Genomic DNA, 56,725 nt, shown 5'->3' with positions numbered 1-56,725 from the left:
GGCGGGTCCGCCGAGCAGCGTCATGAAAAGGCCGCTGGCGCCGCACGCGCGGAGCGCGCCGGTGGCAAGGGCCGTGGGCGTCGCCGTGCCGTGCGTCAGGCCGCTCCTAAAAAGGCGGTAGCAGAGAATCCGAAGGTAGCGAAGACCGCCCCGGGCCGTTCGACGCAGCAGGATGGCTCGACGGAGCGTTCCGGTGCTGGCCAGCAGGCGACAACGGGCGATACCAAGGTGCTGCGCCGCGGAAAGAAGAGGGCGGTACGCAAGAAGGGGACGTCGGCAAGCGCCAAGGCCCCAAAGACGCAGGATAACGCAGCGCAGAAGCAGGCTTCCGCGAGCGGTGCGCACCAGGAAAAGTCGCACGCAAAGTCTGGGCGTGGCCGACGCCGCGTAGCACGGCGAAGCACGTCTTAGGGCTACGCCACGCGGGCACAAAAAGCGTGGTTTGTATTTTGTGCCCGCTACGGGGTAGTCTTTGACAGTCGCTGTTTAGTACTCACGGCGCTGGATCAGTCCGACACTCACTTAGTGAGCTGTGCGGGCATGTTCGCGCGGGAACTAAACGCAATGTGTAAGTGTCCATTCGGAACGCGGCCTCCCCGGTTGCTTCCGAGCGAGTTTAGATAAGGGGTAACCCTCTATGTACGCGATCGTCAAGACCGGCGGCAAGCAGTACAAGGTTGCTGAAGGTGACCTCGTCAAGGTCGAGAAGATCGAGGGTGAGCCAGGCTCTGCCGTAGCTCTCACCCCGGTTCTGCTCGTCGATGGCGCCGATGTTAAGTCCAAGGCTTCCGACTTGGAGAAGGTTTCTGTCTCCGCAGAAATCGTTGAGCAGGGTAAGGGCCCGAAGGTCGATATCCTGAAGTACAAGAACAAGACTGGTTACAAGAAGCGTCAGGGCCACCGTCAGCCTGTGACCACCTTGAAGATCACCGGTATCAAGTAAGCCTTAACCGGCTGTAATTATCCCTAAAGGAGGGAAAACCACATGGCACACAAGAAGGGTGCTTCCAGCTCCAGCAACGGTCGCGATTCCGAGTCCAAGCGTCTCGGCGTCAAGCGCTTCGGTGGTCAGCAGGTTAATGCCGGCGAGATCATCGTGCGTCAGCGCGGCACCAAGTTCCACCCAGGTGAGAACGTAGGCCGCGGCGGCGACGATACCCTGTTCGCGCTTGCAGCTGGCTCCGTTGAGTTCGGTATCAAGCGTGGCCGTCGCATGGTCAACATTGTTCCGGCTGAAGAGGTTGCTGCAGAGGCGACTGCCTAACTAAGGCCGATGAGGTTAATCCTCGAGTCTACCCCGGTGAGGGAGGCTCGAGGATTTTCTGGTTTTGTGGATACCGAAACGAGGCTCCACCCGGGTAATAGATACACCACGCTAGCGGACACAGCCGATGGGATGGCCGACTAGGTAGGCGGATTCAATCCGGTTGCGGTTGGAGTCCAGCCCAAGACACGCATTACACTGGCGGGGACAAAGATTTAACTTACGGAGGGTTTGACCATGGCACGTTTTATTGACCGCGTTGTCCTGCACCTGCAAGCAGGCGACGGTGGACACGGCTGTGTGTCTGTCCACCGCGAGAAGTTTAAGCCTTTGGGCGGCCCGGATGGCGGCAATGGTGGACACGGTGGCGATATTGTCCTCGAGGTCTCTGAGCAGATCCATACCCTGATGGATTTTCACTACCGTCCGCACATTAAGGCCCAGCGCGGCGGCAACGGTGCCGGTGATATGCGCAACGGCGCCCGCGGAGAGGATTTGATTCTCGAGGTGCCCGCCGGCACGGTGGTGCGCAATGAAAAGGGCGATACCCTGGCTGACCTGACGGTGCCTGGCACCCGCTTTATTGCTGCGGAAGGCGGCTTCGGTGGCCTAGGCAACGCGGCGCTTGCCTCCAAGAACCGTAAGGCGCCCGGCTTTGCTTTGCAGGGCGAGCCGGGCCAAGCGCACGATTTAATCCTCGAGCTGAAGTCCATGGCGGACGTCGGGCTCGTGGGTTTCCCTTCGGCGGGTAAGTCTTCGTTGATTTCGGTTCTTTCTGCCGCGAAGCCAAAGATCGGTGATTATCCCTTTACCACGCTGCAGCCGAACCTTGGCGTGGTGGATATGGGAGATAGCTCCTTTACTATCGCGGACGTGCCCGGGCTTATCCCGGGCGCGGCCGATGGCAAGGGGCTCGGCCTAGACTTTTTGCGCCATATTGAACGCACGGCGGTGCTTGCCCATGTGGTGGATACCGCCACCATTGAGCCCGGCCGTGATCCGGTCTCTGATATTGAGGCGATGGAAAATGAGTTGGCAAAGTACCAGGAGGCTTTGCAGGAAGATACTGGTTTGGGGGATCTGCGTGAGCGCCCCCGCGTCATCATCTTGAATAAGGCAGATGTGCCTGAGGCCGAAGAGCTGGCGGAATTTGTCAAGGATGATCTGGAAGAGAAGTTTGGCTGGCCTGTCTTTATTATTTCGGCAGTCGCTCGTAAGGGTCTGGACCCGCTGAAGTTCCGGCTCATGGATATGGTGACCGAGCACCGCAAGACCCAGCCGTTGCCGAAAAAGGATAAGAACCACACCGTTATCCACCCCAAGGCGCAGGGCCATAAGAAACATACCGGCGCGTTTGCTGATTTCACCGTGAAGCCCGATCCTGAGGTCGAGGGTGGCTTCATTGTTGAGGGCAAGAAGATTGATCGCTGGATTACCCAGACTGACTTTGAAAATGATGAGGCAGTGGGCTTCTTGGCGGACCGCTTGGCCAAGGCCGGCGTGGAGGATGAGCTGCGCGAGCAGGGCGCAGTGGAGGGCTGCCCGGTAACCATCGGTGGCATCACCTTCGAGTGGGAGCCGATGACCGGCGGTGATCCGACAATGGCAAGCCGTGGCGAGGACGCCCGCCTGAAGGGCACCGGCCGCGTTTCCGCCGCCGAACGCAAGCGCGCCTCGCAGGCGCGCCGTGGTCTTGTCGATGAGTATGATTACGGCACCGATGAAGAGGTAACTCGCGAGGGCGCTAATCGGGATAGGTGGCAGGGCTAAAGCCGCCCCGCCGCCGCGGGCCTTGTGCGCTGCGCCCCCAAAGTCGGGGTGCTGGGCTCGGAACCTTTGTAGACTATGAAATTATGTCTTCTGATCAACAGAATGAGCCCATCCTTCCGCTTCCGGTAGAGCCGTTTGCCGGTCCTACCGCTGATACCCCTTTCCCGGAACCGCTCGATGAAAATCCGGTGTCGTCCGGTTTTGAATCGGATCTCCGCCGCGACATCGCGCAGGCAAAGCGCGTAGTGGTCAAGATTGGTTCCTCTTCCCTCACGGATGAAAATTTCCGCGTTTCCCAAGAAAAAATCGATCACATCGTTGATGCCGTCCATGCGCGCATGGGCCGCTCCGATGTCATCATCGTCTCCTCCGGTGCGGTTGCCGCCGGTATGGGCCCGCTCGGCCTGCACCAGCGCCCCACCGATTTGGCTACCAAGCAGGCCTCTGCGTCCGTAGGCCAGGTGCACTTGGCCTCTGTGTGGGGCCAGTCCTTTGCGCGCTATAAGCGCACCATCGGCCAGGTTCTCCTCACCGCGTCCGATACCGGCCACCGCGACCGTGCCCGCAATGCGCAGCGCACCATCGATCGCCTGCGCCAGCTGCGCACCATCCCTATCGTGAACGAGAACGATGCGGTGGCGACCTCCGAGATGCACTTTGGCGATAACGACCGCCTTTCGGCGCTGGTGGCCAACCTGGTGGGCGCGGACGCGCTCTTCCTCTTCTCTGACGTGGATGGCCTCTACGATAAGAATCCGGCCGAGCCGGATGCCAAGTTCATCGATGAGGTGCGCACCGGCAAGGATCTGAAGGGCGTTGTTGCTGGCGATGGCGGCAAGGTCGGCACCGGCGGCATGGCCACCAAGGTCTCCGCGGCCCGCCTGGCTACCCGCGGTGGCATTCCAGTGCTGCTGACCTCTACGGACAATATTGGCCCCGCGCTGGCCGACGCCTCCGTGGGCACCGTCTTCCACACCCGCGAGGAACGCCAGCTTTCTGCCTGGAAGTTCTGGGCGCTCTACTGCGCCGATACCGGCGGAGCCGTCCGTCTCGATGAAGGCGCCAAGGAGGCCGTAACGAAGGGTGGCACCTCGTTGCTCGCCGTCGGCATTACCGATGTGCAAGGCGAGTTCAACAAGGGAGAAATCATCGACATCCTGGGCCCGAATGGTGAGGTCATCGGCCGTGGCGAGGTGCGCTTCGATTCCGAAGAGCTACACGCCATCAAGGGCAAGAAGATGGAAGAACTTCCTGAGGAGCAGCGCCGTTCCGTCGTCCACGCGGATTACCTGTCCAACTTCGCCTCCCGCATCTAAACCTGGGGCGGAGATTCCCCGTATGGTTGGGGCATGAAATATTTCATGGGACCGGAAACCTGGCAGCCGATGGTAGAAGACATCGAGGCTGCCGGGCACCAACGCGTAAGCAGCATCGAGGACGCCGAGGTCTATATCAATAATGCGCCCAACCCGCGCCGCATCCCGGAGATGCCGGCGAATATCGGCTGGGTGCAGCATTGTTATACCGGCGTCAATCAGCTCATCGATGCAGGCGTCATTACCCCAGACGGCGTGCCATGGTGCAACTCCGCCGGCGCCTTTGCCCAGCCCGTGGCCGAGTCCGCACTCGGGTTAGCCCTTTCCCAGGCGCACCACCACAAGGCTTTCGCCCAAACTGCTACCTGGTCGGTGGCCAAGGAGCTGGATGAATCCCAGGCCTGGCTCTATAACCAGCAAGGACCGAAGAGGGTAGCGATCTTTGGCGCTGGGGGCATCGGCAAGCAGCTCATTAAGCTCCTGCAGCCCTTTGGCGTGCACATTACTGCGGTCAATCGCTCCGGCCGCGCGGTGGAAGGCGCCGATGAGGTCGTGCCCATGGATAAAGCCCAGCACGTGTGGAGCGAGGCGGATTTTATTTTCTGTATCCTCCCGGCGACCAAAGACACGGAGGGGCTTATCGATGCCGCCACTTTCCGCGCCATGAAGCCCTCCGCCATCTTCATCAACGTCGGCCGCGGCAGCACCGTAGTAACCGATGACCTCGTGGAAGCCTTGCGCAGCGGCGACATCGCCGGCGCCGGCTTGGAGGTTATGGATCCCGAGCCGCTGCCCGATGGCCATCCGCTTTATGACCTGCCCAATTGCACCATGACGCCCCACATGGCCGCCTCTGCGCACGTAGCTCAATATCACCTAGGCGCCATCTTCAACGCCAATGCTGCGGCGTGGGAGAGGGGAGAGGCCATGCCCACCCGCGTCGATGTGGAGGCCGGATACTAATGAAGTACGCGATGCTGCCCACCCCGTGGGAGGAAACCCTGCAGGCCCTCGATGCCGCCGGGCACGAACGCGCCCCACTGGAGGAGGCCGAAGCCCTCATCTTCAACGGTGGCCCGGATGATTTCCCGCAGCCGCTGCCGCCAAGCGTGGGCCTAGTCCAAGTTCCGTTTGCTGGTGTGGACCACCTGCTCGACGTCATGCGAAATACCTCCGCCCGCTGGTCGAACGCGGCAGGGCTATATGATGCCACCGTGGCCGAGTCCACCATTGCGCTCCTGCTCGCCCAATTGCATGCGCACAAGCGCGTGGGAACGAGCTGGGATAACCGCGATGAGGTCGAGGCCCACACCAGCTTCCTTTTTGAGGATAAGACGGTGGCGGTGGTGGGTGCCGGGGGCATCGGAAAGCGGCTCATCCGCATGCTAGAAGGCTTCGGCCCACGCATCATTGCGGTCAATCGCTCCGGTAACCCGGTTGAAGGCGCCGATGAAACCTATTCCACCTCCGATATCGAGCGCGTGTGGCCAGCCGCCGACTATTTTGTGGCGCTCGCTCCGCTCACGGAACAGACCCGTCAGCTTTTTAACGCCGCCGCTTTCCGCTCCATGCCCAATCACGCCGTGGTCATTAACGTTGGGCGCGGCCCGCTAGTGGATACCGATGCGCTGGTCGACGCCCTGCGCGCCGGCCAGATCGCCGGAGCCGGCCTGGACGTCACCGACCCCGAGCCGCTGCCCGATGGGCACCCGCTGTGGGACATGCCCAACGTGGTCATTACCCCGCACCTTGCCAATCCGCCGTATTCGGTGCGCCGCCGCATCGGCGCGCATGCAGCAAAGGTCATGGAGCGCTTTGCCACCGGTGAGACAATCCCTACGGAAGTAGATACTGAAGCCGGCTACTGATGGATAGCCCAGGTAACCGCGCTGACGATGGCCAGCTTAACCCCACCGCGGCTGAGGTCGCTGAAATGCGCGTGGCCTTTCGTTAGGCTGGTATGGCATGAGCAACACTGAACGCGAAGAAGTTCTGTCCAAAGCCCGTGCTGCCAAGGATGTTGCGCCCGTCGTGGCGCAGCTTTCCACGCCGCGCAAAAACGAAATCTTGCAGCGCGCAGCCGAAAACCTTATCGCCCACACCGAGGATATCCTCGCCGCTAATAAGCAAGATATCGAAGCTGGCCGCGAGCGCGGCATGTCCGAGTCCCTCATTGACCGCCTATCCCTCGACGCCGCCCGCGTGGAGGGCATCGCTGGCGGCCTGCGCCAGGTTGCCGGCCTCCAGGACCCGGTAGGGGAGATCCTGCAGGGCCGCACCATGGACAACGGCATCCAGATGAAGCAGGTGCGCGTCCCGCTCGGCGTGATGGGCATGGTCTATGAGGCCCGCCCGAACGTCACCGTGGACGCCTTTGGCCTGGCCATCAAGTCCGGCAACGTGCCGCTGCTGCGCGGTTCCAAGTCTGCCCGCAACTCCAATGCCAAGCTGGTAGAAATCCTGCAGGATACCCTCGCCGAGTTCGATCTACCGCGTGAGGCCGTGCAGCTCCTGCCGTGCGAGACCCACGATTCCGTCCAGGACCTCATCACCGCTCGTGGCCTGGTGGACCTGGTCATTCCGCGTGGTGGCGCCAAGCTTATTGAAGCCGTGGTCACCGGCGCCACCGTCCCGGCCATTGAGACCGGCACCGGCAACTGTCACTTCTACGTGGATGTCTCTGCGGACCTGGACAAGGCTATCGACATGGTCATCAACGGCAAGACCCGCCGCACCTCCGTATGCAACTCCACGGAGTGCGTGCTTATCGACGCCGCCTTGGACGACTCCGCCAAGCTGCGCATCATCACCGCGCTGCAGGAGGCAGGCGTGACCATCCACGGCGACGTCGCTGAGCTCGAGGCCTTCGGCGTCAAGGATGCCGTGCAAGCCACCGATGAGGACTGGCGCGAGGAGTCGCTGTCCATGGATATCTGCGCCAAGGTGGTCGACGGCGTCGATGGTGCCATCGCCCACATCGCCGAGTTCACCACTGGCCACACCGAGGCCATCGCCGCGCAAGACGCCGACGTCCTAGTGAAGTTCGGCAACGAAGTGGATGCCGCGGCAGTCATGCTCAACGCCTCTACCGCCTTCACCGATGGCGAGGTCTACGGCATGGGTGCGGAAATCGGCATTTCCACCCAGAAGCTGCATGCCCGCGGCCCGATGGCGCTGCCGGAGCTGACCTCTACCAAGTGGATCCTGCAGGGTACCGGTCAGACCCGCCCCTAGTAGTGCGACTATAATCATCACCCATGACTAGCCCACAGCGCATCGGCATCATGGGGGGCACTTTTGATCCCATCCACAATGGCCACTTGGTAGCGGCCAGCGAGGCTGCACACCGGTTTGCCCTCGATACCGTCGTCTTTGTTCCCACCGGCCAGCCGTGGCAAAAGTCCCACCGCGACGTCACGGCGGCCGAGCACCGCTATCTGATGACGATGGTGGCCACCGCATCCAACCCGCGCTTTACCGTCTCGCGCGTAGACATTGACCGCGAGGGGCCCACCTATACCATCGATACGCTGCGCGACCTGCGCGAACTCTTCCCGGAGGCGGAGTTTTATTTCATTACCGGTGCCGATTCGCTGGCATCCATCATGAGCTGGCATAACTGGGAAGAGATGCTGGAGATGGCGCACTTTGTGGGCGTTACCCGCCCCGGCTATGAGCTAAGCGCAGATATGCTGCCCGCCGATGCGCAGGAGGATATCGATCTCATCGACATTCCCGCGATGGCTATCTCTTCTACCGCTTGCCGCGAACGCGCCGCTCAAGGCCAGCCCGTGTGGTACCTCGTTCCGGATGGGGTGGTGCAGTACATCACCAAGAACAATCTCTACGGGCCTAACCCAGATAAGCCCCTGTAGAAACTTCCGCGGCCTTCCCAAGATTTTGGGCACGGGCCTGCTAAACGTGCAAGAATAGACTCTCAATAGAGATAGTTCATACCGAATATACTCAGACGCGAAAAGGGAATTTTTACGCATTGTCTACTTCTGATCTCGCCCGCCGCATGGCAGAAACCGCGGCCCACGCCGCGCAAGAAAAGCTGGCCACCAATATCGCGGCCATTGATGTCTCCGATGTTCTCGCTATCACCGAGGTCTTCGTACTCGCTTCTGCAGACAACGAGCGCCAGGTGGGCTCCATCGTGGATGAAGTCGAAGACGAAATGACCAAGCAAGGCTTCGAGCCACAGCGCCGCGAAGGCAACCGCGAGAACCGTTGGGTGCTGCTGGATTATGGCAATATCGTCGTCCACGTCCAGCGCAATGACCAGCGCGAGTTCTACGGCTTGGACCGCCTGTACCACGATTGCCCGGCACTGGAGATCGAGGGCATCGAGGCCCCAGAGCGTCCGGGCGAATGGACCAATGGCGTTAACCCGCGCGAAGTTGATTCCATCGACGAGCTCCCACTGGCCGATAAGGTCCCTGGTGAGGACGAGGAGCTTTAAACCCGCATGAGCCGCCGCCTGATCCTGATCCGCCACGGACAAACTACCTATAACGCCACCGGCCGCATGCAGGGCCACTTGGACACTGAGCTGTCCGAGCTGGGCTATGAGCAGGCTCGCGCCGCCGCGCGACTGCTGCAGGATCAGGGAGTGTCTAAAATTGTCGCCTCCGACCTCATCCGTGCGCGCGAAACCGCGCGCGTGGTCGCCGATGCCCTTGGCATGGATTTCACCACGGATGCCCGCCTGCGCGAGACCCACCTAGGCCGGTGGCAGGGCAGGACCTCCGCCGAGGTGGATGAGGAGTTTCCAGGCGCGCGCGCCATTTGGCGCCACGACCCCACTTGGGCGCCGCCGCAGGGCGAATCCCGCGTGGATGTGGCCGAGCGTGCCCGGCCCGTCGTCGATGAGCTCATGGCAGACTTCGCCGGCTGGGACCAGGGCCCCGTCCTCATCGTGGCCCATGGCGGTGCCATCTCGGCGCTGACCTGCCACCTGCTGGGCCTTGACCATGCACAGTACGGCATCCTTTCCGGATTGAAAAATACCCACTGGTCGCAGCTGACCGCCCGCCCGGACTTTAACCCGGAAACGCCGTTATCTTCCTTGGAGTTCACCCCAGACAATGTGGGCAGCGCCCAGTGGTATTTCGACGGCTGGAATATGGGCGGCGAGGTCACCGGGGACGGCGGGGCGGATATCTAGTGACGGTTCGCGTCATTACGGATTCCTCCGCAGGCCTGCCGCCGGAGCTGGCGGAACAGCTATCCATCACCGTCATTGACCTGCACCTTATGGAAAGCCACGGCAAGGATGGCCTGGAGCGCTCCACTTCGGGGTTGAGCGCGCTGGAGTTGGCTGCCGCCTATGGCCGCGAAATGGAGCGCGCCCAGGATGATGGCGTGGTGGCCATTCACCTGTCCAAAGAGCTATCTTCCACCTATTCCGCCGCGGTGTCCGCCTCCGGCGTCTTTCCGCACACGGTGCGGGTGATCGACTCCGGTTCGGCCGGTATGGCCATGGGCGCGGCCGCCATGTCCGCGGCTAAGCTCGCCTCCCGTGGCGCCAGCTTGGACGAGTGCTATGCCGCGGCCGTCGATACCCTTAAACGCGCGGCTACCTGGGTTTACCTGCATTCCACGGAGGATCTGCGCCGCTCTGACCGCCTGTCCCCGGCCACGGCCGTGCTGTCTACGGCGCTTTTGGCCACCAAGCCGATTATGTCGATTACCCGCGGCAAGCTGGAGCTGGTGGGCAAGACCCGCACCCAGACCAAGGCTTTTACCAAGCTGGTGGACCTCATCGCCTCCCGCGCGGACGGTGAGCCGGCCTTTGTCGCCATCCAACACAACCAGGCCGAGGACGCAGCCGCCAAGTTGGAGGCGCTCCTTGCAGCGGCGCTGCCGCAGGGTTCGTCCTTTATTTGTACTCCGCTTAACGACGTCCTCTCTGTCCACGCCGGTCCCTCCGCCATTGGCGTCTCCGCCGTGTTTAGCTCCGAGCCGCCCGCCGAACCGGCACATTCTCACATACGTGGTCGACCCCGCGCCTTCCCGCCGCGCCGATCTGTGGATAACTAGACCCATCGCGCCGGGTTAGTTGACACCCACAACAAGTTATCCACAGCCCGCCTTCGCCTGGCATACCACTTAATTGCGCTCGGGCTTAGGCTCAGCGCCATGGCGGCACCCAAGATCAGCGAACGACTCCGCGAATTTACCCAACCCACCGGCGAGGAAGAACTCCTCGCCGTCGATTACCCGCGCCCGCGACTGCGCATCAGCCCCTGGCAGGCCTGCGCCGTGGCGGTCATTCTCGTTATCGGCGTGGTGGTGTGGCTCGGCATCAATGCACGCTCCGAAGAATCTTCCGGCATGCCCGAGCCTGCGGCAATGAGCCCAGGCGCGGCCCCCAGCGAAGAGCCCAGCGAAATCATCGTCTCGGTCATCGGCGAAGTTGCAGAGCCCGGACTGAAAACACTCGAGCCCGGCGCGCGTGTGGCCGATGCCCTCGACGCCGCCCAGCCGCTACCAGGCGCCGAGACCATGGCTCTCAACCATGCGCAGCGGCTTTCCGACGGCCAACAGCTCCACATCCTGCCCTCCGGCGCCGCCCCAGCTCCCGCACCCGGCGAACCCGCCCCCGCCGGCGACAACTCCAGCAGCCCAGGCGGCAGCGCTAGCGGCAGCGGCGTGAGCCTTAATAGCGCCACCGCCGAAGAGCTCATGGAACTCAAGGGCGTCGGTGAGGTGACCGCGCAGGCCATCGTGGCCTACCGCGAGGAGCACGGCGGCTTCAAGGATGTAGAAGAGCTCCTCGAGGTCTCCGGCATCGGGCCGGCGAAGCTGGAACAGCTCACAGACCAAGTCCAGCTCTAGTTCGTATTCGAGCGTGCGATGCGAGAACTGCGGCTCGTCCCCGGCGCGGCTACCGCCTGGCTGGCCGTCATCGCCGTACTCCTCGCCGGCCGCGGCTGGGCCATCGCACTCATCGCAGTCGTCGTCGCGCTGTGCCTCATTGCCCGTCAGTGGGGCCAAGCGCTCTTTTGCGGGGCGGTTGCTGGGGGTGCGGCTCTCGTCGCCGCGGTGCGCCAGGCCCGTGCCGCCGCCTTCGACCTCGGCACCGAAGTCACCGGGCGCCTTGTCACTGCACCTACGCAGACCAGTACGGGCGGCTGGCTGCTCAAGCTCAAGGTTCCGGGATACCCCACCCAGCTGCCGGTCTTTAGCCCAGAACCAATCCCGGCGGCCGCTGGCGCCGAACTTACGGCCAGGGTGAGGGCAGGGGAGTCGGATAGGGCGGGCGTCGGAAAGCTTAGCGCCAATGCCACCGACGTACAGGTAACCGCCGAGCCCGAAGGCCTGGCCGGCTGGGCGGCCGAGGTGGCCGAGAATTTCCGCGCGCTGGTACTCGATACCGTAGGCCCCTCCAGCCAAGGCCTTATTCCCGGCATGGTGCTCGGCGATACCGCGCTGCAAGATACCGCCGAACGCGACTTGTATATTGCCACCGGGCTCTCGCACTTGAGTGCTGTATCTGGCGCCAATGTGGCCATCGTCTGCTCCGCCGCGGCCGTGGTCTGCGCCGCCTTCGCGCTCGGTCCCCGCGCCCGCGTGGCCGCCTCCCTGTGCGCCCTTGCCACCTATGTTTTGCTTGTGGGCTTCGAACCCTCCGTCCAGCGCGCGGCCGTCGCTGGGGTAGTGGGGCTGCTCGCCGTGCTCAATTCCACGCGCATGGAGCCCATCCATGCGCTCAGCCTCGGTATCATCGCGCTGCTCTTTGTGGATTCCGACCTCGCCGTGCACTTTGGTTTTGCCCTATCGTGCGCCGCGACGCTCGGCATCGTGGCGCTGAGCCCGCTCATCTATAAGCATTTGGCCGTGACCGGCTGGCCCGCCATCTTTCTGCGCGCGGTCGCTGTGGCCATCGCCGCAGATATCGTTACCCTCCCGCTGGTCGCGCTCATGTCCGGTGAGGTCTCCGTCGTTTCCGTGCTGGCCAATATCCTGGTCGAGCCTGCCACCGTGCCGATTACCATCGTGGGGCTCATCGCCGCCATTTTTGCCCAGCTTGGCCCGCTGGACGTGCTGGGCGCCGGCTTGCTGCGCCTCATTGAGCCCCTCTCATGGTGGATTAATACTATCGCCCACGGCGTGGCCCACCTGCCCGTGGTCACCATCCCCGCCAACCCGCTTTTTACGCTGCTTGCCTACGCCTGGATTATCGCCGGCCTCCTCTATCACCGCCCGTGGCTCACCCTGGTGCTGACGCTGGCGGGCATCGCCTGGCTCGGCCTGGCCGCAGGCTAGAATGGCGGGCATGCCTCCAGTACACCTCATCCTCGGCGACGATGAATTCCTCACCGAACGCGCCCGCCTGCACATCCAGCGCGCCGCGGCCGAGGAGAGCGGACCCACCGGTGCCCGCCCCGAGCTGACGAAGCTAAAAGCCTCCGAGGTCTCTGAGGGAGAGCTCCTCGAGGCCACCAGTCCGTCGCTGTTTGGCGATAACCGCGTCATCGTCATCAGCGACTGCGAGCGTGCCGGCAAGGAAGTAGTCGATATCATCCTGCGCGCCTGCGCCAATCCCGCGCCGGGCATGACCATGGTCATCATCTACTCCGTGACGGCCAAGACGCTGAAGAAAAAGAAGAAGCAGCCCGAGCTCGTGGCCAAGCTGCGCAAGATTGCCGAGGTCCACGAGGTCTTCTCGCTCTACCCCAATGAGCTGGGCCAATGGGCCACCCGCGAATTTTCCAGCCACGGCGTGCGCCCCACCCCGGACGTTATCCACGCCGTGCTCGAGGGCGTGGGCTCTGACCTGCGCGAGCTAGCTTCTGCCATCTCCCAGCTGGTCTCCGATACCGGCGGCAATGTCACCCGCGAGGCGGTGCAAAACTACTACGTCGGCGTGGCCGAGGTGGCCAACTGGGACATTGCCGACGCCGCCGTCGCCGGCCGCGTCGAAGCCGCCGTATCCACCTGCCGCCGCGCCCTCCAGCTGGGCGCGAGCCCCGTGGCGATTGCCGCCGCGCTGGCCAATAAGGTCGGCGCCGTCGCCCGCCTCTACTCCGCGCGCGGGGACCAGTACTCGCTGGCGAGCCAAACCGGCCTGGCGCCCTACGTGGTCAAAATGACCCAACCGGTGGCCCGCCGCTGGTCTGCCGATAACGTTACCAAGGCGGTCATCCTCGTCTCGGAGCTCGATGCCGCCGTCAAGGGCCAAGGCGGCGAGCCTGAATTCGCGATAGAGGCGGCCGTCAAACGGGTCGCGGAACTGGCGCGATAAGCTAGAAACTATGTCTGAAACGCAAGTGCAAGAATTCGCCGGTCGACTCTTTGACATGGCGCGCGAGGGCGACCTAGACCTCCTCGCCTATATCGACCACGGCGTGAATATCGACCTCGTCAACCACGAAGGCCAGTCCTTTATCATGCTCGCCGCCTATCATGGCCACGCCGAGCTGGTTTCCGCACTTGCCCGCGCCGGCGCGGACGTCAACCTGCTCAATGATCGCGGCCAGTCCCCGCTGGCCGGCGCCATCTTCAAGAAGGAAGACGCGGCTATCGACGCCCTCCTTTCCGCCCACGCCGACCCCACCGCCGGCCAGCCTTCCGCGCTGGATTCCGCCCGCCTGTTCGGCCGCGAGGACCTCATCCCGCGCCTCGAAAGCGAGGCGGGGGAGTGACCTGGACATCCTTCTTCACCCTCTTGTTGATGAACCTGGTGGGCGTCGCCTCGCCGGGACCGGACATCATTTTGGTGACCCGCTACGCCACCCGCTCGCGCCGCCATGCCATTGCGGCGGCCGTCGGCATTCAGATCGGCGTGCTCTTTTGGTGCGCCGCCACCGTTTTCGGCGCCGCCGCGCTGCTGACGGCCTTCCCGGAAATTTTGGGCGCGGTCCAAGCCGTCGGCGGCTGCTTCCTGGTATTTATGGGTTCGCGCGCGCTGCGCAGCGGCATCGCCCAGCGCGCCAACCCGCCCGTGGACTTAGAAGACGCCGCCGCCCAGCTCGGCCGCCTGCGCACCGCCTTCAAGGTCGGCCTGGCCACGAATATGTCCAACCCGAAAATCGTGCTTTTCCTTGCCGCGATGATCGCCCCGCTGCTTCCCGCCAGCCCACCCGTCTGGCTGGCGATTGCGCTGACACTCTCGCTTTCGCTGTCGGCCTTCCTCTTCTTCCTCGTCGTCGCCACGGTAATTTCCACCAATGCCGTGCGCCGCAAGCTCATCGCCGCCGGCCCGTGGATCGACATCGGCTCTGGCCTCTTCTTTATCATCGCCGGCATCGTCCTTATCATCTCCGGCGGGCAGAACCTGCTGGCTTAAAACAGGCGCGGCGTGCCCTCGGCCACCGTGTCCAGCACCCACTGGGTCCAGCGGGCGACGGTGGAGGCGCGCCGCCGGGACGTCGCCAAGCTGAGCCCCAGCCCCTCCATGGCCGCACAAATCTCCGCGGTGCTAGCCACCGCCCCGCGGGCCAAGCTGAGCTCAAGGACTTCGCGGAAAACCCGCCGCGCCGCCAGCGCCCGTATGAGAGCCGCATTCCGGGCGTCGCGCTGCGGCTGCTCGATAACCCGCCGTCCGTGCTCCGTCGGCTCCCACGTGTCCTCCACCGGCTCCGCCAGGCCTAGGTAGCGCGCGGCGTTGGCATAATAATCCGCCTGCCGCGGGTCGAAATCATAGCGCTGGGTAATCTCCGCCTTGCTTAGCGGCTGCAGCGCTATGAGCTCGAGCAAGTTGACCACCCGCTCGAAGCTGTTGGCCTGTGGGAAGGGCACGGACGGCTCGGATTCGGGCTCTACCGCCCGCACAATGTCGAGCGCCGCCTGGGGGTCCAGATGCGAGGCGGACAGCGCGTAGCGGGCGCTATCCACCAGCGCAATGCTGCGAAAATCCGCCGGGTCCCGAAACTCATAGCGGTACAGGTGGAAAATACCATTGGAATACACCAGGTAGACCGGCACGACATCCTTGGCCAGGCGCTGCTGGAAGCGCCGGTAGGGAAAATATAGCTGCCGGATATTGAAATCATCCGAAAGGTGATTCTTCGCCTCCACCAGCACCAGGTGCTCGAGCGATTCAAAGCCGCCGTCGATTTCCATCTGCGCGCGGTCCACTGCCACATCTACACCCAAGTCCGGCAGCCGCACCTTAAGCCCGCGCGTGGACATACGACCCGCCACCGTCGCCTGCAACGGCCCGCACCCCAGGAAATCCTCTAGCATCCCGCTTGCCGACGCCCCATTTAACGCCACCGCCTCCGAGCTCACCCCCTCCAACGAAAGAGTGTCCAGACCCGCCGGCAGCTCCAGCGTGCGTACCTCGCCGCGCTGCGTTTGTGGAAACTGCTCGTACAGGTTGAATCGCCCCACCAGATATTCGCTGCGGCTGACCGGTAAGATTCCCAGTTGGAGACGCTGAAAAATCCACGGCCGCGACGTAGAAAAATCATGCTTGGCCATCAGCCGCGGCTGCCGGCCCGAGAGCCGTTCTAGCTCCCGCGCGCCGATATAGAAATACCCGCGCCGCTCCAGCTGCGCGTCGTATCCCGCCGCCAGGATGCGCAGCCAGCCCCAGTCATTGACGCCGAGCTTCACCGACTCCGGCACACCAAAGCGCGCCCGCAGCTCCTGCGCTTCCGGCCCGCTAGTCACCGCGGACCTCGTAGTTGCGCACCAGGACCTCGTCGACTTTGCCGCGTTTCGAACCAACGGAGTTAATCGCCCGCGTTGCTCCCACGATTCCTACTTCATAGTCCGCATAAAGCTCGCGGATGAACTCGGTGGCCGAATTAGACAACAGGAACTTCACCCCGCGCCTATCCAAGTCATCGCAGACCTCTTTGAGGCGCTGTTGTTCCGCACGGTCAAAGCCGCCCTTTTGGTAGCCGGTAAAGGAGCTCGTCACGTTCACCGGGTCATAAGGCGGGTCGAAGTACACGAAGTCCCCTTCGCGCGCCTCTACTACCGCCGCGGCGAAATCGCCCTGCGAGAAGGCCACATCATTCTCCGCAAAATAGTGGTGCACCGCGCGCAGAGTGTCTTCATCGCAGATAGTGGGATTCTTATAACGCCCAAACGGGGCATTAAATTGGCCGGCCGCGTTCACGCGGTACAGGCCGTTATAGCAGGTGCGATTCAGATACAACGTTCGTGCCGCGCGCTCGACGGGGGAGAGGGCGGCAAACTCGTGGGCATCCCGGTCCACTGCGCGCAGCGCATAGAAAAACTCTGCCTCATTGGGGTAGCCCGCGAGCTCCTCAATGAGCTCATCGACCCCGCCGCGCACCACCTCATACAGGTTAATGAGCTCACTATTGAGATCGTTGACCCGTGCGCTGGCCGGTTCGAGAGAGAAAAGCACCGCACCGCCACCGATGAAGGGTTCATAATAACGCCGCGGGTTCTCCGCCGGCAGAGCGGCGTGGATATGCGGCAAGAGCTGGCGCTTCCCGCCCGCCCATTTCACCAGTGGCTTAACGTTTTTCATCGTTGACTCATCTTAGCCGCCCTACCGGACACAAGCACCATCGGGCTTTCGAACGTGCAAGCGGATAAATCGAGTGCGCGGCCGGGTGAGCTTAGCGCCTTGGTTGTCTAACGTCACAGTTTTGCCGAATGGTGCCATGACGGGCGAAAATGCGCAGACGTGTCGGCGGGGAATTCCCGTGGTGTGCATGGCGGTTTCTCTGACCGAATATAAGGTAATAAAATCGCCTCAAAATCCCTTAGTTTGTAGACAAAATATAATTTCCTCACAATTTCTTAGGGAGAAAGAAAAGAAACTGAAGCTTGAAGAGCGTCGGGACAGAAAGGGGCATTTATGCCGCGTATATCAAAAATCCGAGTCGCTGCGCTCAACCTCGTTATCGAGAACGGTTATGACGGGTTCACCATGGAAGAGCTCGCTCACGAAGTGGGCGTTTCCCGCCGTACGCTTTTTAATTACATAAAAGACAAAGAATCGGCAGTTTTAGGACCCGAAATGTCGGAGGAAGTGGAGAACCAATTCCAAAATTTCGCCGCAGGATTGCCCACCGGAAGCCTGCGCGAAGACTCCGAAATTATGGCGATGGCCGAGTTTAACCGTGCCGTAGGAGATGAGTTCTTCCCCGAAATCTCCCAGCTTACGGCCCAGGCGCTGGCAAAGGACGCGAAGCTGCGCGCCCTGTACTGTCAGCGCAATAGCCGCATCATTCAGCGCGTCCGCCAGGCGGTGCAGGCCCGCGAGGGCTGGAAGTCCTCCGATCCGCGTCTCACGCCGACCGTCAATATCATCCACACCCAGTTCCTGACCGCCTTTGAGACCTTCGTGGAAACCCGTGGCGGCACTTCGCTTGCCGACGCCTTCCACAACGCCGGCGCCATCTTCGAAGACTACTTCAACGACGAACTGGCCTAAGCACCCCGCCTAAGTCTCACCGGCCCTGCCTGCCGGTTCCGCCGGCCAAAGTAAGCTAAGAAAATCCCCCGGCGCGCTCCGTAGAGCGCGACCGGGGGATGATCTGTGCAATGGCTCTTAGTCCATCTTGTTGAACGCGGAAGCCATGCCGGACTTCTTGTTGGCTGCGGTGTTGCGGTGGAAGACACCCTTGGACACGGACTTGTCCAGGGCGCGGGATGCCACGCGCAGCTGCTTCTCAGCAGCAGCCTTGTCGCCAGCGGCAACGGTCTCGCGGAACTTGCGGATCTCGGTACGGACGGCGGAGCGAACGGACTTGTTGCGCTGACGTGCCTTCTCGTTGGTGATAACGCGCTTCTGCTTGGACTTGATATTTGCCATGAAAAATACCTCTTAGTAATCGAAAGTGATTGACGTAGAAACCGACCTACTCGGACTACTCCCGCGGCCAGCAAACGCTGGCGCGCTCGGCGCTGGTATTCGAAGAGCGAACCCAAGGTCCTGCCCGCCCCGACCAGCGCGCCCGGCAAGTAAGTAACCAATACACAATAGCAGTACCGAACCCGACCTGCCAAAACCCTCCCCGCGGCCGCGGCCTTCACGCCGGCTAGGCCCAGTGGTAGCGCGACCGCAACCTATTCGCGATTCGTTCGAACCTGCGTTCCGGAAAAAGCGTGCCTTGCCGGCGCACCTGCTCCTCGGATACCTCGAGCAGGCGGTCGAGGCGCACCCAGCAATCGCACCCGGACTCGTCCCACTCGCCGGCGCCGATTTCCAGCCAGGCGTCGTCAAGCGCATGCTTTGGGTTGGGGGAGATAAGTAAGCCCATTACCGTGGTGCGGGTGCGGCCGACGACCAAGATAGCCCGCTCGCGCGGTGGTGCCTGCTTACCTTCGGCCGGTACCCACACCCAGACCACCTCGCCGGAATCAGCCTGGCCGTCCATATCGGGGGTGAAAAATATGGACCGGGGGTGGGAGGCAGTGGCCTCTACCTGGATATCGGCGGCCTTGCGCGGCTCGTGGAACTCATCCGACCTATCCAGTCCCAACCGGGAATTAATGCGGCTCAGGCCGGTGTCTATCGGCTCGCGCTCGCTGATTCCCAGCGCTTGGCGCAGACGGGTGAGCATGGCGCTTTTCATGTCGACTATTGTAGACGTATGTCTGAAAACTTTGCGGCCACGACGTTTACGGATCCCGCCCGAATCCGAAACTTCTGCATTATTGCTCACATCGACCACGGCAAGTCGACGCTGGCGGACCGCATCCTGCAGCTATCCAAGGTGGTTGCGGAGCGCGATATGCGTGACCAGTTCCTCGATAATATGGACATCGAGCGCGAGCGCGGCATCACCATTAAGGCGCAGAACGTGCGCCTGCCGTGGGTGCCCCAGTCCGGCACTGCGCAGGGGGAACAGATTGTCATGCAGATGATCGACACTCCCGGCCACGTGGACTTTACTTACGAGGTATCCCGCGCGCTCGAGGCATGTGAGGGCGCCATCCTGCTTGTCGACGCCGCCCAGGGCATCGAAGCCCAAACCCTCGCCAACCTCTACCTGGCGATGGAAAACGACCTGGAAATCATCCCGGTCCTCAATAAAATCGACCTGCCGGCCGCCGACCCAGAAAAATACGCGCTGGAAATCGCCAATATCATCGGCTGCGAGCCGGAAGAGGTGCTGCGCGTGTCGGGCAAGACCGGCGAGGGCGTCGTCGAGCTGCTGGACAAGGTCTGCGAGCTAGTTCCGCCGCCGTCTTCTAAATTCGACGCCGATGCACCGGCCCGCGCCATGATTTTTGACTCCGTCTATGACACCTACCGCGGCGTGGTGACCTATATCCGCATGGTGGACGGCAAACTCACCCCGCGCCAGAAGGTCACCATGATGTCGACCAACGCCAACCATGAGCTGCTGGAAATCGGCATTGTCTCGCCCACGATGCAAAAGTGCGAGGGCTTAGGGCCCGGCGAGGTGGGCTACCTCATTACCGGCGTAAAGGACGTCCGCGAGACCAAGGTGGGCGATACCGTCACCTGGTCCAACGGCGGCGCCGAAACCCCACTCAAGGGCTACAAGGACCCGGACCCGATGGTCTACTCCGGCCTTTTCCCCATTTCCCAGGCCGACTTCCCGGACCTGCGCGATGCTTTGGAAAAGCTGCAGCTTAACGACGCCTCCCTTACCTTCGAGCCCGAAACCTCCGTCGCCCTTGGCTTTGGTTTCCGCTGCGGCTTCTTGGGACTTTTGCACATGGAAATCACCCGCGACCGCTTGGAGCGCGAGTTCGGCCTCGACCTGATTTCCACCGCGCCTTCGGTGACCTACCGCGTGGTGGCTGAAGACGGCGAGGAAAAGTGGGTCCACAACCCGTCTGACTGGCCAGAAGGAAAGCTCAACGAGGTCTATGAGCCCGTGGTGAAGATGACTGTCATCGTGCCCGAGCAGTTCGTCGGCCCCACCATGGAACTCTGCCAGTCCAAGCGCGGCCAGATGGGCGGCATGGACTACCTTTCCGAGGACCGCGTGGAGCTGCGCTACACCATGCCGCTCGGCGAAATCATCTTCGACTTCTTCGATATGCTGAAGTCCCGCACCAAGGGCTACGCTTCGCTGAACTATGAAGAGGCCGGCGAGCAGCTTGCGGATTTGGTAAAGGTCGACATCTTGCTCAACGGCGACCCAGTCGACGCCTTCTCCGCCATCGTCCACCGCGATTCCGCCCAGTGGTACGGCAATAAGATGACCAAGAAGCTCAAGGAGCTCATCCCGCGTCAGCAGTTCGAGGTGCCCGTCCAGGCGGCCATCGGCTCGAAGATCATCGCCCGCGAAAACATCCGCGCCATGCGTAAGGACGTGCTGGCGAAGTGCTACGGCGGCGATATCTCCCGTAAGCGCAAGCTGCTGGAGAAGCAGAAGGCCGGTAAGAAGCGCATGAAGACGCTGGGCTCCGTCTCGGTGCCGCAGGAGGCCTTCGTGGCCGCGCTGTCTACCGACGCCGACGATTAATCCACCCCACGCATGTCGAACTCACCTCGCAGCCACGCCGTGGTTGCGAGGTTGTCAGCTGCCGGATTCCACGGCAGGCTTGAGCGCCCCGGTCCGCGCAGGAGGGTTGGGGCTGGGGCTTCAGGCGAGTAGTTAGGTTGAATCGGCCCAGGGTGGGACCCAGACTATTCGGCCCTGGCGCCGCTCGAGGCGGCCGCGCACCGGCGGAGCGTGCGGATCGTCGTCGTTGACGCCGTTGTGATACGGGCACGCCACGCTGAGATTCGCCATATTGGTCTCGCCGCCGTGCTTCCACGCCTGCAGGTGGTGGATCTGGCACTTATCCGCTGGATAGTTGCACTCCGCCCACGGGCAGGTGGGGTTTTCCGCACCCGCCATGAGCCGCTGCTTTTCCGAGGCATGCCGCGAGGTGCGATACAGGTTCACCGCTCCCTCATAAGGATGGACGAGGGTGACGAGCCCGCATTCGGCCAAGCGCTTTTCTACCAGCTTCGCGCCGCTGATTTCGGCGCCATTGGTAAGGCGCAGCGTGATTTCCTCGCCTCCGCCGCTTAAGATTTCATCCAATTCATCGAGCTGAATGATGATATTCGTCGTCGCGGCAGGCCGCGCCGCAGCCCCGCCGCGGAAGAAGATATTCTCTACGGAATCAAGCGGCTTCTCCTCGTTGATGCTGGCGTGCAGGTCAGCAATGAAATCGGAATCGCCGGTAATCGATAGCGTCGACGGGCCGCCCTTGCGCCGCGTCATCCGCACCCCTTTTTCCGGCTGTCGCGGCGGATAGAGCTCTTTCAGCCGCGTGCGCGCGAGCTGCTCCACGTCCTGGTCGGTCGCGCATAGTTCAGCCCGCAGCGCCCACGCATCCCGCTTGGATTTCGTGCGCGAGACGTACTTTTCGATAATCTTCAACGTCGCCAAGCAATGCTTGGTTGCCCGGCACGAGCGCTGCCGGCGGGTGAAGGGAGTGGGGCCAAAGTAGACGTCGGCAAGCGCAAGCAGGCTCCGTGCCTCCTGCCGGGGAAGCCCCAGCCGGCGCAGGTCGGCCTCGCGCGCGTCAGAGACCTCGCCGAGAAGCTCCATCGGCGAGGCAAGTTGGCGGGCGTAGTCCTGCAAGCGGGTCATGCCGGTGAGCCTAAGGCACCCCGCAAGCCCGCGGTAGCCCACCCGCGCCCGCCTGTGGATAACTCGCCCCACCCGTCACACCAACCCCGAACCCGCCGGGCGCCCTGTGGATAACCTGCGGTACCCTCGAATAGGAAAGCGAGAAAGGAGCTCCCCATGACTGACCCGACCAAGCGGATTCGCCCCGCCAACCCCGGCCGCCTGGCCGCCCCGCGCCAGGCCCAGCAGCTGCCGCCCCTGCCGGTGACGCGGGCGCGCATTGGTGAGCGGGTGGCCACCGAGGTATTCCAGGAAATGGGCGAGGGCATGCTCGAGGAGCTGCAGAACTTTCGCCGCGACCTGCACCGAAACCCGGAAATCGGCCTGGACCTGCCGCGCACGCAGAAGAAGGTCCTAGAAGCGCTGGAGGGCCTGCCGCTGGAAATCCACGTGGGCCAGGATTTGAGCTCGGTGGTGGCCGTACTGCGCGGCGGCCAGCGCGGCGAGCGGCCGGTGTCGGTGCTTTTGCGCGCGGACATGGACGCCCTCGAGGTGCGCGAGCAGACCGGCAGCCCGTTTGCGTCGACGAATGGCTATATGCACGCCTGCGGTCATGACCTGCACACCGCCGGCCTGGTGGGCGCGGCGCGGATTCTGTGCGAGCACCGCGAGGAGCTACACGGCGATGTCACCTTCATGTTCCAGCCCGGCGAGGAAGGCCCGGGCGGCGCGCTGCCGATGATTGAGGAGGGCGTCCTCGACGCCGCTGGCCGACGCCCCATTGCTGCCTACGGCCTCCACGTCGGCCCCCAGGACCGCGGCACCTTCCACTATGTGCCGGGCCCGATGATGGCTAGCTCGTCCAACCTGACCATTACTGTGCTGGGCAAGGGCGGGCACGGCTCCCGCCCGCACGATGCCATCGACCCGGTGGCGGCGCTGGCGGAGATTCAGATGTCGCTGCAGACCGCGCTGACCCGCCGTTTTGATGCGCTGGAGCCCATCGTGATTACCGTGACCAACCTGTGGGCTGGCGACGGCGCGTATAACGCCATCCCGGAGCGCGCGGCTTTGGGTGCGACGGTGCGCGTGCTGCGCGATGAGAAGATCGACGCCGTGCGGCAGATGATTACGGAGGTCTCCAGCTCCGTCGCTGCCTCGCACCGCTGCACCGCGCAGGTGGATTTCGAGATTTTGTACCCCACCACCAAGACCAATGCGCGTGAGAATCAATTCGCCGCCACCTTGTGGGGCCAGATGTTTGGCGCCGAGAACGTCCAGCCTTTCGACGCCCCGATGATGGCCTCCGAGGACTTCGGCTACGTCCTCTCTCAGGTCCCGGGCACGTTTATGTGGATGGGCACGGCCAATCCGGAAAAGCCCGAAAATCAGCGCGAGTGGAATCACTCGCCGATGATGCGCTTTGATGATTCCGTACTCGGCATGCAGGCCGCCGCGCTGGCGGCCGTGGCGTTTGAGCGCCTGGCTACCGAGAACGAGCATCCGTCCGCGCAGACGAAGGCCATGCGCGATGCGGCCGGGGTGCAGAAATAAATCATCCCTAAGTACTATGGCCGCGGGCTTAAGCTTGGGGCCATGGTCAGAACGAAGTGGAGTACGGCGGGCATCGTGGCCGCCTGCGCGGTGGGGAATTGGCTCGTCGGCATGGTGCTGATGAACCTCGATATTGAGGAGTACTCGCCGACATTTGAGGAGTACGGGCCCTATATCTGCACCGGGTTTGCGATGGGCGTGCTGGGTATTTTCGCCCTGCCCTTTGCCCTGGAGCACCAGCCGCGCGAGCTTTCCGACGTCGACTATGCCGGCTCCACCCGCAGCTTCATCGCCGGGTGCATCGTACTGCTGGCGTCTAGTTCCTATTTCGGCGCGGTCAGCGGAGTTGTGGCTTTTATTTCTATGGTTTCACGCCGCTCGACCTCGCGCTCGGTGGTCGCGGTGGCATGCTTTGTACTGGCGTTTGCGATAGATACGAGCTTCAACCCGTACCTAAGTTGGGACGAGATCGGATGGGTTGGTGCCATCTTCGTCGTGGTTGTGATGGTCGCGGGCTTGCTTGCAGGCCAAAAACGCGGCAATCAGCGCGAAAAGAGGTGGCGGGTAGAGCAGCAAGCCCGGATGAACCGCGAAGAGATGCGCGCCAAGGTGGAGCATGCAAGGCGAGAGGAGCGCGAGAGCATCGCGCGGGATATGCACGATTCGCTCTCGCATCGGCTGAGCCTTGTGGCCATTCATGCGGGAGCGCTGAGCTATCCGCGTGAGGGCGTGCCGGCCGAGTTCACAGATGCAGCGCGCACCATCCGCACGGAGGCCCAGAACGCGGTCGAGGATTTGCGCACCGTCCTAAGCGCCTTGCGCGAAGACCTTTCCCAGGATCCACGCAGCGGCTTGGAGGAGCTGGTCGCGGCCGCGCGCGAGGCCGGCACGGAAGTGACGGTGACCTACGCTGACGGTGCCGGCCCGGATGTTTTTACTGGGTTGTCCACGATGGCGCAGCACGCCGTGCACCGCGCAGTACAAGAGGGCCTGACGAACGCACGCAAGCACGCGCTCGGTCAGCCGGTAAGCATCACGGTGCGCGAGGCGGCCGGCGCGGTGGACATCGAGATGCGTAACCCAGTCCCGCGCGGGAAGGCAGGAGCCAACACGGACGGTGTCGAGGGAGGCGCAGGTGGCTACGGTCTAGTGGGCCTGCGCGAGCGCGTGGAGCTTTCCGGCGGGCGTATGAGCATCACGGCTGACCAGGGAAGTCCGGAAAGAAAGGAAGGCGAGGAATTCGGATGGAGTATCCAGCTACCGCTAGCGCACAAGGAGGCCACACGATGAGCGAGATGAGTTGGCAACTGCGCCATCCCGAATACGGGCTCATGCGCATCGACTTAGAAGAGACCACAGCCCGCGAGGGATGGACGGGAGAGTACCTAGACTTTAAGCGCAGTCTTTTTATCTCCACTGTTGACGGAACTTCGCGCAAGCTCAGCTATACCGATACCGATGACTCGGCCTATAGCCTGGAATTCCTGCGCGGACACTGCGATGATAATGCGCCCGAAGACGCCGACCGCATCGAGCTGGTGGAGCGCCGCGGTTACGTCGTGCCGGAGTTTCGCGGGCAAGGCGCAAGGGTGATGTTTGCGGCGGTGGGGAGGCCGGACGTCGATAAGCAGCTGCACCGGGTAAGCCTGTGGACGTTGCTCCTGCAGACTGCGCTGACGTTCATTGCGGTCACGCTAGTCATCGAATTTTTCCCCAAATTCTTCGAAAAGCTAAACGATATTCTCGTGCCCTCCTTCCTCAACGGCGTAGTGGCAGGCCACGTGGGAATCGTGCCGATAGCGCTCGCGGCAGTGGTGGCGGTTACTGTGGCCTATACGCCCGTCGCGTCGCAACTGTGGCGTGCGCGGTGGAATCAACCAGTGGGAAAGGGAGCATAATGGCCGATGCCCTGCGCGTAGTGCTCGTTGATGACGAGGCTCTAGTCCGCAGCGGCCTGCGCCTGCTGTTGTCCAATGCTCCCGATATTGAGGTCGTGGCCGAAGCGAGCAATGGCCGGGACGCGGTGGCTACCGTGCTCGACGCGCAGCCCGATGTGGTGCTGATGGATATTCGCATGCCGGTCATGGATGGCATCGCGGCCGTGGAGAAGATTCTGTCCGTCCACGCAGTGCCGATAATCATGCTCACGGCCTTCGATACCGATTCCTTTATTTTGCGAGCCCTGCGCGCCGGGGCGGCTGGGTTCTTGCTCAAGTCAACGCCGCCGGAATCGCTCATGGCGGCCGTGCGTGCGGCCGCGGCGGGGCAGCCGTTGTTGAGCCGGCAGGTCGTCGACAAGCTGGTAAGCATGCAGGGGCCCGCGCTTGACGACGCCCATTCGCACCACACCCGCACCGCCCGCAACCGCCTAGGGAGGCTTAGTTCTCGCGAGCTCGAAATCGCCGAGCTAGTAGCCCAGGGCTTGAATAACCAGGAGATCGCCGACCAGCTTGTGGTGTCCATGGCCACGGTAAAGTCCCATATGCAGCACATTTTGAAAAAGATTGGCGGCACGAGCCGCGTGCATATTGCGATCATGGTCTTGGAAGCCCGCGGTTAGGGAGCAGAGAATCCTCCCTGCGGGGGATACCGCGCGGGCGGCGGGCCGGCTTAAACTGGTGCGCGTTATGAAGTTATTCCGAAAATCCGATGCGATGCTGCAGCGCCCGCTGTGGCTAAAGCTCGTCATCGCCGCGGTGGCCTTGATCGGCGATTTTTTGGTCGCCTCCGTCCGCCTAAGTTCTTCCGAGGTCGTTGAAGATCGGTTAGTGCCCACGTTTGCAGCGATGATAGGCACCTGGATACTGTTGCCCTTTGCCCTGCGCCATACCGCTGCGGAGCGCGACCCGCGTAGCACCCAGCCGGGTCCGCGCAGCGCGTTGGTAGCGGCGACGATCATTTCCGCGACGGTCTCGATAGCTGAGGTCCGGCCATCGGTATTTATGGCGGCGTTTTCCGCTGCTTCGCGGCGCAGCCGGCTGTGGATGGCGGTAGTGTGCGTGGCCATGCTGGTTTCCAAGCTAGCAGCCACGGATATTTCCATACCTGCGGGTGAAAGTTTTGCGTATAAGCTGGGTTACTTCGGTAGCCTTGTTTACCCTGCGCTAATTGTTTTGGTTGTTGGGCTGGTGCGGTCGAACCAGAAGGAGCGCACGATTGCGCTTCAAGCGCAGGCCGAGCTCACGCATGAGGAAATGGCCACGCGGGAAAACTTTGCGCGGCAGGAGGAGCGCGACCGGATTGCGCGGGATATGCACGATACGCTCTCGCACCGGCTGAGCATGATTGCGGTCTATGCCGGCGGGCTTGCCTACCGCAAGGATTTAGATCCGGAGGAGACGCGGAAATCTGCGCGCACGATTCGTGATGAAGCCGAGGCTGCCGTGGGGGATCTGCGCGAGGCGCTGCACTCGCTGCGCAGTGAGGGGCGCATTGACCCACGCGAGGGCGTGGACTCGCTGGTGGAGCGCTCCCGCCGGGCGGGCATGGACGTGGAGGTGCGCTACAAGCAGGGCACGGGGCCGCAGTCGCTGGCGGAGCTTAGCACCATGGCCGGCCACGCGCTCAATCGCGCGGTCCAGGAGGGCTTGACCAACGCCCGCAAGCACGCGCCGGGCGAGCCGGTGACCATCACCATCGCCGCGCTTGCCGACGCCCTCTTGATCACCATGTCCAACCCCGTCGGCCCAGCCGGGAAGAAGGAGAGCGGGAACAGTGGCGGGTACGGGATCGTCGGCATGCGCGAGCGCGCTAGTGTGGTGGGCGGATCACTGCAGGTAAACGATGAGGACGATAGGTTCTCGTGGACTCTGCGCCTGCCCAGGAAGGAAGTACAGTGAGTGAGATTCGTGTGGTGCTTGTCGATGATGAGCCGCTGCTGCGCCACGGCCTGCGCATGATCTTGGAAGGCGCGCCAGGCATTAGCGTCATCGGCGAGGCCGGAAACGGCAAGGAGGGAGTGGAACTCATCCTGGCCGAGGAGCCGGACGTGGTGCTGATGGATATTCGCATGCCGGTCATGGACGGCATCGAGGCGACGGCGCAGCTGCACTCGCTGGCCGGTGCGCGTGATATCCCGGTAGTGATGCTCACCGCCTTTGATACCGACGAATTCATCCTGCACGCCCTGCGCGCTGGGGCGGTGGGCTTTTTGTTGAAGACGACGGCGCCGGAGGCGCTGGTGGCGTCGGTAAGAGCGGCGGCCCAAGGCCAGCAACAGCTCAGCCCGAAGGTGCTAGAAAACCTGGTGGGGCTGGCGGCCACGCCGGCGCAGCCGGAGCAGGAAATGATTCAACCCAGCGGGCTGGCCGAGCTGAGCGAGCGCGAGAATGAAATCGCCCAGCTGGTGGCCCAGGGGCTAAGCAACGCCGAGATTGCCGAGCAGCTGTTCATTTCCCTGACCACGGTCAAGACGCACATGAAGCACATCCTGGCCAAAATCGATGGCACCAACCGGGTGCATATCGCGATTGCGGTGCTCGGCGGTTAGGCGTGGCTAGGGCCGGCGGAAAATGGCGGAGGCTAGGCCTACCAGCGCGATGACGCCGACGATAAGGGACGCCACCGGCCAGTACTGCGGGAAGTACTTGAGCGTGTAGCCGAATACTTGGCCGTCATCGAACTGCTGCCATAGCGCGAAGGGCATCCACCACAGCTTGCTCAGCGCCAGGATCGCGCCCACTAGGCCGGCGGCAACCCGTGCGCCACCGCGCAGGAAGAAGCTCGCCGCAACCAGCAAGACGCCCGCAATGGTCAGGGCGAAGAGGAGGGGAGTTTCGGTGCCGAGCGGAGAGCCGCGCAGCAGGAACTCGTGGTCGATTGCGTGTTGCTCGATGAGCGTATAGCCATCGAGGACAACGTCGTCTGGGATGCCCATTATTTCTCCTTCTTTTCACCCTCAAAGTCAGGGTGGTTCTTATCGTGTTTGGGGTCGTAGCCGTCGGACCAGACTCCGGTATCGAAGTCGTAGTCGACGTTCTCGCCTTCCTCATCGGTGCGCTGGTACCACTCGGTATAGCGCTCGGCGGAGGAATCGAAATCGTGGCCGGCGCCGCGGTCGCCCTCGGCGTGCTGAACGGTGAACTCGAAGTCATCGCCATGCTCTTCGATGCCGCGCATGATCGCGTTGTCCATTGCCGTGCGGGCGTAGGTGCGGCGGATAAACATCGGGTCCGAGCGCAGGTCGCGAATGAAGGCCACCATCATGGCCAAAAGCACTAGGCAGAAGGGGAGGGCGGCGAGGATGGTGAGGTTTTGCAGGCCGGTCAATACGTCTTCGCCGCCGGTTAGCAGCATGACAATGGCGATGCCCATCATGCACACGCCCCAGAAGATGACCACGAGCTTATTCGGGGTGGGGTCACCCTTGGAGGACATCGTTCCCATCACCACGGAGGCCGAATCCGCTGAGGTGACGAAGAAGACGGCCAGCACCACAAGCAGGATATACGGAGTAATGGAACCTAAAGGCAGGTCCTGGAACATGGCGAAGAGCACCTGCTCATTAGAGGATTCGCCGTCGAAGCCGGCGATGCTTTCGCGGTTAAAGGAAATCGCGGTGCCGCCAAAGATGGTAAAGGCGAGGATGAGGATGGTGGTAGGCGCGAAAACCGTGACGGCGGTAAATTCCCGGATGGTGCGACCGCGGGAGATGCGCGCGACAAAGAGGCCGACGAACGGCGTCCAGGCGATCCACCAGGCCCAGTAGAAGGCGGTCCAGTAGGACTGGAACTCGATGGTCTCATCGCCCCAGGACAGTCCCTTGGCCATCATCGGCAGAAGCTGATCGATGTAGGTGACGATGCCGGCCGGGATGAGGTTGAGCAAGAGCAGGGTGGGGCCGACGAGGAAGACGAAGATCACCAGCCCCAACGTCAGCGAGATATTGATATTGGAAAGGTAGCGCACGCCGCGCGCTACGCCGGAGACCGCGGAGAGGATAAACGCGCAGCCAAGCACGGCGATAATGATGATGAGCGCGGTATTGGTCATGGAGCCCGCACCGCGGATGATGGTGACGCCTTCGCCGATTTGGATGGCGGATAGGCCCAAGGTGGCGGCGGTGCCGAAGAGGGTGGCGATGAGCGCGAGGACGTCGATAAGCTTGCCCACCGGCCCATCCGTATCGCGGGAGCCGAAAAGCGGCTTGAAGATGGAAGAGACCAAAGGCACGCGCCCGCGGCGGTAGGAGGAATAGGCAATCGCCGCGCCGACCAGCGCGTAGGCCGCCCAAGGGGATATGCCCCAGTGGTAGTGGGCCTGGGCCATGGATTGGTGCAGGGCCTCGACGGTATTGCCGTCCACCGTGTGCGGCGGCGGCGTGAGGTAGTGCGATAGCGGCTCGGACGGGCCATAGAAGAAGATGCCCACGCCGATGCCGGCACCGAACATCATGGCCACCCAGCTGAAGTGGCTGAACTCGGGCTCCTCGTCATCGGTGCCGAGCTTGATGCGCCCCAACCGAGAGCAGCCGATATAGGCCATGGTGACAATGGCCAGCATCATGGTGATATTGAGCAGCCAGCCAGCGTTAGTAATGGCCCAGCCAAAGGCGGAGGAGGAGGCGCTGGCCACGCTATCGGGCATGAGGACGCCCCAGATAATGAAGGCGACGATGAGGATGGCGGTGATGAAAAACAGCGGTTTATCCAGGCCAAACTTATTGCGCTGGTCTTCGACGCTGATGCCGGGAACAAGCCCTGGGTGCATGTTATGGGGGTATAAGCCCACGGCGCTGCCCTTGTCACGTGGTTCAAGGGAGCGATGATACGCGCGGGTGGATCGGGAGGAGTTCACGAGTTCCTTACGCGGCAGAGGTATGTCCCTGCCTTACTAGACGGTTCTCTTATTGTCCTGCACCGCTGCAAAAACCGCAAATGTAGTGCATAAATGTCACGCTATAAAACAGGGTTGTGCAGTAAATATAGACAATTCTGTCTTAGGTGTCGTAGGCTGAAGCCCTTAACTCGATACAAGGAGAAATAGTGATTATTACCGGACTTCTCACTGGCATCGTCTTTGGTGCCGTGCTGCAGCGCGGGCGCTTCTGCGTAACCGGCATGCTGCGCGATATTTTCCTCAATAAGACGTGGCGCGGCTTTACCGCCCTGCTCATTTTGATTTCGGTGCATGCCTTTGGCCTGACGCTGTTGACTGGCACGGGCGTGCTTTCGCCGGAATTTAGCGATTTCAAGCCGGTAGCCGTCGTCGTGGGCGGCTTCATCTTTGGCCTCGGCATCATCTTGTCCGGCGGTTGCGCGTCCGGCACGTGGTACCGCTCGGCCGAGGGACTGGTCGGCTCGTGGATCGCGCTGCTGTTTTATGGGCTTTCGGCCGCGGCCATGAAGTCCGGCCCGCTGTCCGGTGCCAATGACTGGTTCAAGCAGTGGAGCCTCCCAGTTACCACCATCCACGGCGCGCTGCATATCTCACCGTGGATCCTGGTGGCGGTCCTGTGGGTCGTGACCTTCCTGCTGTGGCGCCACTATCGCGCCAAAGACGCCGGCCGCCCCAAGGTGGACCTGGGACAGCCGTGGTACGCCAAGCCGCTGAATATGAATATCGCGGCCGTGCTCGTTGGCATCATTGGCACGGTGGGCTTTGTGCTCTCGGCCGACGCTGGCCGCAATGGCGGCCTCGGCATCACCACGCCGACCGCGGACATCGTTCGCTGGACCGCCACCGGCGATTCCGCCCGTATGAACTGGGGCACCCTGTTGGTTATCGGCCTATTGGTGGGCGCTTTTATCGCCGCCAAGTCCGCCGGTGAGTTCCGCGTGCGCGTTCCCGATGCGCAGACCGCGACCCGCGCTATTTGGGGCGGAATCATGATGGGCGTAGGCGCGTCACTGGCCGGTGGCTGCACCGTGGGCAATGGCATGGTGGAGACCTCCCTGTTTAGCTTCCAGGGCTGGGTATCGCTGTTCTTTATGGCCCTGGGCGTCGGCGCGGGCGCGCGCTTGTGGCTGAAACCCAAGAGTGGGCCACAGCAGCCGCAGACTTACTCCACCGAGGAATCCGTGGATAGTTCGGTGGTCTCCGCCGAGGATAAGGTGCTGCCGAGCTTTGCCACTGCCACCGGGGCAGTAGCGCTCAAGACCAAGCCGCAGGCGAAGGACAAGGCCCGTGCGCTGGGCGGCGGGCGCTATGCGCTCGATACCCTTGGCGCGGTGTGCCCGTTCCCGTTGATTGAGGCCAAGCAGGTCATGGCGGAGCTGGAGCCGGGCGAGGCGCTGGTTATTGACTTTGACTGCACCCAGGCCACCGAATCCATTCCGCAGTGGGCGGCCGATGAGGGCCATGAGATTCGTGATTTCCATCGCTCGGGCGATGCTGGTTGGCAGGTCACGGTGGTCAAGGGCGGATAATTACATCATTGTCAGCTACTATGTGGAGGCAGAAGAATCGAGCGTGATTCTTGTGCCTCCTTTGTGGTTTGAAAGAAGTTATCGCATGCCCGAGTTTGATGATAATTCCACCGCTGTTGCGGATATTTTGCATGCCTTCGCCGTCTTTGAGCGCGAGGAAGAACACCTGCTGGACGCGGAACTGCGCCTCAACGTCTATGCCAGCTAAGTTATGATTCGCGTCTTTGCTGCGCTATTGCCGTCGGCGGCCGCGCGCGAGCATTTGGTGCATACGCTGCGGCCCATCCACGCGGCAACTACTAATGAGCTGCGCTGGACGGATCCGGATAATTGGCATGTGACCATGGCGTTTTATGGCGAGCAGCCCAATGATGCCGCGGCGGTGCGCGAGCACCTAGCCCACGCGGTGGCAGGGCGCGCGGCGTTGGATGTGCACTTGAGCGGGGCGGGGAGCTTTGAGCAGCGCACGCTATGGGTGGGCGTCGGCGGGCAAGCGCGCGGTGTGCGGGAGTTGATGGCGGAGTGCCAGCTTGCCGACGTCCCCTTTAGCCACCACCGCCCCCACCTCACCGTCGCGCGTGCCGGCCGGCGGACCCGTGAACTGTGGGCGTTGGCGGATTATGTGCGCGCGTTATCGGTGTATCGGGGACCGGATTTTCGCGCCGACCGCCTGTGCCTAATGCAATCCCACCTTGGTGAGGGCCGCGGCGGTGGCCCACGCTACGAGGTGATGGAGGAGTATCCGCTGTTTTAAGCGGCGCGGGCGGTGCGGATTTCGTGCACCAAGGAATCAAGCTCCGCGCGGGTGGCGGTGCGATCCGGGTGGGTGGTGCAGAAATCTAGCAGGAAGTAACCGGCGTGTTGTAGGGCAATGTGCCGGGCCCAGAATTGACGCACGGCATCGGGCTTATCCACGGCGAGGGACTGGATGGCGCGGCGCTCCGAGAGCAGCTCGTATTGCAGGTCGCGGCGCGCGGACAGTACGGCATCTGGGGTATTGACAAAGAGCAAGCCGAGCAGGGTGGCCATGGACTCCATCGCGCGGACCTGCAGGCGGGCCTGATTGCGCACGGGGGCGCTGCGCTGCCACAGCCACAGCACCGCGGTGGCGATGAGGATGGATAGGACGATCTCGCCGCAGCGAGCCTGGATGGTGGGCCACAGGGGCCGGGTGGCGGAGTTGCCCATGAGGAGGGCAAGTGGGGTGGAGAAGATAACGCAGATGGCGTAGTTTTTGGCAACGAAGATTTCGGCACAGAATTGGCACGCGGCCAGCGCGAGCAGGAGCGTCCAACCTTGAATGCCAAAGTAATGGAGGATAGAAAACAGCAGTACGCCGACGACAGAGCCGAGCATGCGGTGGATGCCGCGGACGGTACCCGGCACATGGTCGGGTCCCCATTGCAGCATGAGGAAAGCAGAGACCACGCCCCAGTCCGGGCGGTCGAAGCCGAGGGTAAGGCCCACCAGCACGATAATGGCCGCGGAGAGGACAATCTTTTGGGTGGTGACCATGGCGTGCGAATCCCGGACCGCGGCGCGATACAAGCGGTAGCGGCCGGTGGGGCGGGTGTGCGGGATGGCGGTGCGATCCGGATCGACGTCGGTGACATTATCGGTGAGCTGATCCGAATCGGAGCCTAAATCCAAGGCGCGGTTATGCGCCACGATGGTGTGCTGGGCTGCGAGGGCGCGCTCCACTAGGTGGGCGCCTTGGGAGTCGATGATGCGGCCGCCGCGGATAATGCGGGCGTCGGAAAGCGCCTGCCAGGCGGCAAAGAGCGCGGTCTGCGCCTGGTGGTGGCGCGCCAAGGAATCGTCGCGGTCATCTTTGAAGGCGGCCGCGGCCTTTTCGAGTGCGGCAACCGCGCGGCGCTCGGGGCCGTGGGCGTCAATAAGCGCCGGCGCCATGCCGAGCACGAGGCTGGCTATCATGCCGGTCAGCGCCCAAAAGAGCAGCTGGCCCACGGTGACGTCGGTGCGCGCGAGCATCACCGAACCGCCGCCGACCATGACCAAGAAGAAGGTGCCCGGCGGCGGCAAGCGCAGGGCATTTTGGGTAAAGCCGCACACGGCGGCCAATGTCGTGGTGTACAGGCCCGCCAGCAGCAGCCACCAATGGCCGTGGCCAGGCGCAAAGATGAGGTGGCCTACCAGCACGCCCACGGCCGCGACGGTAATGAGTGCGGTGCCGGCGGTGAGCATGACGCGCGGGCGGGTGCGATAAGGGTGGCCCTCGCCAAAGATGACGGTGAACGCGCCGGTGGAAATGAGCAGGATGGCGTAGTCGTGGCCGGTCAGCAGCGCGATGGCGCCGGGCAAGAGAATCGCCAAGCCCGCGCGCAGGGCACCAGGCCAGCGCACCGAGGCGCTATTAAACGCGGTGAGCAATTGGGTGGTGCTGGGGCGCTGCGGGATGGGATAGTCAAGCTGGGTGGCCACGGAGCGGCAGGATCCTTTCTCGGCGGAGTTATCTGACCCGACTACCTTACGCCCGAAGCCACCCGCTTTACATCTCGGCGGCCCCGATAAGCCGGCGCGTGTAGTCCGTGCTGGGCGAGGCCCACACGGAGTCGGTCGCTCCGTGCTCGATGAGCCGGCCGCGTTCAAGGACCGCAACGCTCTCGCACAGGTGGCGCACCACCGCGAGATCGTGGGTGACAAAGAGCAGGGTGAGCTTGCGCTTGGCGATGACCCCCGCCAATAACTCCAGCACCTGTGCGCGCACCGACATATCGAGGGCAGAGACGGCTTCATCGGCCAGCAAGATATCCGGCTCGCCGCACAGCGCGCGGGCGATGGAAATGCGTTGGCGCTGGCCGCCGGAGAACTCGTGCGGGAAGCGATCGAGGCTCTCGGATGGCAGCCCGACCTCCTCGAGCGCGGCCGCCGCGCGAGCGCGCTTGTCGGCCTTGCCGGGATTGCCAGGGATGGCCTCTGCGATGGATTTCCAGATTTTCAGGCGCGGGTTGAGCGAGCCTTGTGGGTCTTGGAAGACCATCTGCACACGACCGCGGACGTCGATGTCACCGCTCGTGGGCTGGTCGAGCCCGGCGATGAGTTTGAGCAGGCTGGTCTTGCCTGAACCGGATCCGCCCACGATGCCCAGACGCTCGCCTTGGCTTACGCGCAGGTCGATGGCGTCGAGCGCGGCGTGTTCGCCGTGGACCTTGCTGACCCCGCGTAGCGTCACCAACGCATCTTCCGCCGTGGCCGGAGAAAGGCTAAGTTCCGGCGGCCGCGAGGAGGCGATGAGTGTGCGGGTATAGGGATGCTCGGGTTGGGCAAGCACGCGCTCGGTGGGGCCGGATTCCACCACCGCGCCCTGGTGCATGACTAGGACGTTGGGGCACATGCGGCGAATGACGCCCAGGTCATGGGTGATGAAGACCAGCGCGGTGCCGCGAGCCTTGGTTACGCGCTCGATGACGCGCAGCACGCCATCTTGCGTGGTGGCATCCAACGCGGTGGTTGGTTCATCGCAGATGAGCAGATCGGGGTGGCCGGCCATGGCCATGGCAATGAGCACGCGCTGGCGCTGGCCGCCGGAGAGCTGATGTGGGAATCGGGAGGCAATGTCGGCATCAAGCTCCACCTCTTCGAGAGCGGTTGCGGCATCGCGCACCCCGGCTTGAGCCAGCTGCTTGCCCACGCGCATAAGCGGATCCAACGCGCTCATCGGTTCTTGGAAGACCATGGCCATGGTTTTCCCGCGCAGGGGGCGGATGCGGGCATCGCGTGCGCCGACTACATCGTGGCCATCCACGGTGACGGAGCCGCTCGCGCGTACCCCATCGGGTAAAAGCCCCATGATGGATAGCGCAGTGAGCGATTTTCCGGAGCCGGATTCACCAATTATGCCGAGCTTTTCACCGGCCGCGAGCTCGAAGTTAAGCGGTCCCACAAGGGCAGTGGTGGACCCGGGGGTCGTCACAGCCAGGTTATCTACTTTGAGCAGGCTCATCGCGCGGATCCTTTCAGGCGGGGATCGAGGAGGTCACGGAGGGCGTCGCCAAGCAGGTTAAAGCCCAGCACCGTGGCAGCAATGGCCAGCCCCGGCCAGAAGGCCTGCAGGGGAGCGGTGCCCAGCAGCGACTGGGAATCTTGCAGCATGCGGCCCCAAGAGGCTGCCGGCGGGGCAGTGCCCAGGCCGAGGTAGGACAGGCCGGCTTCGGCCAGGATGGCAAGGGCGAAATAGACGGAGGCCTGCACGATGAGCAGCCCGGTGAGGTTGGGAAGGATATGGCGCAGCGCCACCTTCCAGCCCGGCACCGCGGAAATGCGCGCGGAGGAAATAAAGTCCTGCGTGATAACCTGCAGCGTGCCCGAACGCGCCACGCGGGCAAAGGAGGGAATGCCGGCGATGCCGATGGCAACCATGGCCGTCAGCGTCGAAGGGCCCCACACCGCGCCGGCAATAATCGCCAACAGCAGCGCGGGGAAGGCAAGCAGTAGATCCGCGCCGCGCATCACCAGCGCATCGGCCCACGTGTCCCGGCGCATGCCGGCCAGGATGCCCAAGGGCACGCCCACGAGGGCGGCGATGCCCACCGCAATGAGCCCGACAAAGACCGTAATCTGGGCGCCCGCCATGATGCGGGAGGCGGTATCGCGCCCAAAGCGGTCCGTGCCCAGGAGATGCTCGGCGCTGGGGCCGGCAAGGCGCACATCCGGGTGCGCCAGCGTCGGGTCATAGGGCGTCCACACCAGTGAAAGTAGCGCCATCAGCACCGTGGCGGCAACGAGGAAGGCACCCAGCCAGCCAGAAAAACGCAGCTTCATTATTTCTCACCTGCCGTGATGCGCGGATCGATGAATCGGTAGGCCACATCCGTTAAGGCGTTGACCACCAAGGCGAAGGCAACGAGCAGCATGACCAGGGTTTGCACCGTGGTCAGATCGCGCACCGATACCGCATCCAACAGCATGGAACCAATACCGGGGATGACAAAGACGGATTCGATCACCACCGCTCCCACGACCATCGTGGTCAGCTGCACGCCGGCCACGGTAAGTACCGGCAGCGCCGCATTGCGCAGGCCATGGCGCTTGAGCGCCTCCCACGGGGACTGGCCGAGCGCACGGGCGGTGCGGATATAGTCCTGTTGCAGCACATCAAGCACCGCCGAGCGCACGTAGCGCGTGAGCATTGCGCCCTGCACCACGGCTAGCGCAATGACCGGCAAAATAAGGTGGCGGATAAACTCGCCCGCGCCCTGGTTCGGCGGCACCCACCCATTGGCCGGCAGCCAGCCCAGATGGACGGCAAAGATGGCCACCAGAATGATGCCGAGGAGGAAGCTTGGCACCGCAATGCCCAGCTGCGTACCGGCAGAAACTACATCCGCGCCGCGGGTACGGTTGCGCAGTGCCAGCCACATGCCCACTGGGATAGCCCCGGCCAGCGCAAGCAGCATCGCCAGGCCAATGAGGATGAGCGTGACCTGGACGCGGTCTAGCACCAGCGGCGTAATATCCTGCTGCGAGGACAAAGACTGCCCAAAATTGCCGGTAAATAGGCCCTTTACCCACTCCCAATATTGCGTAAGCAGCGGGCGATCCAGCCCCAGCTCGGAGCTCAGCTTGCCGACGGCCTCTTCGGTCGCATTGACCCCCAGCGCCACCCGCGCCGGGTTGCCCGGCACCGCGCGCATGAGCGCAAAAATGATGATGGAGGCTACAAAGAGCGTCAATGCGAAGCGCAGCAGCGGGCGCACGATGGCGCGCCCCGTGGTGCGAAGGGAACTCATTGGGCCTCCTTTTCGGTGTTTTCTGCGGCGGTGGTTTTGGCGCTCGAGTCCGCGTCCGCGTCGGCAGAGGTTAGGTCGCGCAGGATGAGCGCGTCGGTGACCTGATCCGGATGCAATCCGCGCACGCCGGCGCGGGTGAGCACGATATTGGGCATATTCATCAACGTCAGCGCGCCAGCATCCGCCATGATCTGATCCACGGCCTGTGCCATGAGCTTGGGGTAGTCCTTCTCGGGGGCGGAATCGGCTTGGGCCAAAAGTTCACGGGTGCGTGGGGAATCGTAGTTGAGGTAATAATCCGGATCGCCGAACAAGGTGGGCATATCGCGCGGCTCCACGTGGGAGATGAGCGACATCTGATAGTCCTTGGCGCCCATGACCTGGCCTAGCCACACGGCCGGGAATTCGGCGGATTCCAGCGTCACCTTAAAACCAACCTCAGTAAGCTGCGAGTACAGCAGCTCGGCGACGGTCTGGGCGTAGGGCAGCGTCGGCGTGGTCAGCGTAATTTCGGCGCCTTCCGCGCCGGCCTCCGTGAGCAGCTGGCGGGCTTTTTCTGGGTCGTAGTCGTAGTAGTGCTTGTCCTCGAACCACGGATCCGTAGGCGGGATCGGTGCGCCGCCGGTGTCTTTAGCCATGCCATTCCACAAAATGTCATTGGCCGCCGTGCGGTCCACGGCATAGGCCACGGCCTGGCGCACCCGTCGATCGTCGAAAGGCGCGCGGGCATTATTCATGGACAACAGCACCTCACCATTGGTGGTGCCGACCTCGGTAGCGATGCCCTCTTTGACGTCATCAAGAAGCTCCGGGTTCTGCACGCCCCAGACCACGTCTACGCCGCCGGCCTGCAGCGCATTGACCGAGGAGATGGTATCCGGGAAATAGCGCACCGTGACATCCTGTGCGGCGGGCTTTCCCCAATAGCCGTCGCGAACGTGCAGCTCTACGAATTCCGAAGGCGCAAAGCGGGAAACCTCATAGGGGCCGGTCCCCACCGGCTGGGCGGCGAGGTTATCCATGCCGTGTGGCGTCATCATCGCGCCGGTGGCTGTTCCCATGGACCACAGCCAGCCATTCGACGGCTGCTTGAGGCGTACCTGAAGCGTGTGCTCCTCGGCTGCGGTGACCTTGTCTACCGGATCCATGGCCGCGGCGATGCCGTTGGTCCACTTCTCGCGCACGTAGTTAATGGAAAAGGCGGCGGTCTCAGCGTTAAAGGCATCGCCATTGGAAAAGGTGACGCCCTCGCGCAGGTGGAAAGTATAGGTGCGGGCGTCATCGCTGATATCCCACGAAGTGGCAAGCCCTGGGGCAATGGAGCCGTCTTCATCGATGCGCACAAGGGTCTCGTAGACGTTGTCCATAAGCACGGCGGGGATAGCGGCGCCACCGGTGGTGGTGAAATCCAGCGAGGTGGCCGCAGAAGTGGAAGCCACGGTGAGGGAAGAAGGTGCGGTGTCGCTGCCTGCCTGGGTAGTATCGACCACCGCGGTATGGCCCGCGGAACACGCCGAGAGGGTTCCTACAGCGGCCGCCATGGCAAGGCTGCCCAGTGCCCTACCGGCACGAAATCTTCTCATAGAAAGCAGGGTAGCCGGTGGATATAGCTGCCGTGAAACTTATGCAAAATTGCCCGGAGTGGGGATAACTTCTAGGGGGGATACGCCCCCGCGCACGCTATTCATCGCCAATTTCATGCGGTCCGCTCGGTAGAGGTAGACCGCCAATTCCACCGGTTCGCCGGAGTGGTTGGAAATCTCCATCTGCAGCCGCCACAGCGGGGTACCCGTAGCCACGCCAAGCGCTTCAGCGTCCTCCGCATCGGCTTCTTCCAACGTGAGTTCGCGGCGCACATTATCAAAGTCCACGCCGCACTCGCGCAGGTGCGCGTGAATGGATCCGGCATCCGCATCGAAGTCCAAGATGTGCTTTCCCACCACCATGGGGAAATACATGCGCTCGATGGCAATGGGGTGGTCTTCGGTATAGCGCACGCGGTGGACAAAGACGACATTTTGTTCTGGGTCTACGCGCAGAAAGCGGGTGATGTCCCGCGGCGCGCGGCGGCGAGCTAACCAGAGGGTGTGCTGCTGTGGATCTACGTCATATTCGCTCAGCCAGCTGGAAATGGAGTAAATCGATTCAAAAAGCTCTGCCTGGGTGGAGGCCAAAACGGTAGAGCGGCGCCCGCGGCCTGAGGACACTAGCCCTTTGGCCCGCAAAGCCGCAACGGCTTGGCGCACGGGGCCGCGGGAGGAAGAAAACTTCTCGCACAAATCTGCTTCACTAGGCAGGAAATCGCCTGGTTGCAGCACGCCGGAGCTGATCTGTTCTCGCAGGTAATCAGCGATCTTCTTATGCTGCTGTTTATCGCGTGGGCTCATTCAACCTTTGTCCTTAGTTTCTCCGGGGCCTTTCCCAGCGGAGCGAAACACAGTAATGTTATTCCATTTTGCAAAGGCGCGCTAATGCAACAAAGCTACCGAGCATGTGCTCCCCCGCCCGGCCAAGGGGAAGGCAAAGGAAAAGGCCACGCGCCGTCCGACCAGCACCGAGATGCTAAGCGAGCACGCTAGGCTAAGTGTCCGTGGACGAGAGCACCGAAACGATTGAAATACGCGCGGCCAGCGGCAGCGCGCGCCTAGGCAGGGCGGTAGCGGTGGCGGTCCTTATTGCCGTCGCGCTGCTAGTAATCGGTGGGGTGCTTATCTACTCGGCGTTGCAAGAACCGGCCGATTCGCGCCTGCACTCCGTTTATCTCATTGCCGCGCTCATGCCCCTAGGCGGGGCGATGTGCGCCATGCTGGCGGTGGTGGCCTCCGTGCGGCGCCGGGCGCGTCCGGTGCTGCGGATCGGCGAGGAGATTTCCTTGCCCCACCAGCGGACCAGTTTCGCCGCCTCTGAGCTAGAGCGCGTGCAGTTCTATTCGCTCGGGCCGGATCAGAATTTCCTTGCCCTGATTCCAGGCGGGGTGCGCGTTTCTACCTTGGACGAGGCCCAACGGTATTCGGCCCGCCTGCCGGAGCAGGCGAACCTGGGCCCGCGGGAACTTGAGGGGAAGCTCCGGGAACGGTTTCCCGGCGTTCCCATTGACCACCTAGGTCAGGTGCGGGCCGAAGACTAGCTCGGGGTGCCAGCTACGCGTGCCGGATCGAGCTGCCAGCCCTGCGCGAGCAGCTGCATATTCTTGATTACTTCTTCGTGCGAGCTGGACTGCAGCGAGACCATGAGCTCATCAGCCTTGGCGTGCTCTTGGAAGGTATCGAGGTAGTTGGCCACCTCATCAGCGGTGCCGACAGCGGAGTACTTCAGCATGTCTAGGATCTGCTGGCCCTGGTAGGAGCCGATGATCTGCTCTACTTGTTCATCGGTGAGGTGCTTGCCGCGGCCGGCGAAGGCCTTGACGCGGTTGAAGCACACCCGCTCGTATTCTTCCTGTGCTTCTTGGGTGGTATCGGCGGCGGTGACGTTGACGCCGGCGATGACATAGGGCTTGCTAAAGCGCTCGGAGGGCTGGAAATGCTCGCGGTAGTAGGTGGTGGCCTGCTCGAGGTGCTGCGGGGCGAAGTGGGAGGCAAAGGCATAAGGCAGGCCGAGCTTGGCGGCCAGCGAGGCGCCGAACATGGACGAGCCCAAAATATAGATAGGCACGTTGGTATTCGCGCCTGGAATGGCACTGACTCCCGGGATATAGGACTTGCCCTCGAGGTAGGAGTTGAGCTCCTTGACGTCCTCGGGGAAGCGCTCGGCAGAGTGGGCGTCACGGCGCAGCGCGCGGCCCAGGGTATTCATGTCTGTGCCGGGGGCGCGGCCCACGCCCAAGTCAATGCGCTCGGGGTACATCTCCTCCAAGGTGCCGAATTGCTCGGCGATGACATAAGGGGAGTGGTTGGGCAGCATCACGCCGCCGGAGCCCAAGCGGATGCGCTCGGTCTTCGCACCGATGTGGGCGATGAGCACGGCCGGGGAAGAGGACATGATGGACTTCATATTGTGGTGCTCGGTGTACCACATGCGGGAGTAGCCCAGTTTTTCTGCTTCCTGTGCCAATTGCACGGAGCGGGCGATGGACTGTGCTGGAGTTTCGCCCTCATAGATGGTGCAGAAGTCCAAGACGGAAAGATGCGCGCGTTCGGTCACGGTGGAGGGCCTTCCTTTGCTTCGGTAGATGCTCTATAAGTTCTCTCCTTCCAACGGTACGCGCCACCCGACTATTCCTGTCGGGGGCGATCCAGCAAGGTTGCGTGGGGAGCTAGAGACGCACAGAAAACTCCCCTCCACCTCGGCGCTGCGATGCAGTGCGGAAGGGGAGGGGAGTGGAGCGGAGTGAAACAGGAGAAGGGTACTAAGCCTCAGCGAGGGCCTCAGCCTCGGCCGGTTCTTCCGCTTGTGGGTTGGCGGCGGCGTGCTTCTCGCCGGCCTTGGTGGCGATATCGACAACGAGGCCGATGACTGCCGCGATAGCGGTAGGAACAATCCAGCCCAAGTCCACGGACTGGCCGGGCGCCAAGCTCAAGAGGGGATCGAGTGCGTCGGCGCCCCAGCCCTGGGCGGCGATGACGGACAGAGCCGACCACAGCACCGATACCCACAGCGCCAGGCGGTAGGTCCAGTAGAAGACGACGGACTTCTTTACTGCCGGCTGGAACAGGGTGAGAGCGATGAGGGAGATAGCCGGTGGGTACAAGAAGGTGATGAACGGAACCGCGATGGACAGCACCGTATCCAGGCCCTGGAAGGCAAAGAGGATGGACAGCGCGGTAAACAGGCACGCCCATACGTGGTACTTGACCTTGGGCATGAGCATCTCAAAGAAGGCCGACGTGGAGGTGATAAGGCCCACCGCGGTGGTCATGCAGGCCAGGATGACGATGGCAGAGAAGACGGCCTGGCCGATGGTGCCCATGGTGAGATTGGCGGCGTCGGCAAGCAGGGGCGCTCCCGACTCATAGGACTGGCCGTTAGGGATAGTTTGGCCCACCCAGGCCAAGCCCAGGTAGATCGCGCCCAGCAAAAAGCCGGCAATAAGCGCGGCGGTGATCGTGCCATTGACCAAGGACTTGCGGGTCTTAAAACCCTTGGAGCGCAAGGAAGCGACAATCACGATGGAAAAGGCCAAGCCGGCAATCGCGTCCATGGTGTTATAACCCTCGAACAGGCCGGTGACCATGGGGGAAGAAGAATAATCCTCAGTAGGGGTTTGGGGATCGCGGCCGTTGCTAAAAGCGGCCAAAGTGATAAGGACGATCAGCAGCGCTACCAGGGCTGGGGTAAGGAACTTGCCCAAGGTATCGATGATGGTGTTGGGGCTCCAGGCCAGCACTAAAGCGATAAGGAAGAAGACGATATTGAAGATGCCATTGGCCATCGTTCCTTCCCAGCCCAGAAGCGGGGTGATGGCGGTTTCCATGGACACGGCGCCGGTACGCGGCAGGGCGTAGAAAGCGCCGATGGCCAGGTAGGCCATCACGGAAAAGACCAGGCCGAAGAGGGCTCCGCCGTTAGAGCTCAAATCGCGCACGGAGCGGCCAGAAATGGCAACGGCAACAATAGCTAGGACCGGAAGGAGCACGCCGGCGGCCAGGAAGCCGAGGACGGCGGGCCAAAAGTTGGTGCCGGCCGAAACGCCCACCATGGGCGGGAAGATGAGGTTGCCGGCGCCGAAGAACATCGAAAACAGCATCAGCGACGCGATTACGATGGTGGCACCGGGCTTAGAGGTGCTTGACGCAACTGGGGTAGCCATTGTGGCTCCTTAATTTTCCATGTACAGCTAGAATGCGAGAAAGCTTTCCCATTCCGCCGAGGGTGGTGGCGGAGGCGGGGTGCCTCTTCGCGGTCCGAGATGGCGGGTCACGCCTGTTCGTGTAATGAGACATTACCGCCCACATGGTGAGAAATCAAAGCGTGGGGGTGACGCAGAATACATGGCGGCCCCAGCTGGGCCGGATTAATCGAGAGCCGCGAAGGCACGCTCCATGCGGTCGAGTGCCTCTTCTAAGATCTCGCGTGAGGTAGAGAAATTCAACCGCGCATGGCCCGGGCCGCCGGTGCCAAAGGTATCGCCCTCATTAAGCGCTACCTTCGCATTCTCCCGCAACCACTTGGCCGGCTGCGGGTTGCCGCCGATAGCGGTATCGGCAAAGTCCAACCACAGCAGGTAGGTGGCGTCCGGCTTGCTGGTCTTTAAGCCGGGGATGCGCTGAGGCAGCTCCTCCACCAACCAATCGCGGGTCTGCCGCAGGTACGCTATTTCTTCATCGAGGAAGTCGCCGCACTCGCGGTAGGCAGTTTCCGCAGCAAGCACGCCCAAGGTGCCCGTGCCATCCTTGGCCACGCCTGTGAGGCCATTCCACGTGTGTACATCGGCCGTGTTGGAGAAAATGATCTGCGCGCACTTGAGCCCGGCAATATTAAAAGCCTTGGAGGTGGCGGTTACCGTGATGGTGCGCTCCGCGGCCGCCGCGCTAAGCGACGCCACCGGGATATGCCGCCCCTCATAGACCAGTGGGGCGTGGATTTCATCGGCGAGGATGCGCGCGTCATACTTTTCAGCCAGCTTCACTAGCTCGGTGAGGTAGTCCTCGTCCAACACCCGTCCGAGCGGATTATAGGGATTGGCCAACAAAATAGAGCCCGCGCCCGCCTGGAAGGCGCGCTCAATATCGTCGAGCTCCAAGCTGGTCTCGATCTTCTCACGGCCCGCGGTGCGTGGCAGTTCCAAAAGCGGTGGGTAGGAAGGAACCGGCACGACCACGGGGGAGTCCTCACGGGTGAAGTACTGCACGCCGAGCAATAGGCCGCGCACTACATCGCCAATCCAAAAGATATGCTCCGGGTTGGGGCGCCAGCCGTAACGGTCGTTGTAGAAATCTGCCACTGCTTCGCGCAGCCCCGAGGCCTTGGGAGCTGGGGTATAGCCAAAGGTTTCCTTATCCACCAAGTCTTCCAGCGCCTTCTTTATGGCGGGCGCGGTGGGGAAGTCGGATTCCGCAATCCAGAGCGGCAGGACGTCTTCCTCGAAGACGGTCCACTTGCGGGTTCCGCGGGCTTGCAACTCTTCTAGGCTAGGAAACTCCATGGCCATAACCATAACGCGAAGCTCGCGGCCACCCCAGCGCTTTTATGCGCTTTTATTCATCTTCCTTGTCGGCCCACCGGGAGTCCTCCTCCTCGTCTTCGGATTCGGAGGCAGGGCCGGAGACAAAGCCATACTTCTTCAACCGGCGGCGGTCCGCGGCCGAGGTGGATTGGGTGAGCTTGAGCAACTCGGCATAAATACCACCGGATTGCGCCAGTTCGGCCGGCGAGCCCATCTCATCAATGCGGCCGCGATCCAAGGTGATGATGGTATCCACGTCTGCAATGGTGGAGAGACGGTGGGCAATAATCAGCGTGGTGCGGTCCTTCATTAGCTCATCCAGACCGGCCTGCACAGCGCGCTCGGACTTGGTATCCAGAGCCGAGGTGGCCTCATCCAGCACCAGGATGGGCGCGTCCTTGAGCATGGCGCGCGCCACGGAGACGCGCTGCTTCTGCCCGCCGGAAAGCTTCAGACCGCGCTCACCAATGACCGTGTCATAGCCGTCCGGGAAGGCTTGGATGAACTCATGGGCATTGGCCCGCTTGGCGACGTCCACGATTTCCTCCTCCGTGGCACCCAGCTTGCCATAAGCGATGTTCTCGCGAATGGTGCCGGAAAAGAGGTAGGACTCCTGGAAGACCACGCCCACCGAGGCGCGCAGGCGCGAGGCGGTGAGATCGTCTACTCGGTGCCCCAGCACATCGAGGTGCCCGGCCGAGGGATGGTAAAGGCCTAGCAGGAGGTTGACTAACGTGGACTTGCCGCCGCCGGATTCGCCCACGAGCGCGACCTTGTGTCCCTCAGCGGCGGCGAAGGAAATATCCTCCACCACGGGCTTGCCTTCCTCGTAGGCGAAGGAGACATGGTCAAAGGAGAAGACCGGCGCGCCGGGGGTGGGCTCCAGCGGGCGTACCGGGGTGAGGTCGAGCTGCGGGGTATGCGAACCGGTGGTGGCGGCAACCAGCTCGCGCGGTGCGGTAGGCTCGAGTTCTTCTTCCATGACCTTGAAGTAGTCCTTGGAACCGGCGATGGCGCGCTGGGCGGTATCGACAATCCAGCTCATCATGAAAACCGGCTGCTTCGCACTGGAGACCATTTGTAGCAACATGACCATATCGCCTAAGGAGAAATGCCCCTCGAGCGTGCGCCAGAAGATTACGCCGTAAATGCCGAGGAAGATAACCGCCATGGCTAGGCCACGGAAGGTATCCATCATGTGCCACCAGCGTGACTGCGGCTTGGTGGTATCGACCACGGTGCGGTAGCGCTGAGCAAAGTGGGAGAGCTCGCGGGTTTCGCTCACGAAGGACTTAGCCACCTTGACCTGGCCGATGACCTCCGCGAAGCGGCCGTTGGCGACGTCAATATTCTCGTTTTTGACGGCCTCAAATTTCTGCCAGCGCTTCGAGGTCAGCGCGGTAAGCCACATATAGACCGGAAAGAGTAGCGCGAGCAGGACGGCCAGCGGCCAGTAATACCACGCGGTAATGGCCAGCACCGCGAGGGTCTGGATGATCATCGTGAAGAAGTTATTGGCAAAGGACTGCACGAACTGCGTGATATTGGCAATCGAGCGATCTAGCCGGGCGATGATCGTGCCGGTGACCTGGTTATCGTAATAGCCCTGCGGGAGGGCCAGCAGCTTGGCAAAGTAGCGCGTGGACAAAATCTCGCGCAGGCGCGAGACCATGACATCGCCGATGTAGCCGCCGATATTGCGGAAGAGGGCATTGGCGGCGTCGGCAAGAAAAAGCGCCACTGCCAGCAACAGCACCGTGCGCAGCGCATCGCCCAGTGGGGCGTCGTTCTGCAGGGCGCCCACGATGGTATCGGTGGCTTCGCGCGTCAAAAACGGCGAGATCAGTGCAACGACCGCAGTGATCGTGGCGGTCAGCAGCACGCCTAAATAAAAGGGCCACAGGGCAGAGGCACTGCGGGTAATGCGCAAAATGGAATTCATAAGTAGACCACACTCACTTCGAAACGGCGGTTAGTGCGCGGAATTAGGGAAAGGGGGGGAGAGATTTAAGCGACTGCCCAGTATGCCATATGCGGCGTTAACGAGCGTAAATACTTAAGTTCAGGGAGGTTTAGGCTAAGGTACTTGTGCAGAAATACAACAATCTTCGCGTGCAAAGGATCCATCCACGGTGAAAATTTCCCACACACTCGGCGCGGGCGTGGTCAGCGTACTCGCCGTGACCCTGACCGGATGTAGCGTTCTCCAGCCGGAAGAAACCGGGCTGGGGGACAATATCACCGTCTCCAGCTCCGAAGAGGCCCCGTACGAGGCCAAGGACACCGATGATAAAGAGATCACCTCTAATCTTGCCGAGCCAGTAAAGGATAAGGGCTTGGGCGTGAGCTGGGAACTACAGGGAGTGTATTCCGATAACAACTCCGGTGGCTCCGTGGTGACCATCCTGCTGAAGAATGAAAACGACGTGCCCTTGCCGGTCGACGCCTTTGAAGATCCCACCCTTGAGCGTGCCGACGGCAACGGCGGCTGGGCCAAGATCAACTCCTTGCCCTATGACAAGGAATCTGCCCCAGACGTGGAGCCACCGGGGCTCGATCACCCGTTGGGCGCGGGCGCCTCGGTAAACCTGCAGTACCGCTTTGACGTGACGCCCGGCAACCTGTGGAATGCACGCTTGCACATTGGCAACGTGACCTGGGTAGGAGACCTTAATCTATGACGGAACTTGTAGTCTTGGCCTCTGCCGCGGGTGAACCCATCGGCACCGCTCCCAAGGCCGAAGTTCATACCACCGATACTCCGCTGCACTTTGCCTTCTCCGCCTGGCTAACCTGCAGCGGCAAGGTGCTGGTAACCCGCCGCGCGCTGGGTAAGCTCACCTGGCCCGGGGTGTGGACCAATGCCTTCTGCGGCCACCCCGCCCCCGGCGAGGAAACCGCCGATGCGGTCCTGCGCCGCGCCACCTTTGAGTTGGGTATTGCGCCTGAAGACCTGTCTACCCCGCAGCTTATCCTGCCGGACTTTTCTTATCGCGCGGTGGATTCCTCGGGCACGGTAGAAAATGAAATCTGCCCGGTATATACCGTCGAGCTTGCCCCCGACGCCGCCTGGGAGCCCAACCCCGAAGAAGTAGATTCCTACCAGTGGGTCGAACCAGCACGGCTTTTTGCTGCCGCCGATGCCATGCCTGGCGTCTTTAGCCCGTGGATGATTGATGAGCTAGCGGACGAAAAGCTACGTGCCGCGCTGTAATTAAAGCTCGTCGTCGTTGTAGAAGGCTGCGGCCACGTAGTCCAAGGTCGCATAGGCTAGGCGGCGCTCGCCTGTATCTAGGTCAAATTCCAGCACCCGGTGGTCATCGCCATAGTTGGGGAATCCGGGCTCACCCGTGGTGGCAAACTGGCGTAGCCACTCGTTGAGCTCTTCGGCGGGGGTATCCTCGCCGGCCTCGTTCCCGCTTCTGCCAAACAGCGGGCCCAATTCCGCACAATGCACCGCAGGGGAATCGGTGCGCGTAAACTCCATCATCCACGTCGGGCCCGGGGAATGCGCAGCCACCTGGGCGGTCCAACGGCGCACTGCGGCATCACCGATGAGTCGGCCCATCGGCCGCTGCGGGTCCACGTAGTGCGCCAATTGCCGCCACTGCTTGAAGCGTCCCTGCGAAATCCCAAACTTGGGTGAAAGGTAGCTGGTAATAAAGCCCGCCAGCGCCATCTTGTCAATGCGCTGGGCTTGGGGCATGTCATAGAACTCATCGCGGGTAGACGTCACCACGATAGGGATATCCGCCAATTCTTCGGCGCGCAGTGGTGCAGGGCCCAAGACGACATCGAAGCGATATTTCTTGCGGAATTTGGCATACCCCTTGGCCAGCGATTCCGGGTCCATTTTTTCCAAAGCCTCGCGCGTTACCGGCACGCCGAGGGCCTTGCGCAGGTCGGTGACGCGGTGCTCAAAGCGGTCGCGCGGGAAGGCCGGCGAGAGCGCCAGCACGCGGCGGAAACCGCCCCGGAAGTGATCGCGGCGTGCGAGCCACAGGCTTATCGCCGCCCCGGCGGATTGGCCCACCAAGGTGATATTGGTCTTATCGCCACCAAAGGCCTCGATATTGTCCTGTAGCCACTCCAAGGCCAAGAGGCAATCATCGATGCCGCGGTAGCGGTCCGCCTCGTCGCCGTCGAAGCGTGCAAAGCCGGCCAAGCCCACCCGGTAACCCACGTTGACCTGGATTACCCCGTGGCGGGCATTCTTTTCCCCAGACAGCCGCGGATCCTCGTGCGATCCGTGCTCAAAGCGCCCGCCGTGAATATAGACCACGACGGGGCAGTCGTTGGCATCGGCAGGAGTGGTAATGGACAAAGCGATATCTGCTGGGTGCGGCTCGCGGGCATCCTGGTCGCGAGTGTCTTGGAGCGGCTCGGCAGGCGAGTAGGCGCTGGGGATGGTGCTATAGCGCACCGAATGGAAATAATGCAGGCCATCGCGGCGCACGCCGGTGATCCGGCCGGAAGCGGTGGCGACGGTAACAGGAATCTGGGCGCTTGACATGTCAGCCAGACTACCGCGAGCAAGTAGGATAAGTAGCCATGGAGTGGTTGACGAGCTTGGGCAGCACGCTATCGCAATTGTTGGTGCAAGCGCCCGTGTGGATTCAAATGGTCATCGTGGTGGCCATCGCCGTGCCACTCATGGTGGTCGTAGCGTGGTGCCTGATGTGGGGTGTCGATTACGTAGCCAACCGAGGCAAATGCATGATTTCCCAGCAACGCAGCCGCAGCACTAAAGTAGACCACCATGGCTGAGGAAAATAACGAGCGCGCACGACAAGAGCGCGCTGAGCTGCGCGCTAACCCCCGCGAGGGTCTTTGGGACCCCGAAGCAAAGCGCGCCGGCCAGTCATCCGCCTCGGCGGCTACGCCAGGTGCACAGCCCGTAAAGCGCAAGCGCGCCCTGCCCAAATCCCGCGTCTCTCTCACACTGTGGACGATGATCGCGCTGGTCATCGTCGTCGCCCTCATTGGCCTGTGGACCTAAACCCGCTCCACCGCCGCATCAGTGCCTAGGCCCAGCGTTAGCTTTCCGGCTGGTGGCCTCTAAGCGCTGGAAGAATTCCAGACTAGGAAGATCCTCAATGAGCAGGGGAGCGCCGTTGGTATCACATAGCGGCACGCACCAATTGGGATAAAGATCGTTCGTGGTACCTGGCTGATTTTGTGCGCGCACATCACCCACCATGTCCACCAAGCTGGTGCACGCGAGAGCCGAAGGTGTATCTGCGATATAGCGATGCAGCGCTACGCTTATATCCTCCTCCGCGCCGCGAGAAGCGCGCTCATCCGGATCTACGAGGTAATCGCGCTGCGGCAAGAGGCCGCGATCCGCCACGGTGCCGAGGACACGGGCCTGCCACTCGATGTCATCGCGCTGCTCGTCCTCCACCGATCGGGTCAGCACGCCTAAGCGCGCGCGGAGCGAGATATGATCGCCGCGCAGGTACGCCAAGGTCGGTGGCAGATCGTGCGTATTGACCGAGGACAGCGCCAGCTGGCGGTACTTTTCCTGTGGCAGTGGAGAGTAGTTATCATCGTCGCGTTCAAACCATACGATGGAGGTACCCAGCACCGCCTTCTGCGCGAGCACGTCTTGTACCCACGGCTCGACGGTGCCGAGGTCCTCACCAATGACCACCGCACCGGCGCGCTGCGCCTCTAGCGCCAAGATGCCCACCATGGCCTCAAAGTCATAGGAGACATAGGTGCCCGTCAGCGGGCTGGCCATGCGCGGGATCCAGTACAGGCGGAAAAGGCCCAAGATGTGGTCCACGCGCACCCCGCCGGCATGGTGCAGCACGGTGGAGAGCATCTCGCGCCACGGTGCATAGCCCGTGGCGGCCAGGCGCTGCGGGTGCCATGGTGGCTGCGACCAATCCTGGCCCTGCTGGTTATAGTCATCCGGCGGGGCGCCTACCGAGCACTGCGGCGCCAAATACTCTGTGAGGTTTACGGCATCGGCGCCGCCCGGATGCACACCCACGGCAAGGTCAGTCACCAGGCCCAGGCGCATGCCGGCATCGAGTGCGCGCTGCTGCGCCGCGGCTAGCTGCTCATCGCACAGGAACTGCAGCCAGGAATAAAAGCGCGTGAGCTTGTCCATGTCCAGGCCCTCGGCATGGCGCTGGCCCGACTGCGCGGCGGCGTCTTGTTGCGCGCACCAATACGCGAAATCGCGCAGGCCACGGCCCTCCTCGCGGGCGTAGCGCACGAAGGCCTCTTCGCGCTCCGGGGAGGGCTGGTAGTTAAAGAGCTCGCGCAGCACCTGCAGTTTAGCCTCAAAAATGGTGTCGCGCTCTATTTCTTCGGCGCTGCGGTTGCGCTGGCGAAACTCCTCCGCCAGCTCGCGCACATCATCCTGTAAGTCCTCCGGTAGGAGCTTGAGCTCCGGGATGGACTCGATGTGCAAGTAGAGCGGGTTGATAAAGCGCCGCGTGGTGGGCAGGTACGGCGAGTCCTCGACCGGTGGTAGCGGTTCGGCGGCATGTAGCGGGTTGACCAGCAAGAAATCCGCGTGCGGTGCGAGTGTTTCAGCTAGCTGCCCCAAATCTTGGAAATCACCGATACCCCAAGAAGACTCCGAGCGAACCGAATAGAGCTGCGCCATCACGCCGCTAATGGGGCGCTCCACAAACTCATCGGCCGTAGAAAGGCGCGCCGGGGTGATAATTAGCGGGCAGGCATGCTTGCCGGTGCCCCCGGACTCCAGCACCAACTCGTGGTATCCCATGGGCAGATCGCCGGGGATGTGGAAGCTCGCCTCGCCCCAAAGCGTGCCATCGACGTTCGCGTCTGGGGCATCATTGGGATCCTGGTAGACCTCGCGGGTGCCTCCTTCCTCCAACTCAATGTGTACGTTGGCGGCATCGCCCGCGTGCACGTGGACCACGAACCCGCGCTCTTGGCCCTGGGGTGCGACCACGCAGTGGGGGAGGGGCTGGGAGGAGCGGTCCAGGTAGTCGTCGTAAAGCAGCTGCGTTAGCGCCGCATCGTCTGGATTGTCATCGATGGCCACGCCCAAGGCGCGCAGGGTATAGGCAATAGTGTCATCAGCGACGTGGACGGGGAAACCAGACTGGGAGGTATAGCTGGTGGCCACGCCGTGGCGCTGAGCGAGTTCTTCAAGCAAGTCGCGGGTAGTCACAGGCCACATTGTGCCACGGGGACAACGCGCCTGCTGGGGAACAGATTGGTACAGTAGGCGGAGATTAATAATTAGCTGTTCGAAAGGACACCGCGTGACCCTGCAAGAAGTGCATACCCCAGCGCAATTTACTATCGAGCCGGGCGAAACCTGCCTGACCGCCCTGATGGACACCGCGAAGAAGCGCCCTCACGGCGTCATGTTCACCCGCCCGGCTAACTACGAGTGGGTCAACGTTACGGGCAAAGAATTCATCGATGAGGTCTTTGAAGTAGCCCAGGGACTTATCGCCCTGGGTGTGCAGCAGGGGGATCGCGTCGCCCTCATCTCTGCCACCCGCTATGAGTGGTCCCTGCTGGACTTCGCCATCTGGGCCGCCGGTGCCGCCTCCGTGCCGGTCTATCCGTCCTCTTCTGCCTCCCAGGTGCGCTGGATCATTGAGGACTCCGGCGCCGTGCTCGCCATCACGGAAACCCGCGAGCATTCCGAGCTGGTAGAAAACTTGGTGCTGCAAGAAGACGGCGAGCCGAACCTCAAGGGCTCCCCATCGCAGCTGCGCCGCGTGTTGGAGATCAACTCTTCTGCCATCGATACCTTGAAGTTTGAGGGCCGCGGCGTGACCGCCGACGAGGTCTACGCCCGCATCAAGGCCACCTCCACCGATGACCTGGCCTCCCTGGTGTATACCTCGGGCACCACCGGACGCCCCAAGGGCTGCATCCTGACCCACCGCAATTGGCTGGCCCAGACCCGTGGCCTGTGCACCAACCCCATCGGCATCTTCGCCGTGCCGGGCAGCCATACCCTGACCTTCCTGCCGCTGGCCCACGTCTTTGCCCGCGCGGTATCCATTGCGGTGGCCATGCGCGGCGCCTCCCAGAACCACTGGTCGGACTTTTCCACCATTTCTATCGAGTTCGCCCGCTCCCGCCCGAATGTCATTTTGGGCGTGCCGCGCGTCTTTGAGAAGGTGCGCAACTCTGCTGCCGCAAAGGTGGCCGATTCCGGTATCAAGACCTTGCTTTTTGAGCAGTCCGAGAAGGTAGCCATCGAGTACTCCAAGGCTTTGGATAAGCCGGAGGGGCCGGACCGCTTCCTCAAGGCCAAGCACAAGGTCTTTGACAAGCTGGTGTACTCCAACATCCGTAAGGGCGTGGGCGGCAACGTGAAGTACTGCATTACCGGCGGCTCCGCCATGGGCCACGACCTGCTGCACTGGTACCGCGGCATCGGCATCCCGGTCTATGAGGGCTATGGCTTGACCGAGGTCGCCGCCGCGGCCGCGGTGGACTTTGTGGATCAGTCCATCGGCACCGTTGGCCCGCCGATGGGTGGCGTGACCTTCCGCATCAACGATGAAGGCGAAATCTGCATCAAGGGAGATATCGTCTTCCACGGTTACTGGAATAATCCGGAAGCCACGGCCGAGGCCCTCGAGGATGGCTGGTACAACACCGGCGATCTGGGTGAGATTGATGAGGACGGCAAGCTCGTTATCACCGGCCGCAAGAAGGACCTCATTGTCACGGCCGGCGGCAAGAATGTCTCGCCTGGCCCGATGGAGGATATCCTGCGCGGACACCCGCTTATCTCCCAGGCCATGGTGGTAGGCGATGGCAAGCCCTTCGTTGGCGTGCTGCTGACCCTGGATCCGGACATTTTGAAGCGCTGGAAGCTGGACCACAACATTCCGGAGAATCGCTCCATGCGCGAGCTGGCCACCGATCCGACCCTGCGCGCAGAGCTGCAGGATGCCATCAACCAGGTCAACGCCACCGTCTCCCATGCGGAGGGCATCAAGAAGTTCTACATCCTCGAATCTGACCTTACCGAGGAAGAAAATGAGCTGACCCCCACCATGAAGGTTAAGCGCAACGTGGTAGCGCAGCGCTATGCTGCAGCCATCGAGCACCTGTACAAGCGCTAGGCTGCGCGACGGGTACACCCGAGGGAATTCCCTCGGGTGTTTCTTTATGCCCTGCTTGCCGACGCCCCCTTCTGCAGCTCACCCCACCATCTTTGCTTCAGTGCGGGCGAACCTGCCATAAACCTGTGAATGGCTTCGGAGTGTCGCGCGCTTGCGGCGGCGGATCTCGCATAAAGTCGTGAGGCGTTACAGCAAACCTCAACCTCTACTAGAGGTTAGAAATGGGACCGTGGAAGGAGTGGCTCGAAGCCTATGCATAAAATCGCCGCCGAGCTGCGCCACCGCGAGCTTACGCAAGAGATTTACAATATCGGCGACGAAGTCGCAGAATATCTCGAGCACCTCATTGAAGCCATCGAGGATTGGGACGAAGAGCTGTGCATGGATTGCCTAGCTGAGCTGGGCGATATCGTCGAAGACGCCCGCGTTGACTCCGGCCGTTGTGTGGGCGAGCTGATGGGCCTGCGCCAAGCTCTGGTCTCCGGTGTGCGCTCCGGTACCATTTCCGCCGCTTCTTCCGGCGTGAATGACGTGGAAGAGCCGGAACAACTTACCCCGCGCCTATTGGATGAGCGATTCCCCATCTCCAAGCCCATCGTGGTGCACGAGCTGGCCGAGTCCCTGCGCTCTCGCACCCAGGCCGTGGCGGATTACCTCCGCGAGGTAGTCGAGTACGTGCTCGCGCAAACCGACGCCGTGGCCCGCAACCTCGATATGGTCTCGCTGCCGCACTTGTACAAGCGCACCGGCGAGTCCGCACTCATTGCGGTTCAAGCATGGAAGCACACGGTGCTGGATACCCACCCGGCCTATGTCCGCACGATGCGCGGGCATAACCCACCGCAGTTCTTAGAAGAGCGCGCCCGCGTTGCTGCAGTGGTGGAAAAGGTCCGCGCTAAGCGCGAGGCGGCCCGCCGGGCTACAACTGCATAAATCACATAGACTTCCTTGTTTCACGCAAGGGGATGTTCACGGCCACCGAGATTCCCTCTCTCGGTGGCCGTTGAAGTTTTCTGCACTAGGGTGCCCCAATTCGGGGAAGCATTTAGGGAAATTTTAGGTTAACGGCCGTTCCATACAATTTCTGTTATGCCTGTTCAGTGGCTTGGGTGCTGTATCCAGCGGTATTGTTGCTAAGTCAACCTTAAAATCTAAGTAGAAAATACTCTTAACGCGCTGTACGGTATTCCCTGTCCATGCGAACGCCGCGACCTAGCACCATCCACACGCGGCGAGCGCAATCTCATTTATAATCACATTTACAGGGAGTTAATCCATGGGCGCACGCCGAACTTCTCGCCTTATTGCCAGCGCAGTGGCCGTAGCCACCTTCTCTTCCATCACTGTTGTGCCTACCGCCGTCGCGGCTGACGACACCACCTTCGTCGAGGAAAAGACCACCGACGATACCGTAAGCCTCAACGGCATCGAATTCGATGAAGACGGCAACCTGCTGGAGGAAAACAACGCCGGCGATAAGGCGATGGAAGAACTCGATGCGGAAGAAGACGCTGCCGAGTCCATCACCCCGTACGCCGTAGACGGCGCGGAGGAGACCGCCGAAGCTCCGGCTTCTGAGGAGTCTGCAAAGCCGACCACCCTCGAGGAACTTGCACAGACCGAGGCCTCCAACGGCGACGTCAACGTCAAGGTGGTCAAGGATGAGAAGAGGGACAAGCTCGTTTGTGAGGTAACTGATGCCCCTGACAAGGAAGGCAACATGCTTGACCTCAAGCTTGCGCTGGCTAAGGCCTTCTACGATGGCGGCGAAAAGATCCTCAAGACCGTCTGGGAGATCATCCCGGTTGTCGGTGACTTGGTTCCGGCCGATTTCATTGACAAGATTTCCGGCAAGACCTGGGACGGCATTGCCAAGCTGGTCAAGGAAGGCGAGAAGGACAAGACCGTGACTTGGGATCTCTCCCGGGCCCAGGGCATGGCCATCGGCCGTATCGATAACGCCGATGCCGACGTTGATATGAACAACCCGGAAGGCGCTAAGAAGACCGTTTCCGGCCTGCTCAAGTTCGCAGACGGTGTCTTTGGTAAGGGCACCAAGGTAATCCTCAAGCTCTTTAATGCAGCCGTTACCATCGCCGGCCTGGTTCCTGGTGCCGGCGTTGCTGGCGACTTGAAGCTGAGCAAGGACCAGCAGAAGAGCATCGAAGACTCCCTGAACAACATCTCCACCGCAGCTTCCGATCTCGCGGCCGTGAACGCCCCAGCCGGCCAGCTGTGCTCCGATATGCTCAACGGCAAAAAGACCAAGGACCAGCCTGCTGAGGACAACCCTTCTGAGGAGCCTTCCTCTGAGGAGACCACTTCCGAGGCTCCGGCTTCTGAGGATGCTACCTCTGAGGAGACCACCCCGTCTGAGTCCGCAGAAGAGACCTCCACCGAGGAGACCTCCGCTGAAGAAACGGCCACCGAAGAGCCGACCTCCGCAGAAGAAACTTCCGCTGAAGAGCCGACCTCTGAGGAATCCACCGAACCTTCCACTACCGAAGCTGCGGTTGTTCCGGGCAAAGACGGCCAGGATGGCGTAGACGGTAAGGACGGCCAGGATGGCCAGGATGGCCGCGACGGTCGCGATGGTCGTGACGGTCGTGACGGTAAGGATGGCGAGAACGGCCGCGATGGTCGTGACGGTCGTGACGGTAAGGATGGCGAGAACGGCCGCGATGGACGCGATGGTCGTGACGGCCGAGACGGTGAGGATGGCCAGGACGGTAAGGATGGCCGCGACGGCGAAGACGGCCAGGATGGTCGCGATGGCCGCGACGGACGTGACGGCCGCGATGGCATCAACGGTAAGGACGGCAAGGACGTAGACATGTCTTCCGTCGCAGGGTTCTCCTTCCTGGCTGCGCTCGTAGGCGGCGGCACGGTGCTGGGCATCCTGTCCACCATTGACTACCTCTACACCCACGGCATGCTGCCGAAGAACAGCGTCCCATGGCGCATCAACCAGTAAGACCTTTCATTTGAGGCAGTAGCTGGAAACATTGGAGCCTTCGCGAGCATATGC

Annotated in this window: 55 protein-coding genes (1 of these 55 cut by a window edge); 36 read left to right on the top strand and 19 right to left on the bottom strand. The window is 62.3% G+C overall.

What is annotated here, in order from left to right:
- The 17 genes from QKD99_RS01565 to QKD99_RS01485 form a co-directional block, all read left to right on the top strand.
- Positions 1-411: the end of a translation initiation factor IF-2 N-terminal domain-containing protein gene (locus tag QKD99_RS01565; RefSeq protein ID WP_347950541.1), read on the top strand. The gene continues 3,462 nt to the left of window position 1, outside the view; 411 of the gene's 3,873 nt are visible here — the last part of the coding sequence; its start codon lies beyond the left edge, outside the window; its stop codon occupies positions 409-411.
- A 226-nt stretch (positions 412-637) separates the two neighbouring features.
- Positions 638-943: a 50S ribosomal protein L21 gene (rplU, locus tag QKD99_RS01560; RefSeq protein WP_005324077.1), complete on the top strand. Its 306-nt coding sequence runs from the start codon at positions 638-640 to the stop codon at positions 941-943.
- A 42-nt stretch (positions 944-985) separates the two neighbouring features.
- Positions 986-1,264 (top strand): 50S ribosomal protein L27, encoded by a 279-nt coding sequence (gene rpmA / locus QKD99_RS01555; RefSeq protein ID WP_005324079.1) that lies wholly within the window; start codon positions 986-988, stop codon positions 1,262-1,264.
- Positions 1,265-1,501: 237 nt separating this feature from the next.
- Positions 1,502-3,034, top strand: a complete 1,533-nt coding sequence (gene obgE, locus QKD99_RS01550; protein ID WP_347950540.1) for a GTPase ObgE — start codon at positions 1,502-1,504, stop codon at positions 3,032-3,034.
- Between the two features lie 83 nt (positions 3,035-3,117).
- Positions 3,118-4,350, top strand: a complete 1,233-nt coding sequence (gene proB, locus QKD99_RS01545) for a glutamate 5-kinase (protein ID WP_347950539.1) — start codon at positions 3,118-3,120, stop codon at positions 4,348-4,350.
- A 33-nt stretch (positions 4,351-4,383) separates the two neighbouring features.
- The gene (locus tag QKD99_RS01540; RefSeq protein WP_284815141.1) at positions 4,384-5,313 is read left to right on the top strand and encodes a D-isomer specific 2-hydroxyacid dehydrogenase family protein; all 930 of its coding nucleotides are present in this window, start codon (positions 4,384-4,386) and stop codon (positions 5,311-5,313) included.
- Positions 5,313-6,218, top strand: a complete 906-nt coding sequence (locus QKD99_RS01535) for a D-isomer specific 2-hydroxyacid dehydrogenase family protein (RefSeq protein ID WP_347950538.1) — start codon at positions 5,313-5,315, stop codon at positions 6,216-6,218. Before QKD99_RS01540 ends, QKD99_RS01535 begins: the two co-directional genes overlap by 1 nt.
- A 97-nt stretch (positions 6,219-6,315) precedes the next feature.
- The gene (locus QKD99_RS01530) at positions 6,316-7,584 is read left to right on the top strand and encodes a glutamate-5-semialdehyde dehydrogenase (protein ID WP_347950537.1); all 1,269 of its coding nucleotides are present in this window, start codon (positions 6,316-6,318) and stop codon (positions 7,582-7,584) included.
- Between the two features lie 23 nt (positions 7,585-7,607).
- Entirely contained in the window at positions 7,608-8,225 is a 618-nt protein-coding gene (nadD, locus tag QKD99_RS01525) for a nicotinate-nucleotide adenylyltransferase (protein ID WP_269953599.1), read from the top strand.
- 146 nt (positions 8,226-8,371) lie between these two features.
- Positions 8,372-8,815: a ribosome silencing factor gene (rsfS, locus tag QKD99_RS01520; protein ID WP_179387589.1), complete on the top strand. Its 444-nt coding sequence runs from the start codon at positions 8,372-8,374 to the stop codon at positions 8,813-8,815.
- Positions 8,816-8,821: 6 nt separating this feature from the next.
- The gene (locus QKD99_RS01515) at positions 8,822-9,520 is read left to right on the top strand and encodes a histidine phosphatase family protein (protein WP_297552002.1); all 699 of its coding nucleotides are present in this window, start codon (positions 8,822-8,824) and stop codon (positions 9,518-9,520) included.
- Positions 9,520-10,395, top strand: coding sequence for a DegV family protein (locus tag QKD99_RS01510; protein WP_347950536.1), 876 nt, complete (start codon positions 9,520-9,522; stop codon positions 10,393-10,395). The genes QKD99_RS01515 and QKD99_RS01510 overlap by 1 nt, the downstream gene beginning before the upstream one ends.
- A 99-nt stretch (positions 10,396-10,494) precedes the next feature.
- A complete protein-coding gene (locus QKD99_RS01505; RefSeq protein WP_347950535.1) occupies positions 10,495-11,193 on the top strand; it encodes a ComEA family DNA-binding protein in 699 nt (232 codons plus the stop codon).
- 18 nt (positions 11,194-11,211) lie between these two features.
- Positions 11,212-12,624, top strand: a complete 1,413-nt coding sequence (locus QKD99_RS01500) for a ComEC/Rec2 family competence protein (protein WP_347950534.1) — start codon at positions 11,212-11,214, stop codon at positions 12,622-12,624.
- A gap of 1 nt (position 12,625) precedes the next feature.
- A complete protein-coding gene (gene holA / locus QKD99_RS01495) occupies positions 12,626-13,603 on the top strand; it encodes a DNA polymerase III subunit delta (RefSeq protein WP_347950533.1) in 978 nt (325 codons plus the stop codon).
- 10 nt (positions 13,604-13,613) lie between these two features.
- Positions 13,614-14,003, top strand: a complete 390-nt coding sequence (locus tag QKD99_RS01490; RefSeq protein ID WP_347950532.1) for an ankyrin repeat domain-containing protein — start codon at positions 13,614-13,616, stop codon at positions 14,001-14,003.
- A complete protein-coding gene (locus QKD99_RS01485) occupies positions 14,000-14,647 on the top strand; it encodes a LysE family translocator (protein ID WP_347950531.1) in 648 nt (215 codons plus the stop codon). Before QKD99_RS01490 ends, QKD99_RS01485 begins: the two co-directional genes overlap by 4 nt.
- On the opposite strand, the gene QKD99_RS01480 is transcribed toward QKD99_RS01485, so the two are convergent.
- Together QKD99_RS01480 and QKD99_RS01475 are read right to left on the bottom strand one after the other, a co-directional pair.
- A complete protein-coding gene (locus QKD99_RS01480) occupies positions 14,644-15,975 on the bottom strand; it encodes a hypothetical protein (RefSeq protein WP_347950530.1) in 1,332 nt (443 codons plus the stop codon). The genes QKD99_RS01485 and QKD99_RS01480 overlap by 4 nt on opposite strands.
- Complete coding sequence (locus QKD99_RS01475; protein ID WP_347950529.1) at positions 15,968-16,810, bottom strand: DNA adenine methylase; 843 nt, start codon at positions 16,808-16,810, stop codon at positions 15,968-15,970. Before QKD99_RS01475 ends, QKD99_RS01480 begins: the two co-directional genes overlap by 8 nt.
- A gap of 333 nt (positions 16,811-17,143) precedes the next feature.
- On the opposite strand from QKD99_RS01475, the gene QKD99_RS01470 reads away from it, so the two are divergent.
- Complete coding sequence (locus tag QKD99_RS01470; RefSeq protein WP_347950528.1) at positions 17,144-17,722, top strand: helix-turn-helix domain-containing protein; 579 nt, start codon at positions 17,144-17,146, stop codon at positions 17,720-17,722.
- 117 nt (positions 17,723-17,839) lie between these two features.
- Here QKD99_RS01470 and rpsT read toward each other — a convergent pair whose 3' ends face one another.
- A complete protein-coding gene (rpsT, locus tag QKD99_RS01465) occupies positions 17,840-18,103 on the bottom strand; it encodes a 30S ribosomal protein S20 (RefSeq protein WP_005324114.1) in 264 nt (87 codons plus the stop codon).
- Between the two features lie 226 nt (positions 18,104-18,329).
- Positions 18,330-18,866 (bottom strand): type II toxin-antitoxin system PemK/MazF family toxin, encoded by a 537-nt coding sequence (locus QKD99_RS01460; RefSeq protein ID WP_347950527.1) that lies wholly within the window; start codon positions 18,864-18,866, stop codon positions 18,330-18,332.
- Positions 18,867-18,884: 18 nt separating this feature from the next.
- Between QKD99_RS01460 and lepA the strand changes: the two genes are divergently transcribed.
- The gene (gene lepA / locus QKD99_RS01455; protein ID WP_347950526.1) at positions 18,885-20,735 is read left to right on the top strand and encodes a translation elongation factor 4; all 1,851 of its coding nucleotides are present in this window, start codon (positions 18,885-18,887) and stop codon (positions 20,733-20,735) included.
- A gap of 132 nt (positions 20,736-20,867) precedes the next feature.
- On the opposite strand, the gene QKD99_RS01450 is transcribed toward lepA, so the two are convergent.
- Positions 20,868-21,857: an HNH endonuclease signature motif containing protein gene (locus QKD99_RS01450; protein ID WP_347950525.1), complete on the bottom strand. Its 990-nt coding sequence runs from the start codon at positions 21,855-21,857 to the stop codon at positions 20,868-20,870.
- A 156-nt stretch (positions 21,858-22,013) separates the two neighbouring features.
- Here QKD99_RS01450 and QKD99_RS01445 point away from each other — a divergent pair, with 156 nt between their 5' ends.
- The 6 genes from QKD99_RS01445 (at position 22,014) to QKD99_RS01420 (ending at position 27,879) form a co-directional block, all read left to right on the top strand.
- Positions 22,014-23,390: a M20 family metallopeptidase gene (locus QKD99_RS01445; protein WP_297552548.1), complete on the top strand. Its 1,377-nt coding sequence runs from the start codon at positions 22,014-22,016 to the stop codon at positions 23,388-23,390.
- Positions 23,391-23,432: 42 nt separating this feature from the next.
- Complete coding sequence (locus QKD99_RS01440) at positions 23,433-24,680, top strand: histidine kinase (protein ID WP_347950524.1); 1,248 nt, start codon at positions 23,433-23,435, stop codon at positions 24,678-24,680.
- Positions 24,677-25,288, top strand: coding sequence for a hypothetical protein (locus QKD99_RS01435; RefSeq protein ID WP_347950523.1), 612 nt, complete (start codon positions 24,677-24,679; stop codon positions 25,286-25,288). Before QKD99_RS01440 ends, QKD99_RS01435 begins: the two co-directional genes overlap by 4 nt.
- Positions 25,288-25,950 (top strand): response regulator transcription factor, encoded by a 663-nt coding sequence (locus QKD99_RS01430; protein WP_347950522.1) that lies wholly within the window; start codon positions 25,288-25,290, stop codon positions 25,948-25,950. The genes QKD99_RS01435 and QKD99_RS01430 overlap by 1 nt, the downstream gene beginning before the upstream one ends.
- A gap of 67 nt (positions 25,951-26,017) precedes the next feature.
- Positions 26,018-27,229, top strand: a complete 1,212-nt coding sequence (locus tag QKD99_RS01425) for a histidine kinase (RefSeq protein WP_347950521.1) — start codon at positions 26,018-26,020, stop codon at positions 27,227-27,229.
- On the top strand, positions 27,226-27,879 hold the full coding sequence (locus QKD99_RS01420) for a response regulator transcription factor (protein WP_284815850.1): 654 nt from the start codon (positions 27,226-27,228) through the stop codon (positions 27,877-27,879). Before QKD99_RS01425 ends, QKD99_RS01420 begins: the two co-directional genes overlap by 4 nt.
- Positions 27,880-27,885: 6 nt before the next feature.
- Here QKD99_RS01420 and QKD99_RS01415 read toward each other — a convergent pair whose 3' ends face one another.
- Both QKD99_RS01415 and QKD99_RS01410 read right to left on the bottom strand, forming a co-directional pair.
- The gene (locus QKD99_RS01415) at positions 27,886-28,266 is read right to left on the bottom strand and encodes a hypothetical protein (RefSeq protein WP_239192441.1); all 381 of its coding nucleotides are present in this window, start codon (positions 28,264-28,266) and stop codon (positions 27,886-27,888) included.
- Positions 28,266-30,098, bottom strand: coding sequence for a BCCT family transporter (locus QKD99_RS01410; RefSeq protein ID WP_347950520.1), 1,833 nt, complete (start codon positions 30,096-30,098; stop codon positions 28,266-28,268). The genes QKD99_RS01415 and QKD99_RS01410 overlap by 1 nt, the downstream gene beginning before the upstream one ends.
- A gap of 275 nt (positions 30,099-30,373) precedes the next feature.
- On the opposite strand from QKD99_RS01410, the gene QKD99_RS01405 reads away from it, so the two are divergent.
- The 3 genes from QKD99_RS01405 to thpR all read left to right on the top strand — a co-directional run bounded on the left by QKD99_RS01405 (position 30,374) and on the right by thpR (position 32,510).
- Complete coding sequence (locus tag QKD99_RS01405; RefSeq protein WP_347950519.1) at positions 30,374-31,756, top strand: YeeE/YedE thiosulfate transporter family protein; 1,383 nt, start codon at positions 30,374-30,376, stop codon at positions 31,754-31,756.
- 85 nt (positions 31,757-31,841) lie between these two features.
- A complete protein-coding gene (locus tag QKD99_RS01400) occupies positions 31,842-31,964 on the top strand; it encodes a hypothetical protein (RefSeq protein ID WP_255342548.1) in 123 nt (40 codons plus the stop codon).
- Positions 31,965-31,967: 3 nt separating this feature from the next.
- Positions 31,968-32,510: an RNA 2',3'-cyclic phosphodiesterase gene (gene thpR, locus QKD99_RS01395; RefSeq protein WP_347950518.1), complete on the top strand. Its 543-nt coding sequence runs from the start codon at positions 31,968-31,970 to the stop codon at positions 32,508-32,510.
- Here thpR and QKD99_RS01390 read toward each other — a convergent pair.
- From QKD99_RS01390 to QKD99_RS01365, 6 genes are all read right to left on the bottom strand, one after another.
- On the bottom strand, positions 32,507-34,198 hold the full coding sequence (locus tag QKD99_RS01390; protein ID WP_347950517.1) for an FUSC family protein: 1,692 nt from the start codon (positions 34,196-34,198) through the stop codon (positions 32,507-32,509). The two genes, thpR and QKD99_RS01390, sit on opposite strands and share 4 nt — an antisense overlap.
- Before the next feature lie 67 nt (positions 34,199-34,265).
- Positions 34,266-35,720 carry an ABC transporter ATP-binding protein gene (locus QKD99_RS01385; protein WP_347950516.1) on the bottom strand — a complete coding sequence of 485 codons (1,455 nt, stop codon included), beginning with the start codon at positions 35,718-35,720 and terminating at the stop codon, positions 34,266-34,268.
- Positions 35,717-36,538 carry an ABC transporter permease gene (locus QKD99_RS01380; RefSeq protein WP_347950515.1) on the bottom strand — a complete coding sequence of 274 codons (822 nt, stop codon included), beginning with the start codon at positions 36,536-36,538 and terminating at the stop codon, positions 35,717-35,719. The genes QKD99_RS01385 and QKD99_RS01380 overlap by 4 nt, the downstream gene beginning before the upstream one ends.
- Complete coding sequence (locus QKD99_RS01375) at positions 36,538-37,506, bottom strand: ABC transporter permease (protein ID WP_347950514.1); 969 nt, start codon at positions 37,504-37,506, stop codon at positions 36,538-36,540. The genes QKD99_RS01380 and QKD99_RS01375 overlap by 1 nt, the downstream gene beginning before the upstream one ends.
- The gene (locus QKD99_RS01370) at positions 37,503-39,089 is read right to left on the bottom strand and encodes an ABC transporter substrate-binding protein (RefSeq protein WP_347950513.1); all 1,587 of its coding nucleotides are present in this window, start codon (positions 39,087-39,089) and stop codon (positions 37,503-37,505) included. The genes QKD99_RS01375 and QKD99_RS01370 overlap by 4 nt, the downstream gene beginning before the upstream one ends.
- A gap of 39 nt (positions 39,090-39,128) precedes the next feature.
- Positions 39,129-39,893: a GntR family transcriptional regulator gene (locus QKD99_RS01365; RefSeq protein ID WP_284766941.1), complete on the bottom strand. Its 765-nt coding sequence runs from the start codon at positions 39,891-39,893 to the stop codon at positions 39,129-39,131.
- Between the two features lie 203 nt (positions 39,894-40,096).
- On the opposite strand from QKD99_RS01365, the gene QKD99_RS01360 reads away from it, so the two are divergent.
- Positions 40,097-40,633, top strand: coding sequence for a hypothetical protein (locus QKD99_RS01360; RefSeq protein WP_284844238.1), 537 nt, complete (start codon positions 40,097-40,099; stop codon positions 40,631-40,633).
- On the opposite strand, the gene QKD99_RS01355 is transcribed toward QKD99_RS01360, so the two are convergent.
- The 4 genes from QKD99_RS01355 to QKD99_RS01340 form a co-directional block, all read right to left on the bottom strand.
- Positions 40,630-41,649 (bottom strand): LLM class flavin-dependent oxidoreductase, encoded by a 1,020-nt coding sequence (locus QKD99_RS01355; protein WP_239192482.1) that lies wholly within the window; start codon positions 41,647-41,649, stop codon positions 40,630-40,632. The two genes, QKD99_RS01360 and QKD99_RS01355, sit on opposite strands and share 4 nt — an antisense overlap.
- A 205-nt stretch (positions 41,650-41,854) precedes the next feature.
- Positions 41,855-43,255 carry a branched-chain amino acid transport system II carrier protein gene (gene brnQ / locus QKD99_RS01350; RefSeq protein ID WP_347950512.1) on the bottom strand — a complete coding sequence of 467 codons (1,401 nt, stop codon included), beginning with the start codon at positions 43,253-43,255 and terminating at the stop codon, positions 41,855-41,857.
- A 204-nt stretch (positions 43,256-43,459) separates the two neighbouring features.
- On the bottom strand, positions 43,460-44,590 hold the full coding sequence (locus QKD99_RS01345; protein WP_347950511.1) for an aminotransferase class I/II-fold pyridoxal phosphate-dependent enzyme: 1,131 nt from the start codon (positions 44,588-44,590) through the stop codon (positions 43,460-43,462).
- A gap of 52 nt (positions 44,591-44,642) precedes the next feature.
- A complete protein-coding gene (locus QKD99_RS01340) occupies positions 44,643-46,553 on the bottom strand; it encodes an ABC transporter ATP-binding protein (RefSeq protein ID WP_347950510.1) in 1,911 nt (636 codons plus the stop codon).
- A 190-nt stretch (positions 46,554-46,743) separates the two neighbouring features.
- On the opposite strand from QKD99_RS01340, the gene QKD99_RS01335 reads away from it, so the two are divergent.
- Positions 46,744-47,292 carry a hypothetical protein gene (locus QKD99_RS01335; protein WP_269953570.1) on the top strand — a complete coding sequence of 183 codons (549 nt, stop codon included), beginning with the start codon at positions 46,744-46,746 and terminating at the stop codon, positions 47,290-47,292.
- On the top strand, positions 47,289-47,825 hold the full coding sequence (gene idi, locus QKD99_RS01330; protein WP_269953569.1) for an isopentenyl-diphosphate Delta-isomerase: 537 nt from the start codon (positions 47,289-47,291) through the stop codon (positions 47,823-47,825). The genes QKD99_RS01335 and idi overlap by 4 nt, the downstream gene beginning before the upstream one ends.
- On the opposite strand, the gene QKD99_RS01325 is transcribed toward idi, so the two are convergent.
- Positions 47,826-49,124: a carboxylesterase family protein gene (locus tag QKD99_RS01325; RefSeq protein ID WP_347950509.1), complete on the bottom strand. Its 1,299-nt coding sequence runs from the start codon at positions 49,122-49,124 to the stop codon at positions 47,826-47,828.
- Between the two features lie 38 nt (positions 49,125-49,162).
- On the opposite strand from QKD99_RS01325, the gene QKD99_RS01320 reads away from it, so the two are divergent.
- Both QKD99_RS01320 and QKD99_RS01315 read left to right on the top strand, forming a co-directional pair.
- Positions 49,163-49,378 (top strand): hypothetical protein, encoded by a 216-nt coding sequence (locus QKD99_RS01320; protein ID WP_347950508.1) that lies wholly within the window; start codon positions 49,163-49,165, stop codon positions 49,376-49,378.
- On the top strand, positions 49,371-49,610 hold the full coding sequence (locus QKD99_RS01315; protein ID WP_198491887.1) for a hypothetical protein: 240 nt from the start codon (positions 49,371-49,373) through the stop codon (positions 49,608-49,610). Before QKD99_RS01320 ends, QKD99_RS01315 begins: the two co-directional genes overlap by 8 nt.
- Positions 49,611-49,628: 18 nt before the next feature.
- Here the strand turns inward: QKD99_RS01315 and malQ are convergent, their stop codons facing one another.
- Positions 49,629-51,770, bottom strand: coding sequence for a 4-alpha-glucanotransferase (malQ, locus tag QKD99_RS01310; protein ID WP_347950507.1), 2,142 nt, complete (start codon positions 51,768-51,770; stop codon positions 49,629-49,631).
- A gap of 94 nt (positions 51,771-51,864) precedes the next feature.
- On the opposite strand from malQ, the gene QKD99_RS01305 reads away from it, so the two are divergent.
- The 3 genes from QKD99_RS01305 (at position 51,865) to QKD99_RS01295 (ending at position 56,671) form a co-directional block, all read left to right on the top strand.
- On the top strand, positions 51,865-53,697 hold the full coding sequence (locus QKD99_RS01305; protein WP_347950506.1) for a long-chain fatty acid--CoA ligase: 1,833 nt from the start codon (positions 51,865-51,867) through the stop codon (positions 53,695-53,697).
- Between the two features lie 252 nt (positions 53,698-53,949).
- Positions 53,950-54,630, top strand: a complete 681-nt coding sequence (locus tag QKD99_RS01300) for a hypothetical protein (protein ID WP_005324183.1) — start codon at positions 53,950-53,952, stop codon at positions 54,628-54,630.
- A 343-nt stretch (positions 54,631-54,973) separates the two neighbouring features.
- A complete protein-coding gene (locus QKD99_RS01295) occupies positions 54,974-56,671 on the top strand; it encodes a hypothetical protein (protein WP_347950505.1) in 1,698 nt (565 codons plus the stop codon).
- Positions 56,672-56,725 lie beyond the last annotated feature (54 nt).

This window comes from Corynebacterium sp. c3Ub_189 (assembly GCF_039907195.1).
In the GTDB taxonomy this organism is placed as follows: domain Bacteria; phylum Actinomycetota; class Actinomycetes; order Mycobacteriales; family Mycobacteriaceae; genus Corynebacterium.
This window is presented reverse-complemented; position numbering and strand designations above follow the sequence as displayed.

Coding starts and splice junctions, on each gene's coding strand:
- rplU (WP_005324077.1), top strand. CDS start 638: ATGTACGCGATCGTCAAGACCGGCGGCAAGCAGTACAAGGTTGCTGAA.
- rpmA (WP_005324079.1), top strand. CDS start 986: ATGGCACACAAGAAGGGTGCTTCCAGCTCCAGCAACGGTCGCGATTCC.
- obgE (WP_347950540.1), top strand. CDS start 1,502: ATGGCACGTTTTATTGACCGCGTTGTCCTGCACCTGCAAGCAGGCGAC.
- proB (WP_347950539.1), top strand. CDS start 3,118: ATGTCTTCTGATCAACAGAATGAGCCCATCCTTCCGCTTCCGGTAGAG.
- QKD99_RS01540 (WP_284815141.1), top strand. CDS start 4,384: ATGAAATATTTCATGGGACCGGAAACCTGGCAGCCGATGGTAGAAGAC.
- QKD99_RS01535 (WP_347950538.1), top strand. CDS start 5,313: ATGAAGTACGCGATGCTGCCCACCCCGTGGGAGGAAACCCTGCAGGCC.
- QKD99_RS01530 (WP_347950537.1), top strand. CDS start 6,316: ATGAGCAACACTGAACGCGAAGAAGTTCTGTCCAAAGCCCGTGCTGCC.
- nadD (WP_269953599.1), top strand. CDS start 7,608: ATGACTAGCCCACAGCGCATCGGCATCATGGGGGGCACTTTTGATCCC.
- rsfS (WP_179387589.1), top strand. CDS start 8,372: ATGGCAGAAACCGCGGCCCACGCCGCGCAAGAAAAGCTGGCCACCAAT.
- QKD99_RS01515 (WP_297552002.1), top strand. CDS start 8,822: ATGAGCCGCCGCCTGATCCTGATCCGCCACGGACAAACTACCTATAAC.
- QKD99_RS01505 (WP_347950535.1), top strand. CDS start 10,495: ATGGCGGCACCCAAGATCAGCGAACGACTCCGCGAATTTACCCAACCC.
- QKD99_RS01500 (WP_347950534.1), top strand. CDS start 11,212: ATGCGAGAACTGCGGCTCGTCCCCGGCGCGGCTACCGCCTGGCTGGCC.
- holA (WP_347950533.1), top strand. CDS start 12,626: ATGGCGGGCATGCCTCCAGTACACCTCATCCTCGGCGACGATGAATTC.
- QKD99_RS01490 (WP_347950532.1), top strand. CDS start 13,614: ATGTCTGAAACGCAAGTGCAAGAATTCGCCGGTCGACTCTTTGACATG.
- QKD99_RS01475 (WP_347950529.1), bottom strand. CDS start 16,810: ATGAAAAACGTTAAGCCACTGGTGAAATGGGCGGGCGGGAAGCGCCAG.
- QKD99_RS01470 (WP_347950528.1), top strand. CDS start 17,144: ATGCCGCGTATATCAAAAATCCGAGTCGCTGCGCTCAACCTCGTTATC.
- rpsT (WP_005324114.1), bottom strand. CDS start 18,103: ATGGCAAATATCAAGTCCAAGCAGAAGCGCGTTATCACCAACGAGAAG.
- QKD99_RS01460 (WP_347950527.1), bottom strand. CDS start 18,866: ATGAAAAGCGCCATGCTCACCCGTCTGCGCCAAGCGCTGGGAATCAGC.
- lepA (WP_347950526.1), top strand. CDS start 18,885: ATGTCTGAAAACTTTGCGGCCACGACGTTTACGGATCCCGCCCGAATC.
- QKD99_RS01450 (WP_347950525.1), bottom strand. CDS start 21,857: ATGACCCGCTTGCAGGACTACGCCCGCCAACTTGCCTCGCCGATGGAG.
- QKD99_RS01445 (WP_297552548.1), top strand. CDS start 22,014: ATGACTGACCCGACCAAGCGGATTCGCCCCGCCAACCCCGGCCGCCTG.
- QKD99_RS01440 (WP_347950524.1), top strand. CDS start 23,433: ATGGTCAGAACGAAGTGGAGTACGGCGGGCATCGTGGCCGCCTGCGCG.
- QKD99_RS01435 (WP_347950523.1), top strand. CDS start 24,677: ATGAGCGAGATGAGTTGGCAACTGCGCCATCCCGAATACGGGCTCATG.
- QKD99_RS01430 (WP_347950522.1), top strand. CDS start 25,288: ATGGCCGATGCCCTGCGCGTAGTGCTCGTTGATGACGAGGCTCTAGTC.
- QKD99_RS01425 (WP_347950521.1), top strand. CDS start 26,018: ATGAAGTTATTCCGAAAATCCGATGCGATGCTGCAGCGCCCGCTGTGG.
- QKD99_RS01415 (WP_239192441.1), bottom strand. CDS start 28,266: ATGGGCATCCCAGACGACGTTGTCCTCGATGGCTATACGCTCATCGAG.
- QKD99_RS01410 (WP_347950520.1), bottom strand. CDS start 30,098: ATGCACCCAGGGCTTGTTCCCGGCATCAGCGTCGAAGACCAGCGCAAT.
- QKD99_RS01400 (WP_255342548.1), top strand. CDS start 31,842: ATGCCCGAGTTTGATGATAATTCCACCGCTGTTGCGGATATTTTGCAT.
- thpR (WP_347950518.1), top strand. CDS start 31,968: ATGATTCGCGTCTTTGCTGCGCTATTGCCGTCGGCGGCCGCGCGCGAG.
- QKD99_RS01385 (WP_347950516.1), bottom strand. CDS start 35,720: ATGAGCCTGCTCAAAGTAGATAACCTGGCTGTGACGACCCCCGGGTCC.
- QKD99_RS01380 (WP_347950515.1), bottom strand. CDS start 36,538: ATGAAGCTGCGTTTTTCTGGCTGGCTGGGTGCCTTCCTCGTTGCCGCC.
- QKD99_RS01375 (WP_347950514.1), bottom strand. CDS start 37,506: ATGAGTTCCCTTCGCACCACGGGGCGCGCCATCGTGCGCCCGCTGCTG.
- QKD99_RS01370 (WP_347950513.1), bottom strand. CDS start 39,089: ATGAGAAGATTTCGTGCCGGTAGGGCACTGGGCAGCCTTGCCATGGCG.
- QKD99_RS01365 (WP_284766941.1), bottom strand. CDS start 39,893: ATGAGCCCACGCGATAAACAGCAGCATAAGAAGATCGCTGATTACCTG.
- brnQ (WP_347950512.1), bottom strand. CDS start 43,255: ATGGCTACCCCAGTTGCGTCAAGCACCTCTAAGCCCGGTGCCACCATC.
- QKD99_RS01345 (WP_347950511.1), bottom strand. CDS start 44,590: ATGGAGTTTCCTAGCCTAGAAGAGTTGCAAGCCCGCGGAACCCGCAAG.
- QKD99_RS01340 (WP_347950510.1), bottom strand. CDS start 46,553: ATGAATTCCATTTTGCGCATTACCCGCAGTGCCTCTGCCCTGTGGCCC.
- idi (WP_269953569.1), top strand. CDS start 47,289: ATGACGGAACTTGTAGTCTTGGCCTCTGCCGCGGGTGAACCCATCGGC.
- QKD99_RS01325 (WP_347950509.1), bottom strand. CDS start 49,124: ATGTCAAGCGCCCAGATTCCTGTTACCGTCGCCACCGCTTCCGGCCGG.
- QKD99_RS01320 (WP_347950508.1), top strand. CDS start 49,163: ATGGAGTGGTTGACGAGCTTGGGCAGCACGCTATCGCAATTGTTGGTG.
- QKD99_RS01315 (WP_198491887.1), top strand. CDS start 49,371: ATGGCTGAGGAAAATAACGAGCGCGCACGACAAGAGCGCGCTGAGCTG.
- QKD99_RS01300 (WP_005324183.1), top strand. CDS start 53,950: ATGCATAAAATCGCCGCCGAGCTGCGCCACCGCGAGCTTACGCAAGAG.
- QKD99_RS01295 (WP_347950505.1), top strand. CDS start 54,974: ATGGGCGCACGCCGAACTTCTCGCCTTATTGCCAGCGCAGTGGCCGTA.